The 57,671-nt window shown below is 41.5% G+C and carries 9 protein-coding genes and 1 pseudogene (1 of these 10 running past the window's edge); 9 read left to right on the top strand and 1 reads right to left on the bottom strand.

The window, feature by feature from the left end; translation table 11 throughout:
• Positions 1-1,252 (top strand): annotated as a pseudogene (gene vprA / locus IEU90_RS00050) (vinyl phenol reductase); it begins 196 nt to the left of the window's first position.
• A gap of 66 nt (positions 1,253-1,318) precedes the next feature.
• Here the strand turns inward: vprA and rlmD are convergent.
• Complete coding sequence (gene rlmD, locus IEU90_RS00045; RefSeq protein WP_153709506.1) at positions 1,319-2,713, bottom strand: 23S rRNA (uracil(1939)-C(5))-methyltransferase RlmD; 1,395 nt, start codon at positions 2,711-2,713, stop codon at positions 1,319-1,321.
• A 262-nt stretch (positions 2,714-2,975) separates the two neighbouring features.
• Between rlmD and IEU90_RS00040 the strand changes: the two genes are divergently transcribed.
• The 8 genes from IEU90_RS00040 to IEU90_RS00005 form a co-directional block, all read left to right on the top strand.
• Positions 2,976-3,548 carry an NADPH-dependent FMN reductase gene (locus tag IEU90_RS00040; protein ID WP_153709507.1) on the top strand — a complete coding sequence of 191 codons (573 nt, stop codon included), beginning with the start codon at positions 2,976-2,978 and terminating at the stop codon, positions 3,546-3,548.
• Positions 3,548-4,795: an NAD(P)H-dependent oxidoreductase gene (locus IEU90_RS00035; RefSeq protein WP_153709508.1), complete on the top strand. Its 1,248-nt coding sequence runs from the start codon at positions 3,548-3,550 to the stop codon at positions 4,793-4,795. Before IEU90_RS00040 ends, IEU90_RS00035 begins: the two co-directional genes overlap by 1 nt.
• Positions 4,796-4,797: 2 nt before the next feature.
• Positions 4,798-5,721 (top strand): FAD:protein FMN transferase, encoded by a 924-nt coding sequence (locus IEU90_RS00030; RefSeq protein ID WP_153709509.1) that lies wholly within the window; start codon positions 4,798-4,800, stop codon positions 5,719-5,721.
• Positions 5,722-6,010: 289 nt separating this feature from the next.
• Positions 6,011-14,797 (top strand): Rib/alpha-like domain-containing protein, encoded by an 8,787-nt coding sequence (locus tag IEU90_RS00025; protein WP_188357555.1) that lies wholly within the window; start codon positions 6,011-6,013, stop codon positions 14,795-14,797.
• Between the two features lie 362 nt (positions 14,798-15,159).
• Complete coding sequence (locus tag IEU90_RS00020; RefSeq protein ID WP_188357554.1) at positions 15,160-26,292, top strand: Rib/alpha-like domain-containing protein; 11,133 nt, start codon at positions 15,160-15,162, stop codon at positions 26,290-26,292.
• A gap of 346 nt (positions 26,293-26,638) precedes the next feature.
• Complete coding sequence (locus IEU90_RS00015; RefSeq protein WP_188357553.1) at positions 26,639-40,105, top strand: Rib/alpha-like domain-containing protein; 13,467 nt, start codon at positions 26,639-26,641, stop codon at positions 40,103-40,105.
• Positions 40,106-40,377: 272 nt separating this feature from the next.
• On the top strand, positions 40,378-47,832 hold the full coding sequence (locus IEU90_RS00010; protein ID WP_188357552.1) for a Rib/alpha-like domain-containing protein: 7,455 nt from the start codon (positions 40,378-40,380) through the stop codon (positions 47,830-47,832).
• 524 nt (positions 47,833-48,356) lie between these two features.
• On the top strand, positions 48,357-57,671 hold a 9,315-nt coding region (locus IEU90_RS00005), incomplete at its 3' end, for a mucin-binding protein (RefSeq protein WP_188357551.1).

The following is a 57,671-nucleotide window of genomic DNA, read 5'->3' as shown; positions in this document are numbered from 1 at the left end:
AAATTAAAGCAACGGATGTACTTAGTGAAGAAGTGAATTATTCAAAATATAAAGCAGACTCCCGTATTTGGCGCAACTATATCAATAGTAGTGCAGAGAATGTCCAGTGGCTGCATGACCAGGGTGTTGAATATGAAGGCGTTCAAGCAATGGGCGCTGGAGAGGCAACTTGGCATATTTACAAAGGAATGGGATTTGGGGTAATTCATGATGCCCTCCAACCGAAATTTAAGCAAAATGGTGGTGAAGTATTAACACTTGCTCGTGCTGTTAATTTGGTAAAGAAGAGCGATGGTACATTTGAAGTAACAATTAAAGACAACAAGACTAAAGAACGTTATAAAGTAGAAACACGGGCTGTGGTATTAGCAACTGGTGGCTACTTGAATAATCCGCGCTTGATTAAAGAGGAAACCAGTTACGATGTGTACCAGTAAGTTCAGGAAAAGGAACTGGAGACGGCTTAGAGATGGCCTGGCATATTGGCGCACAGAAAAATGGCCTCGGGATGGCAATGCTATTTGGCGGTTATTTAAAAGATGAAGACGAGCCTTCATACAAAATGATGCCATCACAAATGAATACAGTAGCTGGACAACAGCCCTTATTGTGGGTAAATGAAAATGGTGAACGTTTTGTTAATGAAGAAGTTGTCTATAATTTCTCACTGGCGGGTAACGCATTGTACACACAATCCAATGTGTTTAGTATTCTAGACCAAGCAGTAATTGACCGAATGATCAACAAGGGAAACTTTATGGGCCTAGGAATTTATGTTCGTCGCGGTCAAAAGATGGATAAACTCCAAGAAGAATTAGATCAGGCAATTGCAGCTAAAAAGTCATTTATTTTTAAGGCGGACACAATTTCTGATTTAGCAAGACAGATGGGTGTGCCTGAAGATAAATTACAAGCAACAATTACTCGTTATAATGATTTTGCTGACAAAGGAACAGATGATGACTTTGGCAAAGATCCGCAATATCTACAGAAAGTAACAACTGGTCCATTCTACGGATTTAAGCTAAATGTTGGTGCTTTTTGTACGATGGGTGGCTTGAAAGTAAGCCCAGCTAATGAAGTTCTAGATAATAACTATTTGCCGATTAAAGGGCTTTATGCGGCTGGTAATGATGCATCAGGTTTAGTTGGTGATACATATGGTCCTAATATGCCAGGAACCTGTGTTGGTTATGCATTTTATTCTGGACGAAACGCTGCGCACAATATTAATGAATACCTTAAGAAATAAAAATGAGCGGGAAAAGTCTACCTCAGTGGAGAGATAATTTTTCCCGCTCATTATAAAAGGATTATTCTATTTTCGTAATGATAACTTCACAACGGCTTCGCAACGGGCTGTTTGTGGCATCATATCAATTGGCTGGATATAGTCAACATGATATACACTGGTAAGCCGGCGCAAGTTACGAGCAAGTGAAGCCATTCCGCATGAAACATAGGCAAATTTGCGTGGCTTAACTTTTAAGATCTGCTTAATTAACTGGTCGTCTAACCCTGTCCGTGGTGGGTCAACAACAAGAGCATCAAAGTTAAGACCTTCTTTTTGCCACCGTGGAAGGACTTCTTCTGCCTTGCCAACTTCATACTTAGCATTTGTGATGTTGTTTAGCTTGGCGTTTTCATTTGCATCAGCGACCGCTTCGGGAATAATTTCCATTCCGCGAACAGCTTTTACGCGTGAGGCGAGGGAAAGCCCGATTGTTCCGATTCCGGCATAGGCATCGATTAATGTGTCGTCCTTATCTAATTCTAGTGCTTTAGAAGCTTCCTCATAGAGCACTTCTGTTTGTTCAGGATTTAATTGCAGGAATGAACGGGCTGACAATTTAAAATCAAGACCCATCAGACTTTCAAGGATTGAATCTTTTCCTGCAAGGTGGATCATCTTCTCGCCCCAAACTAATGGCGTGTCGCCTGGATTAACATTTTGCATTACTGACACAACCGCTGGCAGCTCTTTTTCGATGCGTTCGAGCAAGGTGTGCTTATGGGGAAGCTTGGCTGAATTGGTAATGAAAGTTAACTGGACTTCACCAGTTGAACATGATTCACGGACAGCAAGGGTTTTGATAATCCCGCTATTATGTTTTTCATCATAGACGGGGATCTGCAAGTCTTCAATCATCTTGACGACCGCCCGGACCGTTTCCATAGTTCGGGGCATTTGAACAGCGCAGGTTTCCATATCGACAAGGGTATGGCTGTTTGGCTGATAGAGACCGGCAGCTACTTTACCATTGACCATTCGGACTTGAAATTGGGCCTTGTTACGGTAACCGTATTGTTCCGGAGCAGCGATTGTTGGCCGGACATCATAATTACGGTAGCCATATGGTTGAAACTTTTCGAGACTATCTAAGACGACTTGCCGTTTGAACTTTAATTGTTGTTGGTAAGCGAGATTTTCAAGCTCAAAACCACCAGCAATATCAGCATAGGCGTCTCGTGGCGTTACCCGATACCGGCTCTTTTTGCGAATCCGGTGAATCTTGGCCTCAAGATATCGTGGTAAAACACGGGTAACCTCGGCGACGACAACTTCATCTGGCAAGGCACCGGGAACAAAACAGACCTTGTGCTTATAGTAGCCGATTCCGTGACCATTAACGCCAAGGCGACGAATCGTGAGCGGGAAACGTTTCCCAACCCATACTTCAACATCCTGTTCATGTTGTTTTGTTTGTGTCATGTTATTTCTCCGTTCTTTTAAATCAATGTGGTTAATATTTTAGCACATCTCCAAATACTACCGGATAAATATGCAGATATAACGGGTAGAAAAACTAAATAACCGCTTTTCCTTTTTAAAATTTAGGTTAGTTTATAATCAATTATTACGAAAATAGTCAATTAAGTATGCATATTACTAATAATATGTTTTTTGATCGAGTAAAATATAGTAGAATAACAATGTGAAATGTTGCATAAATAACTTAAAGGAAGTGACACTTTTGAAAATTGCTGCAATTGCCGGGTCCAATGCCAACCATTCTTATAACCGGATGTTGCTAGAATTTATGGCCCGTCATTTTAGTGATGATGATATTGATGTGATTGATATTCGTCAAGTACCAATGTTTAATGAAGATTACAAGGGTAAGATCCCTGAGGTTGTTGCCGATATTGATCGTCGTGTTGCAAGTGCCGATGCTGTTATTATTGCTAGTCCCGAATACAACCACTCAATTACGTCTGCGCTTAAGAGTCTAGTTGAATGGCTTTCATATGAAGTTCACCCATTGCAGGACAAGCCTGTGATGATTATTGGTGCATCTACCCATGAGCAGGGTTCATCTCGTTCACAAGTTCAATTACGGGATATTTTAATCTCACCAGGGGTAAATGCTTATATTTTCCAAAATGAAGAATTCTTTATGAGTGATGCCGCAAATATCATTGATGAAGATGGTAATATTACTAATGAAATGACGATCCATTTCTTAGAAAAATGTATGCGTGAGTTTAAGCACTATGCTAAGGCGATTAACCGCATGATTGCTGAAAAGAAGGAGGCGGATAAGTAATGAAAATTCTTGCACTAGTTGGAACAAATGCGAAGTTCTCATATAACCGAATTTTACTTAAGTATATGAAGAAACATTTCCGCCAAATGGCTGATATTGAGATTTACGAGATCAACCAATTGCCGCCTTTTAGTGTTGATACGCCGCTTTCAGAACAAACAGAGGTCTGGAAGTTAAAGCAAAAGATCAAAACAGCAGACGGAATTATCTTCTCCACTCCTGAATATGACCACGGAATTCCGGCAGCATTAAAGAGCGCGGTTGAGTGGCTTTCTTACAAGACGAATGTTTTATCCCATAAACCGGCAATGGTTGTTGGGGTATCGTATGGTCGGCAAGCTTCTGCTAGGTCACAAGTACAAATGCGTCAAATTTTGATTTCCCCAGATTGTGATACTAACTTATTACCAGGGAATGAAGTATTGATTGGTAATGCTAGTCATTCATTCTCTAAGGATGGCCGTTTGATTAATCCTGAAATGCGGGACAGTCTTGAAGAAAGCTTTACCCATTTTGTGGAATATATTCAAATTTTTGAAAAAGTAAATGAGGAGGGACTGGAGATGTCCGTTAAACAACCAACGATTAGTGAAGCATATATTAACTTCCCAACAGGTCGGTTAACGTTAAAGGAAGTTCAACAAATCTTTAGCACGATTCCATTTGAGATCGACCTGATTGATAGCACTGACCACTTTGCATGGTATTCTGACAAGCCAAACCGGGAACACGTTCGTAACGTAGCTTCTCTTGGCGAAACTGTTCAAGAATGCCATCCGCCAATGGCTGTTCCTACGGTAATGAAGATTATTAACAGCTTCCGAAATGGTGAAAAGGATGTTGTTACCCGTCCATTATGGATGAATGGTCACCGTTCATTGATTCAATATTATGCTCTTCGTGACATCAATGGTCATTACCTCGGTACAATCGAATTTACAGGCAGTGTTGAGTACATTCTTAACCTCTTTGAAAATGGTGCATGGAGTACTGATGGGAACACTGGGGCTTCTAAACATGAAGATGCTGGTAATGATGAAAACGCAGAAGATAGCGTAGACGCATCGACAGGCGCTTCTGAATCAAGCGATGACAGTAACGATAGCACTGATAACACTAGTGCAGTTACTGCCACCCCAGTTGAGGAAGCTGATGGATCAGACGCTACAACAGGCGCATCCGACGCAGGTAGCGTAGACGCTAATGATGAAGAGGCAGATGCCACAACAGGTGCATCCGAAAACTAATTATGAATAATGAATTGATGGCGCAGCGACATGTAATGACTCATCATGCCTTAGGAACACGGATAAATTTGACGATTTTTGGTAACGAGTATTTTTCGTTATTAAAAAAATCAATGGACTTAATCGACCATTATGAAGACCAGCTGACGGTTAACCGTGATCAGTCAGAGGTAATGTCAGTGAATCATGGTGCGGGCAAAATGCCTAAAATGGTATCACAAACGACCTTTGACCTGATTGAATTAGCCGTAAAATATAGTCGAGAAAATTTTGGCTTTAACGCTTTAATCGGACCATTAGTTAAACTATGGAAGATTGGCTTTGAAGGTGCACGGGTCCCAAGTGATGCGGAGATTAAGGAACGACTGAAGTTAATTGATCCTTATAAGGTATTATTAAATCGTGATACACGGACTGTTTTATTAGAAGAACCGGGGATGGAACTTGACCTTGGCGGAATTGCGAAGGGTTACATTGCCGATCGGATTCGTGACTTTTGGCAAGAAGCAGGGGTGCCTGCAGGGATTATTGATCTTGGTGGAAATCTGCTTTTCGTTGGTAATTCGCCGCGTCGTGATGATGGACAGTGGATTATCGGCGTCCAAGACCCGCAGCTGCATCGGGGTGAAAACCTAGCAACAGTTCGTGAGCCAGCATGTTCAGCAGTGACATCAGGCATTTATGAGCGCTTTTTAATTAAAAACGGTCACCGTTATCACCATTTGCTTGATCCGCGAACAGGATACCCCCTTGAAACAGACCTAAGTAGTGTGACAGTTTTTACTGATCAATCGGTAATGGGTGAAATTGAAGCGAAACGCCTATTTTTCAATGGTGAACCAATTGAAGGCTGGGAGTCACGTCCCGGCAACCGCGGCGCTATCTTTATTCATAATGATGAATCAATGATGAATGTTGGTTTTTAATAACTTTATAATTAACAATGGCTGTTAGTATTTTTAAAATGCTAACGGTCATTTTTTAATTTAATAAGCCAAAATATAACTAATTGATTTACTTGCAATTGAAGATTTCACTTTATATATGATAAATATTTCATGCGTAGAAAAAATTTATATCTTTCTATCTCTTACTCTCGCAATCATTCTATAACTTTCTGCGAGGCTTGCCGATTTAAAAAAAAAAAAAACGGTATAATTTATGCCGTTAATTAAATAACTTTATTTATATCCTATTATTGAGAGGGGTAATTAGATGTTATCGAAAAATAATCGACAGGAACAATTCCGTAAGCAAGAACCGAAAAAGCAACGGTTTGCGATTAAGAAACTTACGGTTGGTGTTGCTTCTGTCTTAATTGGATTTACATTTATGGGGATGAATGCGTCTGCTGATACCGATACTACATCAGCAAACAATACACAACCAGCTAGTGAATCATCAACAAATGGTGATACTGATTCTAATTCGAGTGTGGTTCCAATAAAGACGCCTGTTACTGTAACACAGGATTTGAGTACAGTACCTGCATCGAACCGTACGGTAGTGAATACTGATACTCAAAATGAACAGAGTCAAGCTGCTACTCCTGCTCAAAAGGAAGATACAGTAAAGCCAACAGAGACTACTATCGCAAGTCCCATGGCAGATAAATATGAACAGGCAGTAAAAGATGGATTAAATCAAGCTTTGTTTACTATGCCATCGGCTGCTTCAACTAATGCTACTACTACTTTAGAGGATCAACAAAAAACTTTACGTGGTACTCAACAACAAGAAGTAGCGGACTGGCAAGGATTAGTTAATGCTTTAAACGACTCTAATATCGGTACAATTAAATTAACTAGTGATATTACTGTCGCTAATAAGGGTACAAATGTTAACGGCATTAATCGTCCACAACCACTAGTTAACTCTGGAAAGATGAACTTAACTGGTTCTAATATTTCTGGAGGATTAGATATTGATGGTCAAGGTCACGCTATTAATTTTGGTGCTAATTACCTTAGTTTTACTACTAACAACCAAAAAGATAGTAATCCGTGGGATATTGCTTTCAAGAATTTAACTATTAATGCTGATGGCTATGATAATTCATGGTCTACTCTTGGTGGTGCGTTTAGCCCAATTTATATGGGTGGAGACGACATAAGGACTGATCTTTTAACTAACAACAAAGTTACATTTGAAAACGTAACTGCCGATGTTAAAAATGGTGCCTTCTACAACACTACAATGGCGCAACAAACCACTGATAACCCATACACTACGGTAACCTTTAAGGGTAATAACAACATTACTTGTGAGGCCGTAAACGTTAAGGGAAATCAGCTTTATAACTATTCAAGTGCTGTATCAGCATCACACATTATTTTTGCCCAAGGTACTAATACCGTCTTTAACGTAAGCAGTGCGAAAACCAACAACGATCAAAACGCTGGTGGCAACATTTTGCGGGCCAAAGTTGAAGATGAAACAAATGATACTGCTCCAGCAATTGATATTCAACAAGGTGCAACCGTAACCTTAAATGGTCAATCTAAAGATGTTAAAGGGATGCTTGTCAACAGCGCTATTACTGGTACTGTTCAAGTAGATGGTAACTTAATTGCTAACATGGCTGATGGTCACTCAATGGCTATTTGGGCTGGTAACTTAAACATTGGTAAAACTGGCGTTGTTAATATTAATACTAAACAAAGTAATGATGGTAGTGGTGCCAATGGTGTAACTAATTATGATGGTTATCACTTTGCTCCTATTTCATTAGGTGTTGGTTTTGCTGCTAATATTACTAATGCTGATTCCAATGTTTTAGATAATCAAGGTAAGTTAACAATTGTTCGTACTGGTGATAATAATCAATCTACTACACCATTAATCTCATTTGGTTCAGGTAGTGGTTTAGGTGCTAAGTGGGATTTGAATGTTCATGAAGGTGCTACGCTTGACTTACAAGATAGTGCTCAACAATCTCAATCGGCTACGAAAGGGTTCTTCACTAATACCCCTAAATATGGATTGGTAACTATGTGGGGCGGTGGAACTGGTACAAATAATAGTTATAACCATGTTACTATTACCAATCCTAAGTATGTAAACTTCCAACGTACAGGAAACCAAACAGGTACTTTACTTCGTCTTGAAAATCAAAATAATAATGTAACTGTTTCTAGTGCGGGTGGTAAATTGCCATTTGCTCAATGGGACGAAGGAAATAAAGGAACAGGTGCATCTGATTACTGGTATCTCAAAAATATTCAAACTCAGAACAACTGGGGTGATAACGCTATTTCTGGCTTTACTCAAGCTGGGAACGCTCGAGGACAAAATAAGAATGGTGAGATTAAGTTTTTACACTCAAACGGTCAAGTAAATCTTGCTCAAAACCAAGCTGGACTTAATAGTTATCAATTTATTGATGGAACGGTTACTCAAGGACAACCAGCTGACGGTGTAAAATATGAAACTCCATACTTAAACCGGCTCTTGAATAACTTCAACTGGTGGACTCCACAAAGAGTTGCAATGGGTAGTTCTTTAGAAGAAGTAGCTAAGCCAACTGATTCTGATCAATATCAACCAGTAGTCAAGACTATTGATGGTAATACTAGACAAACCTTAAATGACTTAACTGCCAAGGACGGTATTTCTGGTTTACGTACTAGCGGTGGAACCATAACACCAGATCTTTCTGCTATTAAGTCTGTAACTTGGTATGATGCAGCTACTGATGCAACTGAATGGAATAACTTGATGAATGGTCAAGCTGCTCCAACTAACCCAACTGGCAATTTGAAGACTAGCGATAAGTCAGCTTGGGCTAAGGTTACTTATACAGATGGATCGATCGATTTTGCTAATATTCCATTGAATATTACCGTACCAATGGCAGATACTTACACTCCATCTTATAATTCAGTAACTGTAGAACAAGGACAAAGTGCGACTGCTGACCCTAACTTTGTAGGACAAGATGGTAAGGAAACAACCATGCCTGCTGGATCCACTTTTACAACTGGTACGAATACACCAAGTTGGGCAAATGTCGATCCATCAACTGGTGTTGTTACAGTGAACCCAAGCATTGACGTAACCCCTGGCGCATACAATGTTCCTGTAACTGTAACTTACCCAGATAAGAGCACTGATGAGACAACAGTTCCGGTTATTGTAACTAAGGCGGGTCAAACAGTTATTTGGGGCGAAAATGGTGCAGTTGTAACTACAGTTGACGCTTCTAGCCTTAATGCTCATGAGACTAGTGAGAATTCACAAGTCCTCGCTCCAGCTAATGTTGTGACTGCTCAAGGATATAAATTAACTGACGGTAAGCTTTCAACTACTGCTATGCCAATCACTATTGATCCTTCAACGGTAAGCTGGACTACTACCCCTGATACTACTGTAGAAACGGCAACTGTTGCTGGTAAGCAAATTTCTACCAGTGTTAATATTGATTTCACTAATAATGATGTGGCAAAGAATATCTTAGGCTCAAAGAATGGTACTGTAACTACTAACTCATTCACTATTGATGCTAAGGGTGCTGGTGCTAAGACCGTATCAACTCCAGTGAAAATTGCTTTAGGCTCTGATTTAACCAGTGAACAATTTGATCAATTAGTAGACAACAATATTCCAGCTAATGAAATTGCTACTACTACTTGGGCAACAAAGCCTGATGAAAATGGCAACGGCGGAGTAGTTAAGATTGCGTTTAAAGACGATGCTGCTAATGGTCAACCAACATACTTGAATATTACTATTCCATCAAGTTCAGTTGATATTACAACTAATGCTGATCAATACACCCCTGAAGGTCAGCAAGTTTCTACTAAAGTAGGGGAAACGCCAGATGCTTCACAAGGCATTAGTAATAAGAATACTTTACCAGATGGAACTCAGTACACTTGGCAGACGACTCCAGATACTACCACGCCAGGTGAAAAGCCAGCTGTAGTTGTTGTAACTTATCCAGATGGATCCCAAGACAATGTTCCAACAAATGTTGTTGTTAATGCTAACCCAGAGATTAAACCAATTAGCACCACTGTTGGTCAAGTTCCAGAAGCTACTCAAGGTATTGCTAACCTTAACAATGACGGTTCTACTCCAGTTGAAGGTTATCCATCAGGAGCAAATTGGATAACTGCTCCAGACACTTCTAAGCCAGGAACAACCACTGGTACAGCTAAAGTAACTTATCCAGATGGCACCACAGAAACTGTTACTATCCCAGTTGCCGTAAGTGATAATCAAGATGTAACGATTATTGACGACAAGGGACACAGTTACAGCTTACATGCTAAAAATGTAATTACGCACAAGACTTCAGATAAGAACATTATTGGTGCTCCTGTAATTGAAAACTTTAAGCTTAGTTACTACGAAGGCGGACAAAATTACAGCAAGCCATATATCTATACCTTAAACTCCGATGGTACTGCTTATGAACTTACCCAGACAGGTGATAATCCAGTTGGTGTTACTGTAAATGCACCGCAAAGTGTTCCAGTAAGCGAAATTTCTTCAATTTGGACTCCAATGGGCGCTGAATTTGGTATTCCTGGTGTTACTGGTCAGGGTCAACCATCCAGTTTAGTATCAGACAAGAACAATGGTACTAAGACTATTACCTACACTGGTCAAGATAACACCCAAGGTAGTCCGTACGTTTACCCAATGTATTCTGCAACAGTAGATACTTCTAAAGTAAACTGGCCAATTTTTGGTAAGGGTCCTAAAGCTCAACACCCATTCCCATTTGTTTACATTTATGGTGCTGAAGCTAACGGTACTATTCCAAGCGTTAACTCAGATGTTAATGATTTAAAGGCTGCTTTAGGGGATGCTGGCAAACTTGTAAATACTAGTGATTTAACTCAAGCACATAACTCAGAAATTTCTTCAATTGATTGGCAAACATTACCAAGCCTTGAAAAAGCAAACGCACAAGCTCCAGCAACAGTTAGAATTAACTTTACTGATGGCAGCTATCTTGATGTTCCAGTTGCTGTAAATGTAATTAAGGTTGATCAAGGTGTAGATAACAAGGATAATCATGATATTTACCGTGATATCACGCGTACTATTACTGTTGAAGGACAAGACGCACCAGTTGTTCAACATGTAATTTATAGTCGTGCTAAGATTACTAATTTGGCTAAGCCAGAAGGACAACAAGTAACTTATACTGCTTGGGTAGCTGGCAAAAACAATGAGGGTCAAGAAGTAACAAGCTTCCCACAATTTGAAGTGACTAAACCTGGCTACACTGCTACTGCAACTGGGGCAACGATTGAAAATATTAATGGCAAGCAATACGTTCCAGCTTCCGCAACTATTACTCCAGATTCACAAAATGAGACTGTTAATGTAACTTACACTGCTAATGAACATACTTTAGTGATTACTTACGTTGATTCTCAAACTGGTAAGCAAGTTGGTTCACATTACAATGTATCTGGTAAAACTGGTCAGGAAGTATCTGTTGATGTTGCTGGTAATGTTCCAACTAATTGGAAATTAGTGCCAAACCAGCGTGTTATAAGTTCATACACATTTGGTTCAGATGACCCAGCGCCTGTAACTTACAAGGTTGAACACAATACTGAAAATGTCCCTGTTGATAAGACTAATTCAGATACTTACCGTGAAGTAACTCAAACAATTTACGAAGTTCCAGCTGGTAAGACTGAAGCTGATAAGACAGTTGTAAGAACGATTACTGTTCCATTCCAACGCACAGGAATTAAAGACTTAGTAACTGGTGACATTACTTGGAATGCATGGCAAGGTCCAAAAGATTCTAAGTTAGTAAACGGTGTATCTACTTACGAAATTCCAGCTTACACTGTTGCTCAGGCTAAGGGTTATGACAGTTACGTAAATGGTAGCAAGTCAACTGAAATAGCAAGTACAGCTGTAAATGCAGACTCTGCTAATATTACTGATACCATTACTTATGTAAAAGAAGGCTCAACGCCAGTACCATACAACCCAGGTAAAGAGGGAGTTAACGACGACATGAACCGTTATGTAACACGGACAATTGTTGTTAATAACCCAGACGGTACTAAGGTAACCAAGAACCAAACCGTTCACTTCACAAATAAAGATAAAGACGGTAACAGTGGGTATCAAGACCCCGTAACTGGTGAGATTACTTATAACGCAGCATGGCATGTTGCTGGTGATTTAAATGCGTCAACAGGAACATGGGATGCCTATACTCCAGAAGTTATTAAGGGCTATGTTGCTAATCCGGCAAGTGTTGCAGAAAAGACTGTAAACGCAGAAACCCAAAATCAAACAGTAACAATTAATTACACAAAGAATACGCCAGCTGAAACTGATGCTGATAAGTACACGCCAGAAGGTCAAGATGTTCATACGATTGTTGGTAAAGTTCCAGCTGCTAAGGAAGGTATTAGTAATACTGGTGACTTGCCAGAAGGAACAACTTATACTTGGAAGACAACACCAGACGTAAGCAAGTCGGGGACAGTTACTGGAACGGTTATTGTAACGTACCCTGATCACTCAACTGATGAGGTTCCGGTTAATGTTATCGTTACTGACAATCAAACACCAGTACCATATAATCCGGGCAAAGATGGTGTTAACGATGAGATGAACCGGTATGTGACACGGACAATCATTGTTGACAACCTGGATGGCACGAAGACAACTACTAACCAAACTGTTCACTTCACAAATGAAGATAAAGACGGTAACAGTGGTTACAAAGATGTCGCAACTGGCAAGGTTATTTACAACACCGTATGGCATGTTGCTGGTGATTTGAATGCATCAACAGGAACTTGGAATGCCTTTACGCCAAAAGCTGTTAAGGGCTATGTTGCCACCCCGGCAAGTATTGCTGCTGAAACTGTAAATGCTAACACGCCAAACCAAACGGTAACTATCAGTTACCACAAGGATTCTGATGAGCCAATTAAGTGGAATGGTACAAATGACGACATGTATCGTGAAGTAACGCGGACAATCATTAGTCACATTCCGAATGCGGACCCACAAACCCAAATCCAAACCGTGAAGTTTACGCGTAAGGATAAGGAAGGTAATGCAGGCTACAAAGATCCCGCAACCAATAAGATTACTTGGAATGCTTGGCATGTAGTTGACGGTACTAATACAACAGGAACTTGGGCAGAATACAATGCTCCAGAAGTTAAGGGTTACACTGCTGATCCAGTAAGCGTTGCTCAAGCTACAGTAACTCCAGATACAAAGGATATTACTGTTGATATCAACTACACTCCTTCTGCAACTACACCAACAGATGCAGATAAATACATGCCGAAAGGTCAAGATATTACTGTAAAGCAGGGTGAAACTCCAGATCCATCAGATGGTATTAAGAATAAAGGAGACCTACCAGATGGTACTAAATACACTTGGAAGGATACTCCAGATACAACAATACCAGGTGATAAGCCAGCAGTTATTGTCGTAACTTATCCAGATGGTTCAAAGGATAAAGTACCTGTTACAATTCACGTAACTAACCCGACAATGCCAACAGATGCCGACAAGTATACGCCATCTTACCCCGAAGTTGTTACAACACCAGGTCAGACGACAAAGACTGATGTAACTTACAATGGTGACAAGCCTGCCGCTGGGGATGTTACCTACAAGATTGTTCCAGGTTCTAATGTTCCTGATTGGGTAACTGTTGATCCAGCAACTGGGACAATTACTGCAAAAGTACCAAGTGATGCTACTACCCAAGTGGTAACTGTTCCAGTAACGGTAACATACACTGATGGTTCTAGTGATGCTATAACTGCCACAATCGTTGTGGTAGCAACTAAGGATCATGTTACTAACCCAACTGGTCCAACAGATACAATCAAGGATCCAGAGAAGTTACCAAGTGGTACCAAGGTTGTTTGGACTCCAGGTGATCAACCAGATCCAAACAAGAAGGGTGACCAACCAACCAGTGTAACTATTACAGTGCCGGGACATGAGCCAATCAAGATCCCAACTTCTGTCGACTATAACAACCCTACTGATGCCGATAAGTACACTCCAGAAGGTAACCCAATTACGATTACAAAGGGTGATAAGGTTCCAGATCCAGCTGATGGTATTAAGAACAAGGGTGACTTGCCAGATGGCACCAAGTACACCTGGGACGTAACGCCAGATCCAGAGAAGGTTGGTACGCAGACAGTTGTAGTCAACGTTAACTACCCAGATGGTTCACAAGATAAGGTAACAACTACTGTTACGGTTACAGAACCAACTACTGATGCCGATAAATACACGCCGGAAGCTCAACCAATAACAACTCCAGAAGGTAAGGTTCCGGATGCTGCAGAAGGTATCAAGAACAAGAGTGACTTGCCGGATGGTACCAAGTACACCTGGAATGATCCTGATAAGGTCGCCCAAGACGTAAAGACACCTGGTACGCATGATGAGACAATTACAATTAATTATCCAGACGGCTCGAAAGATACCGTTACGGTTGCCGTCCATGTTCCAGCTCCAGAAGGTCAAGAAATTACGACTGACCAAGGTAAACTCCCTAACCCTGCCGATGCAATTAAGAACAAGGACCAAATGCCAGACGGTACTACCTACACTTGGCAACAAAAGCCAGATGTTTCAACACCGGGTGATCATACTGGTGTTGTTGCGGTTCACTTCCCAGATGGAACGAGCTATGAAATAACGGTTACTGTTCATGTTAATGCCACAACCCCTGATAATAGTAAAACTAATAATGGCGGAAACACGAACACCGGAACTGGTAAACAGATTACTAATGCTGGAAGCAAGACTAACACTACAATTAGTAATAACGTTTCAGCAACCGAAAATGTAAATAGTAATTTGCAAAATGTAGCAGCCAACACTAATGAGCAAACTACTAAGAAAGCATTGCCACAAACTGGTAATGATACTAATAAGACCGCTTCCCTAGTTGGACTAGGCTTAGCTTCGATCGCAAGCATGTTTGGATTTAGTGGTACTTTACGAAGACGGAATACTGGTAAGTAATTAGCGCCTTATTCCCCCTTAGCTGTTAATTAACTTAGCAGAAAATTCGTTTTAGTAAATGCTACTATTTCAAACGTGTATTGGAGAAGTGAATAATACACGCAAATGAGACTCAAAGCTTGAGAGAATCAAGTTTTGGGTCTCTATTGTTTTAAATTAAGGTGTGTTGAAATATGAAGAGTTGATCATATGTGGATTTAAAATAAACGATGTATTTAGCTTATTATAACGTTGTTTATAATAGCTACTTACTACTTATCACTTGAAAAAATCGTAATAGATGATATTACTAAAATTGTTAATTAAGATTAGGGGATTTTTTAACTTTTATTGATTAATAACTATTACAGGGGGAATTAAATATGTTATCGCAGAATAACTGGCAAGAACAGTTGCGTAAACAGGCGCCTAGGAAACAGCGCTTTGCAATCAAGAAGCTAACAGTAGGGGTTGCTTCAGTTTTGATTGGTTTTACATTTATGGGGGTTAGTGCATCTGCGGATAGTATGTCGACAACAACGCCGACTTCAGAAACTACATCAACGGAAAATAACAGTACTAATAATGACCAAAAAACAGCTAAGCAGGTGGTGTTGCAATCTAATACTACAGATACTCAGAAGCCTGTAGAACAGACTAATGCAGTTAATTTGAATAATGATCAATCACAAGATAAGAATGAAGATAAGGGAGCGGCAACACAAACATTCGATTTAGCAGCTAATCAATCAAAAACAGCCGCAAATCAACAGGCAACACCGGTTAACACTCTTAACCAACAACTTTATTCAGTCAAAGATGGTGTGGCTGATGTTGCAACTTTCGCCGACTTTACTAAGGCATTGTGTGATAAAAATGTTAAAACTATTAACATGACTGCTGATATCACTGCTTCTGATGATCAAAGTGCATTGGTATCGGGTGGTACTGGACTAGTCGGCGCTAACATGCTTAGTCCATATGAATTAACTCCAGATAAGGTAGATGTTCCCTTAATTTCACCATCGCCATATGTAGGGATTGCGCATGATGTAACAATTCAAGGTAATAATCACACTCTTGATATGAATAAATGGACTATTACTTTGGTTAACCAAAACTATGATGCCGATCATGCCTGGAATATTACTTTTAAGGACATGATCCTTAAAAGTCAGGCTCAAAATCAATCATATGGTCCAATTTACTTTATGAAGCCACTAACAGGAATGACTAGTGGTATCCAAAGAAAAGTTATTTCCGATGACGATTTGAATCGTTCTAGTTTGAACTTTGATAACGTCACCGCTGTTTTTGATGGTACTAGTCTTGGCGCAAGTAATGTTAAGACAACTTTTTCTGGTAAAAACAGAATCAATACCACTAATGTTGATAAAGCTGTAACTGCGAAAAGCATTAATGTGGCTAATGGAATTACATCTATTAATGCTAATAGTGCTCAAACAGCCATTGATACTGTAGGAAGCGTAACTGTTAGTCAAAATGCTAGTTTGAATATTCAAGGCGGCGATGGTAGCGAACTTTCTAATACTAAGATTTATCCATCTGCAGGTATTACTACCAGCCAAGATACTGGTAATGTTAAATTAGCTGACGGTGCAAGTTTAACTATTCGCGCTAAAGATAGCGGAATCACTACTGCTAGTGTGACTACAGGCAATCAAGCAAAGCTAAACGTTATTGGAACGGTTGTTGGTGTTAAAACTAAAGGCTTTGTTCAATTAGGCGATAATTCAACGACTAATATTAATGCGCTTGGTAATGATATTAATACCAGTACCTTAGTCACAGGTAAAGGTTCAACCTTAAACTTACTTAATGAAACTAATACTGCTATGGGTAATACAGGTAATAACGCAGTAACTTTTGTTAATAGCGTTAATATTGGTCAAGGCTCAACAGTAAATGTAAATACTGGGGATGCACAGCCGCCAGAAGATGCTAATACTAAAGATGTCCGTGGCTTTTACAGTGATTATCATGGTAAGTCCTATATTAATATTGGTGAAAACGCCAAGGTTAATATGAAGATGGGCTCTGGTCACTCACAAGCAATGATGGCAAGCAATCTTGACATTAAAGACGGTGCCAAAGTTGATATTTCAACAATGCAAGATAACAATAACGAGCTACGTTATAAATGGTCTGCTATCCAAAATGCAACAACTACTTATCCTGATTATGATCACTATGCACCAATTACTTTAGCCTATTATTCTGAAGGTACTTTGCACATTGCTAAAGATGCCAGTTTAAAGATGGTTCGTGGCAAGTGTAGTGGTATGGTGCCAATGATTGCTTTTGGTAATGCGACAAGTGGTGGTGATTTCTTCTTCTTGGGTAGCCGTAACTATACTTTAACTGTTGATGCTGGTGGTAGTCTTGATTTACAAGATGGTGAAAACAGTAAAGGTATTCAGGGCTATGAATGGGGTGAAACCGATAATTTAGGTCCTGTTGACAAAATCTTTGTTCCAGGGATGATCACCATGTTTGGAGCAAGTTCAACGGATAAGATTACGTTTGGTAGTGTAAATGAAGATAACACCATGAGTGCAGCCAAGTATATTAATTTGCAACGTACAGGTCGGCAACGTGGTAACTTAATTAAGCTTGAAGGTAAAGCACAACCAGGCGGCTTATTAACTAGTGCTAATATTCAGAACTTAACGAGAGTTTTGGGTACAGCACCTGTTGCACAATGGAATGATGCCAACATTGGCAATGAACCTTCGCATGTATGGGTAACAGCCCAGATTGAAAGTCAAAACGGGGGTGGAGATACTGCAAGTAACTATGTTCCAATAAATGCGGAAGGTGTTACTGCTGATGGTTTCGTTAAAAACGGTGCGATTTTGGGCTTGAGCTTTGGTAACTCGAGTGGTTTAGTTCAAATCCCTAATTACAAGACAAACGACCTTTCAATTTATAATAATGGTCAAATTACTGGTCCTTACACTGACGATTTGAATGACTTCTTAGCTAACTTTAACTGGTGGAAGTCTCGTCGAATTGCTCTCGGGACTGCTTTGTATAACAATGATAGTCTTATTAAATTAAACGATGCTGATAAATATGAACCCGTTGTAAATACGCTTAAGAAGACAGAGGGCGATATTTTAACTAATTCTGCCTTTGATAACCATCAAGTTGTATCTAGCCTAACCGATCCGCAATACAATGTTATTTCAACAGGTCTAGACAGTATTATTAAGGACCAATTCTGGGGAGTTGATTGGACTAAGACTCAATTCAAGAATATTTTGAAAGATGGGCTTCCTGATGCAGATAAAGTAGCGGCCTTAAACAATAATGATGGTAAAACAAATGAGCAAATTTTTAATGACCAGACAGAATATAAGGCTTACCAACAATTTTTGAAGAACATTTATTATCCTGATGGTCAAACTAGAACAACTTATGATAAAGCTGCCTTTGATAAGCCGTTAGCTGCAGGCAATCATAGTGTAACCGCCACTGTGGTTTACCAAGACGGCACTGCGGATACGATTGCTGTTCCAATTGAAGTGGCTAAGAGATTACAAAAAGATGATTATCTTCCAAATTATGCTCCAACTGAGATTAAGCAAGGGCAAACTGCCACAGTTGCTGCACCTAAATTTGAACAAAAGCAAATTACGGCTGACGGCACGGTAACTTACACCGATATTACAGCGCCAACTGGTGTAACCTATGCAGCAGGATCAGATATTCCAGGATTTGCTACAGTAAATAGCGATGGCTCAATTTCTCTTAAACCTACTGCTGGTACTGCTACTGGTATTTATAATATCCCTGTAACTGTCACTTATGCCGATAAATCAACATCTACAGTTAATGCTTTAGTTAATGTAACTGATGGTAACTCCAGCATTATCTGGGGCAAGAAGAATCCAGACGGCACAGTTAATGGTGCGGTTGTTGTTAAGAGTAATCCACTTATTTTGCACAAGACTGATGTGGATTCAGTATCAACTACTGTAGACAATCTAGATGCTAAGAGTGCTATTAGTGAAATTGATGTTTATACTACTGATAAAAATGATGCTACTAAACTAGTGAATACTGCATATCGTTATCAAAAAGGCGACTTCAAAGATGCTGGTGGCAATTCAATTGGCAGCATTTCTGTAAGTTACGATGATTCAGCACATAACCTGAACACTAGTCAGGGAGATTCTGCTACTTTACCAGTTAATGTAACTTTCAATAATGGTTCTGTTCCAGCAACGGACAATATTGTCGATAACGGTGCAAAAACTAGTTTCAATCAATCTGTAACCTTAGTAGGTGCTAGTCCTATTACGCCAGTTAAGACAATTTCCATCCCAGTTGGCTATGATATGACGAAAGATCCAGAGGGCTACTTTACTTCAGATAATTTGAAGGCAATGGTGGATCACTCTGATTTAGACAAACTTGCTGACAATATGGCAGTAAAGAGCTATTCAATTGATCCTGCAAAGTTTGATACTAATAAAGCCGGAGATGCCCGAGATTTCACTATTCGTATTACTTTCAACGATGGCCATGCTGGAACTAATTCATACTTAGACGTTACTATTCCTAAGGGCGTTCAAGTAACCACGGGTGAAATGGCTGAATATAACCCATCGTATTCTTCGGTAACTGATACTAAGCAACAAGCAGTCACGCTTACTCCAAGCTTTACTGGTGATAAGCCAACTGATGGCGTAACTTATGCAATTGACCAAACGAGTGAATCTAACTTGCCCGCTGCTATGAAGCAATATATACATGTTGATCCAAATAGTGGAAGTATTACTGTCGACCACCAAGCCATGGCAGATACCGCTAGTTATGAAATTCCAGTCATTGTAACTTACCATGATGGTACGAAAGATAATGTAATTGCAAAAGTCTACGAAGTTAAGAGCACGGGAACAGTAACTGATCCGCTTTCTGCCAAAGAAGGAATTAGTCATTTTGAGAAGTTACCAGTTGGTACAAAAGTTACTTGGGATAAGAAACCTGATCCTCATACTGCTTCAGAAAAGATTAATGCAATCGTCACTATTCCTGGTCAAGATCCAGTTAAAGTTCCAGTAACAGTTACAAGCAGTTTAGCGCTTGATCCGAACAATAAGACAGTAGTCTACGGTCAAGATGCTGTTACAACAATTAACTTTGATACACCAAATTATCACAAGACCAGTGACGATAATACTCCTGATGCACCAGTAGTTAAGAGCATTGATATCAAGACTGATAAAGGCACTATTACGTATACCTTATCTAGTGATGGTAAAACTTATAGTGACGGGAATGGTCATAGCTTTAATGCTAGTGAAATTAAGACTTCTTGGGTTGACAGATATAATGTAAATACTAATAGTTCTAACTTTAATACAGATGGTACTAAGACTACTTTGGCTCCAACTAAGGATAGCCAGACTAGCGATGAATGGGATGCCAATAAGAATTCTAAGTATTGTGTTCACATCACTGCTACTGGTGATGCTGCACAGGCAATGGACTTGCCAGATTCTGATGCTGGCTGGGCTAATGTATATGCCAACTTCTATGGTGCAAGTGCTGCTAAAGCTAGCGCTGCCAATAATAATTTAACAGCAGTTCAAAATGGTACATTAGCTGATCCAGAAAATTATGTTGATACAACTGATTTGACCCCTGCTCATAATGTAGAAGTTGAGGATATTACTTGGAACACAAAGCCTGACTTATCTAAGGCAGGGCAGATTACTGTCAACGCTGATATTAACTTTACAGATGGTACTAAATTAACTATTCCAGTTACGATTACGGTTGCTGAATCACAAGCTAATAAGTTTGCTAGTGCTAACAAGGATAATGCCCTAGTTCAGACTATTTCTAAAGGTAAGGGCTATGTATTTAAGGATACTGATGCTAGTCAAGGCATTAAGGAAGATCCTAATAATACTTATCACGTTGTTTGGACTGATAAGGACAACTTAAAGGCTCCAAGATTCAATGATGTAACTAAGATTGATACTTCTAAGAAGTCACCTGCAACATCATATGACGCAACGATTTACTTCGAAGATGGTACTAAGCTTGGTGTTAAGATTCCAGTTGTAATCACTGATGAGGCTACTGATAATCAAAGCAATATTTCAGCTAAGACTTATCAAGTAGACAAAGGTGGAAAAGTTAATGCTAGCGATGTAATTACTCCAAATAATAATATTCCTGAAGGAACTACGTATAATTGGGGCGACAAGACACCTGATACTTCTAAAGTAGGTACGCAGGACATAACTGTAAAGATAACCTATCCAGATGGCACGACAAGTTCAATAGATAGTAAGGTAACTATCGAAGCAACTCCAGAAGTTGGTACAGTTACTTTGCATCAAGGTGTAACTCCAACTGCTGAAGATGCTACATCAGCAATTACTAACTTAGATCCAGATGGTGTTGACGGAATGCCAAAGAGCGTAGCTTGGAAGACCACTCCAGCAGTTGCTAATGCAGGCAAGACAACTGCTACAGTAGCAGTAACTTATAATGACGGTTACACTAAGGATATTACTGTTCCAGTCAATGTTTTAAAGACAACTAAGGGCAGTGACATAACCACGCCAAGCGATGCTACTCACGATATTTACCGTGAAATTACGCGGACAATCACTGTTGATGATCAAACTCCAATAGTTCAAAAAGTAGTCTTCACGCGTGATAAGTACACTGATTCAACTGATGCTACAGCTAAACCAACTTACTCTGAGTGGGTTGCAAAAGATAATAAAGATACATTTGCTGAAACTGGTAAAGTAACTAAAGATGGTTACACTCCAGCTGCTGTTGATAATAACAATAAGCCTGTAACTTTGACTGACAAGGGTACAATTGCCAGTCAAAAAGTTACTGCTGATAGTTCAGACATCAAGATTACCGTAACTAACACGGCCAATGATCAAACTGTAACTGTTAAGTTTATCAATGCAAAAGATGGTTCTACTATTTCGGTTGATAAGCCTAAGACCTTACCAGGTAAGACTGATAGCACTGTAGCAATTTCTGCAAAAGACATTACTATTCCAACTGGCTACAAGCTTGATAAGAATTTTGGCTTACCAGAAAGTTATAAGTTCACGGCAGCTAAAGATCAAACTATTACTGTTAAACTGGACCACTTAACAGCACTTGATCCAAGTAAAGTTGATCAAACAGATCCTAAGAATGCTGATATGTTTGAAACGATCACGCGGACAATTAACTATACTGACCCAACTACTTCAGAAAAGCATTCTGACAAACAAGCTGTTAAGTTCCAACGCACCAAGACTGTTAACGATGCCGATTCTTCTGATGTGATTTACGGCAACTGGACTCCAGTAGATAGCAGTAAGACTGCATGGGATGAATATGATGTTCCTACGTTTGCGGACTATGCAGTTTTAGCTCAAGATGATGCAGGACATAATGTTGCTATTACGAACGGTAAGATTGCTGGTCAAAGCCTTGAACCAGGTAATGACGGTAAGGCTAAGACTACTGATCAAACAATCAATTTGACTTACACGATGCAGGAATCAGGTGAGTTTAAGAAAGCTAATAAAGATAATGCTTTAATTAAGCAACTTAGCTGGGGTAAAGGGACTAAACATGATGCTTCTGAGGCTATTGATGGTGTAATTACTAAGCAGGATCAAACTGACTATCACGTAAAGGGTGCTACGTTTAATACTGTTCCTTCGACTGATGAAGTTCATGGCGCTAAAAACGTTGAAGTTACTATCACCTTTGACGATGGTTCAGCTGCAACCGTTCAAATTCCTGTCGTAATCACTGATAATGCTGGTGATGATACAACAATCACAAGTAAGCCGGTCTTTATTCCAGTCGATGCAGGACAAAAGCCTAGTTTGCCAGATCCGAAGACTGGTGTAGATGATCCAGCTGCCCCAACAGGAACAAAGTATGAATGGAAAGATACGCCAGCCGTTCCAGAGCCGGGTGAAAAGGCAACGTCAGCTACAATTGTGGTTACGTATCCAGATGGGACGCAGAAAGAGATTCCGACTACTCTTACTAGTGATTACAAGCCAGTAGTTGCAGCTATTACGACGCCTAAAGATGTTGCTCCTGATGTTGTAAAAGGTATTGCTAACTTAAATAAGGGTAAAGGCTACCCAACTAGCGTAACCTGGAAAACAACTCCTGATGTAACCAAGACTGGTTCAACAAAGGGCGTTGCAACTGTAAGTTATGACAATGGCTATACAGTTGATGTTGAAATCCCAATTAGTGTGGCAAAAAATGATAGTGAAAGTTACGATCCAAAACCAACTATTAAACCAGTCCCAGTGCCGCAAGATAATAAAGACGTCAAACCAAGTGCAGTTGTCGATCCCGAGACTTTGCCAACTGGTCCAGATGATAAACCAACAATTACTTGGACCGATCCAACTAAGAAGCCGGACCTAACAACACCTGGTACTCAACCAGCTGATGTTGATGTTAAATATCCAGATGGTACGGTTGATCATGTTGAGGGTCATGTAACAATTGAAGCTGCTCCAGAAATCGGTTCAATTTTAACTGATCAAGGTGTCGTTCCAGATTTGACTAAGCCAGAAAATGCTAAGCAAGTTGTAAAGAACCTAAATAACTGTACGGATAAACCAGTTGACGGTTATCCAAGTAGTGTTGCTTGGACAATTACCCCAGATGTATCAAAGGCTGGATTAGCAACAGGTCGGATCACGATTACTTATCCAGACGGTTATAAGATAACTAAGGACATTTCGATTAACGTTACCGATGCAACTGCTGGTACTGATGCAGATAAATTCACAAAAGATAACGGGGAAAAGAACATCTTCGTTCATCAATTAGTTTGGGGTAAAAATACCAGTCACCAAGCAAATGAAGCTATCGATGCAATCAATAGTGATGTGAAGGATAAATACCATGTCACCAGTGCGGTATTTACTACGGATCCTTCAACGGATAAAGTTCACGATGTTCAAAACTTTGAAGCTGTTGTAAGCTTTGAAGATGGTACTAAGGCTACAGTTCAAATCCCAGTAGCAATTACTGATGATGCTGGTAGCGATGCAGCGATCAAGTCTAAGCCAGTTGTAATTTCGGTTAAGCCAGGTCAAAAGCCTGCTTTGCCAGACCCAAAGACTGGTGTAGACGACCCAGCTGCTCCAACGGGAACGAAGTATGAATGGAAAGATACGCCGGCTGTTCCCAAACCAGGTGAGACTCCTGCAAATCCAGTAGTAGTTGTTAAGTATCCAGATGGAACGCAGAAAGAGATTCCAACAACTATTAGCAGTGTTTACACGCCTCAAATAATTGCAATTACTACGCCAAGGAATATAGTCCCTGAAGCTGCAAAGGGTATTGCTAACTTAAATAAGGGTAAAGGCTATCCAACTAGTGTAACTTGGAAGACCGTTCCTGACGTTTCTAAGCTTGGTTCAACGGAAGCAACAGCAATTGTAGAATACGGCAATGGAAATCAGATTAAGGTTCAACTTCCTTTGACAGTTATCAAAGGCGATAGTGAAACTTACAGTCCGCAACCAACTGCTAAGCCGGTTCCCGTTCCGCAAAACAGCAACGACATCGCCCCAAGCTCAGTTATTGATCCCAAGACCTTGCCGACCAATCCAAAAGACAAGCCAACAATTACTTGGACTGATTCGACTGTAAAACCAGATCTAACTAAGCCTGGCACTCAACCGGCTGACGTTGATATCAAGTATCCAGATGGTACGGTTGATCATGTTAAGGGTCATGTAACAATTGAAGCTGCTCCAGTGATTGGCACGGTTTCAACTAAGTCTGGTATTGTGCCAGATTTGACTAAGCCAGAAAATGCTAAGCGGGTTGTGAAGAACCTAAACAATGGAATGGATAAACCGGTTGACGGTTACCCAAGCAGTATAACTTGGGATAAAGAACCAGACCTATCAAAGCCTGGAGTAGCAACAGGTAGGATTACGATTGCTTACCCAGATGGTTATAAGATAACTAAAGATGTTTCAATTAACGTTACTGGAACATCAACGCCAAGTTCGAGTGCAGAACCAGGTAGCAGTAGCACTGCAACTTCAAGTTCAAGTGCAGAACCGGGTAGCAGTAGCACCGCAACTTCAGGTTCAAGTGCAGAACCAGGTAGCAGTAGCACATCAACCCCAGGTTCTGGTACCACCGCCCAACCTGGAAATACGCCACAAACAGATGCCCAAACATATCCTGCTGCGCCAAAGTTAGATGCTCATACTGTCGTTGATAAGACGCCAGAACCATCGACAATGATTGCAGGTGAATTACCACAAGGCACGACTGTCGATTGGGTTAAAAAGCCTGATACAACTAAGGCAGGAAAGACGAGTGGCGAAATAAAGGTTACTTATCCGGATGGCTCATCGTTGACAATAACAGTACCGTTGACTGTAGATAAGCCACAGCAACAAGACGCTGATAAGTATAAGCCGGTAATTGTTCCGGTTGATACCAAAGCGGGTCAGGTACCATCCCCATCAACAGCGGTTAAAAATCAGGAAACATTGCCAGCCGGTACGAAGGTTGCATGGTTAAACGAACCGTCAATTCCTGAAACAACAGGAAAGAGTATTATCGGCAAACTTGTAATTACTTATCCAGATAGTAGTCAGATCATTAAACAAGTAGTTATTACTACTACTCGCAATGGCGGAAGTGATGCAGAAAATTATCAGCCAATGGTTAAAACACCGTTGATAGTAACGATTAATCACCTTCCACAGGCTAGTGAAGTTATTACAAATATTGATCAGCTTCCAACTGGACCAAATGGTGAGCTATCTAAAGTTACGTGGACCAGTGTACCGACTATTTCTGAAAAAGCTGGTGCAAAGACAAGTGGACAAATTACCGTTACTTACCCAGATGGCACTTCTGATCAGGTTGAAGTAATTCTTGAAACATCTCCTACCGTTGCAAAACAGACTGATGCTGATAAATTTGTACCGCAACGATTAGCAAATGCGACTGTTCAAATGGGGCAAACCATTGATCCAGCAGAATTGATTAGCAATGCGCAAGACTTACCGGCAGGGACGATGATTACTTGGGCTAACAGAAATAAAGTTAATACCGACTTTTCTGTGGCGGGTACTTATACTGAAACAATAACGATTAAGTATCCAGATGGTTCAATTAGTAATGTCGACGTTCTAATTACGGTTCATAATAATGCTGCAGCTACTCAGAATGTTGATCGTGATGAGGCACCTGAAAAGCTAATTAATAACAGTAACAATATTGTTATTGAGGCCAATAAGGGCCATCATCAACTTACTCAGCACTTAGTAACGGTAACGAAAACTAGTGTTAAGGGTCAAAAGCCAATCAGTAATAACGGTCAATCATCAAAGAAGCTACCGCAAACTGGTAATTCTAATGATAAGCTAAGTGCATTAGCTGGTCTAAGTCTTGCTACAATTACAGGGCTTTTAGGATTGTTAAGACGGAATAAGAAACAAAACTAGAATTAAATAAAGAGAGTGTAGATGTATGTCAAAATGACAAGTATTTACACTCCCTTTTTATTTATCGATCTTTATGTAAAACGGTATACTAATAACTGATGAATATCGAATTGCTTGTTTAGTAGTTGAAAATACTGATGTATAAGCAATTGATGGTTATCAGATATATCAAATATGATGAGAATATCATATTTATATAAAAAATAATATAGTAAGAATGCTATTATATCAACGGCTATAAATTTATAACATTATTAACGAATTTTATTTTTAAAACGGATGGGCGTATTCTGGAATTGTAACTGAAATGACTCATTGTTTCTGTGATCTAGGGGGATGAACTAGAATGTTATCAAAGAATAACCAAAAAGAACAATTCTATAAGCAAGAGCCGAAAAAACAGCGGTTTGCGATTAAAAAACTGACTGTCGGCGTTGCGTCTGTTTTGATTGGCTTTACTTTTATGGGAATTAGTAATTCAGCTAATGCGGATCAGGTAAATCCCGATTCAGGCGCGGGTGACGGAACAACTTCAGAAACCCCGCAATCGGCTACTGCAATTAATTCTGGCAGTGCGGTTTTATCTACTGCTGCAAGTGCTGCTCCAGCCAGTGCGAGTGCCTCTTCTGCTAGTCAAGCTGGGCCACAAACACCTGTTGCTGATGCCTATGAAAAGATTGTTGCTGCCAATGCTGCTAAGGCTGTTTCTCAAAATTCGCCTGCTAACGTTAGCCAGTCTAGTGCTGCGTTACAAGCGGCTCAATTATATGGCGCAAGCTTTGCACAAACGCCAGCAACAACACAAGTCACGGGACAGACAGAAAGCGTTGCTAATTATTCAGACTTCTTAAATGCTTTGGGTGACCATTCTGTTAGCACAATCACTTTGACTGGTGATATCGATGGCAGTACTGCTTCAGGCAATTACGATACGATTAATACAGAAGGTACTGCGCGGTCTGTAACAATTGATGGTCAGGGTAAGTACGGCTTTAAACTCGGTGGACGGTATATTTACCTAACCACTAATACGGAAAAGAATACATCGACACCTTGGAATATTACTTTTGCTAACTTAACCCATATTCAAGCGCAAAATAATAACTATGGGTTGCTCTGTGTATATACAAATGACCCTAGTAAGAGTTCCATTAACTTCCATAATGTTAACGTTGATGCTGACACTACTGCTCTTACTGGAACAAATGGCAGCTATGGCGCTACGAATGTTACTTTCTCTGGAAACAACACAATTAACGGTACTTTGACTGGTTCCAATGCTTTGGTTGCAGCTGACAATTTAGTGGTTGCCGATGGGACAACTACTGTAACGCCAACCGCTAATAATGCCACTCAAGCCACTAGTTTTAGTGTTGCTGGTAATGCAGTTGTTAATTCTGGTGCAACATTAAATGTTAATAGTACGGCATCAAATGTTGCGGGAATTACCTTTACGGGTAGTGCAGGTAATCAAACCATTGATAATGCCAGTGCGGGTGTATTAGATTTACAACCGACTGCTACTGTTTCAATGAATTTAGGTGCCGGTAAGTCGATGGCAGTAATGAATGCTAGTGATATTAACCTGCAGTCAAGTTCAAAGCTGATGGTTAACACTAAGATGGATACGACTGGTTTCCGGGCATTGGCACCGATTGAGTTGGATTCAAACGGTGCTGTCGCTAACAGTACTTTCCAGATTGGCGAGAATGCTACACTTTCGGTTGTTCGTGAAGGAGTAGCTAATTCTGATTCACCACTAGTTTCAATGGGACCAAATGATGGAAACGGTCAAAGTTACTTGTTTGAAGTTAACGGTGGTAGTGTTAACTTGCAAGACTCAGCTAATTCTGATCGTTGGCCAAGTACTGCAACAGGAACTAATTATAAAATTGGCTGGCCTGGTATTCTGACCATGTGGGGAACAAGTAGCTATGATAGTATTCGGTTTAATAATGCTAAATTAGTTAATATTGAGCGGACGAACGCAACAGAGCGTGGTAGTTACCTAATTCATATGGATAGTGCCGGTTCACGAGAGAGTAACCTTCAAATTAATTCGGCAGACTCTAAATATGTTACTCCATTAACAATGATTACTGCTGGCTCAAAGACGCCTACTACCTGGAACATTAAGTATCTCAGCACTGCCAGTCAAGGTGGAGACTGGGCATATAGTTTCCAAAAACTCACTAACAATAATAAGGACTATTATTTCTATGGTTCAGAATATATGACTAGCTCACAAAGTAATCCTGACCGTGGGAACAATGAAGTAATCCTTGCTGCCAACCCAAATGAAAAGGGTTCAGTTTCATTTAATAATGGTCAGGTAATTGGCGGAGAAGCTTCACAGTCACTAAACAACTTTATCAATCACTTTAGTTGGTGGAATGGATCAGGCGTGAAGTTTGGTTCAGACTTGCAATTAGAGAACCAATACAATGCCTCATACTCGCATGTCGATGTTCAACAAGGACAAACTGTAACAGTTACGCCATCATTTACCGATAAAAATGGTAAAAATGCTACGATGCCAACTGGTACACAATTCACTGCTGGTGACAACATGCCAACATGGGCAACGGTTAACCCAACCACTGGAGAAGTTACCTTAAAGCCAGGAACTGATGTTAAGATTGGGGCTTACAACCTTCCCGTTAAGGTAACCTATTCTGACACGACTTCACAAACTGTTAATGTTCCAGTTGTTGTTACTAATGCCGATCAGAATGTAACCTGGGGACAAAACGGCGCCGTTGTAGTAACGGTTAATCCCGATATTGCAGCGCACGAAACAACTGCTAATTCTCAAGTCTTACTTGCCCCAGATGCAGTTAGTTCTGTTCAGGGCTACAAGCTAAATAATGGCCAGCTTTCAACAACCCCAACTAATATCACTGTTGTCCCAGCGGATGTTAGCTGGACAACTGTACCAAGTACGAATGTTGACAATGCCACAGTTGCAGGTAAGCAAATTGAAGATAACTCTGTAAAGATCAACTTCGCTAATAACGATACGGTTAAGGATATTCTTGGCGATAAAACTTCTGTAACCTCTAGCAAGTTCACCATTGACGCAAAGGGTGCCGGTGCTAAAGATGTTAAGACGCCGGTTAATGTTCAACTGGGAACTGATTTAACTGGTGAACAATTTAGTCAATTAGTTGATAGTAACATTCCTTCAAAGAGCATTGCTTCGACTGCTTGGGAAACCAAACCAGTAAAGGGTCAAGATGCAATGATTAAGATTACCTTTACTGATGACGATGCAAACGGTCAACCGACGTATTTGAACGTTACAATCCCAGCAAAGAACTTAAACGTAATTGGTGATAACGATAATTATGAGCCAACAACTCAGCCGATTACAACGCCAGAAGGAACTGTTCCTGAAGCCCCAACGGCAATTACAAATAAGAATACCGATAATGTTCCAGCTGGACAGACAAAACTTCCTGAAGGGACCCAAATTACATGGACCAACCCCGACCAGGTAAAGAAAGATGTTGAAGTTCCTGGTACCCATGATGAGACGATTACGGTAACTTATCCTGATGGAACCAAGGACACAGTAACGACTACTGTAACCGTTAATGCAGCACCGGCCGTTCAGCCGATCACTGTTGACTTAAACGGCACACCTGACCCAGCCAAGGGTATTACTAATCTCAATCAGGGTGACGGTTACCCAACAAGCGTTATCTGGAATCAAACACCTGACACAACTACCCCTGGCGTATACAACCCAACCGCTACAGTCAGCTATAAGACTGGCAATTCGGTTCAAGTGACGATTCCAGTGATCGTTATTAACCCCGCAAACCAGAATGTTGTTGCTAATGAGAAGGGTGCGGTAATTGTAACGACTAACCCTGTCGAAACGCACAAGACGAATACTGCTAATGAGGCTGATGCTCAACAAGCGGTTAAGAATATTGCGGTTTATACCTATGATAATGATGGCAAGCTAGTTCAAAATACTGACGCCTCAACTACAAATACCGCGGCATGGACCAATAAGGACTTTACAACTGCTATCGGCAAGAATGGTTCAACGGCAACTGTTAAGGACCAAGCAGAAAACGTCACAGTAAGCTTTGCTAATGGTAGTGATGCAGCGAAGATCACAAGTACAATTGAAGCACCAACAACTGTTACCTTGAATGGGGCAACTGCGATTGAAGGTGTCACCGCTACTCATGGTCTTGAAAATACTTTGCCACAGCCGTCATCATTAGTTAACGTTAGTGATTTGACAGAAGCTAACAATTCTGCTGTTAAGAATGTTAGCTGGGGTGATGGTATACCATCAGTTGACAAATTAGGCACGGTTGATACTAGTGTTACGATCAGCTTTACAGACGGCTCATCGTTGAGTGTTCCTGTTTCGTTCAACGTTGTAAATAATGATGCTGATAAGGCTGATCCGCAATCAAAGAATATTTCAACTGACGAAGGCGTGGTTCCCGAAGCGCCAACAGCAATTACAAATAAGGATGACTTGCCACAGGGAACTGTAATTACGTGGACAAACCCAGATCAGGTAACTGATGATGTCAAAACTCCTGGTACTCATACAGAATCGATTACGGTCACTTACCCAGATGGAACTAAAGACACGGTAACGACTGATGTGACAGTTAACCAGGCACCACAGACACAGTCGATTTCAACAGGTGTCGGCGATGAACCTGATGCTACTGAAACAATTACCAACCTTCGCAACAATGTACCAGGCTACCCAACGAGTGCAACGTGGAAGACGGCACCAGATACTAAGACACCTGGTGATAAGACCGGGGTAGTTACGGTTACTTACCCAGACGGGACGACTAAGGATGTTACGGTTAATGTCACAGTTGATGAAGCACCACAAGTCAAGGAAATTTCAACCAAGGTCGGCAGCACACCGGTAGCTACAGATACGATTGCTAACCTCCGCAATAATGTACCGGGCTATCCAACAAGTGCAACGTGGAAGACTGCTCCTGATACTTCTAAAGTAGGAACAACGACTGGTGAAGTCACGGTTACCTACCCAGACGGGACGACTAAGGATGTTACAGTTAAGGTCACGGTAACTGATTATGCAAATCAATATCCAGTCAACTATGGCAATCTAAATGTCGAACGGCCAACAACTGCTCAAAGTGCTACCAGCAGCATTGATCCGACGACGGCGAAGGATATGCCAACGGGCGCAATTACTGGTTACCAAGAAAGGACGTTTACTGCCCCAACTGGCGTAAGTGTCACTGTTGATCCGGTAACTGGAAAGGTCACGGCAACTGTTAACCAAGATGCTGATTTAGGTTCAATTGAAGTACCGGTTGAAGTTACTTATCGTGATGGCACAACAGCAACGGTCAATGTACCGGTAAGTATCACTGGTAGTAAGGTTAATCCGGGAGACGTTGTTTACTATGGTAATCAAACAATGACAGTCTTCTCTGATAACCTGACTAACGTTCACAAGACAACTGGCGACAGCACACCGGCCGCAGCTGCAAGTCAATTTGAAACAATTACGTTCTATACTGATTGGGATAAGGATGGTAATAAAGTTTCCGATTACAAGACCAAGGTAGTTTACAAGCTAAATGCCGATGGGACTAAGTATGTCAACGCTAATGACGCTAGTGACAGTTTTGATGCTAATGTTGTTAACTATGCATGGCAAAACGGCTTTGCACCAAACACTAATACAACGAGTTTTGCTAACGGTGCTGCTGATACGCTTTATAAGCTTGCTAACGGTGAAGTTAACCCTGCGGAACAGACACCGGCAGGACAACCATTGGGCGGTAATTCAAAGTACCGGTACAACATTAGTATCAGCGATCGGGCTGTTTTGAATAAGCTTGGTTTGAGCATGAAGGGTTACCATAGTTGGGCTAATGTTTACTACAACTTCTATGGTGCAACTGGTAAGACTGATGTTCCGGTAAACTATGATAGCGAAGTACCAACTGATTCAGCTGCTTTGGAAGACTACCTTGCAAGCAACGGTATTTCTGGTCAGACCTTTACTAATGGTAATGTAACTGGAATTAAGTGGGCTTCGATGCCGGGAGCTAATGGCAAATTTAATGCCACAAATATGAATGGGACGATTGAATTTACGTTTGATAACGGAACTAAGCTTGATGTTCCAGTAAGCTTCAAGACCGGTTCATATGTTCCGACATCTGACAGTAAGGTTAATGATGACACTAACCTCTACGTAACGCGGACAATTGAATTTAATGTTCCAGCTGGACAAAAGGCAATTGCGCCAATTACGCAAACTGTTCACTATGTTCGTGACGGTTACCATAACGTTAATGCCCAAGGTGAAGATACTAGTGCAATTACGTGGAATGCATGGCAGCTTGCTGATGGTCAAACAACAGAATGGGCTGCTCAACCAGTAGCAACGATTAATGACGAGGCAACCGGCGCAGTCTACACTCCGCAAATTGCAGGCAAGACGGTAACAGAAGTACCAGCTGAAACCGTTACGGAAAATACTAAGGATGCTACGGTCACGGTCGATTATGCCGAAACGACAACCCCAATTAAGTGGGATGCGACGAAGGATAATATGACTAAGGACGTTACCCGGACAATCACGGTTAACTACCCAGCAGGCGTTACGGGTGACCAGCCAGCACCACAAGTAGTTCACTTCACTCGTGAAGATGCAAAGGGTAATGCTGGATATATCGTTAACGGCAAGACCGAGATGAATGCATGGCACCTTGTTGGTAGTGATGCCGCAACTGGTACATGGACTGCATACACTGCTCCAACAGAAAAGGGCTACACTGCTAACCCCGCTAGTGTTGAACAAGTAACAGTAACGCCAACCACGGTCGATAATAATGTCACAATTAACTACAACCGTAATGAAGATACCCCAATTCCATTTGATGCCAGCCGTGATACCCATGATGTTACCCGGACAATCACAATTAACTACCCAGCAGGTCAGGAAGGCCAACAACCGACACCACAAACTGTTGTCTTTACCCGTGAGGACGCAAAGGGTAATGCTGGTTATACCGATGCGGTAACTGGTGAGCCAAAGTGGAATGCATGGCATGTCCAAGATAGCGATGCAACAACTGGAACCTGGGCTGCTTATCCAGTGAATACTATCACTGATGCCGCAACTGGCGCAGTCTACACTCCACAAATTGCTGGTAAGACGGTGACAGAAGTACCAGCTGAAACCGTTACGGAAAATACTAAGGATGCTACGGTCACGGTTGATTATGCTGAAACGACAACCCCAATTAAGTGGGATGCAACGAAGAATGATATGACCAAGGACGTTACCCGGACAATCACGGTTAACTACCCAGCAGGCGTTACGGGCGACCAACCAGCACCACAAGTAGTCCACTTCACTCGTGAAGATGCAAAGGGTAATGCTGGATATATCGTCAATGGAAAGACCGAGATGAATGCATGGCACCTCGTTGGTAGTGATGCCACAACTGGTACATGGTCTGAATTTACTTCACCAACCGTAAAGGGTTATACTGCAGATCCAGCAAAGGTTGCTGCAACAGACGTAACACCAGAAACTTCGTCAACAACTGCGACGATTAATTACACGGCTAATGCACAAAGCGCTCAGATTAACTTTGTTGACCAAACTAACAACAAGACAATCAGCACTCAAACTATTGATGGTCAGACTGGTGAAACTGTCAAGGTCACCCTTAATGTTCCAGCAAATTGGGAAATTGTAGGTGGCCAAGATGTACCGTCTAAGATTACATTTGGTCCAGATGGTGGACCTACCCAAACTGTTTACATTAAGCATAAGACTGAAAATGTAAATGCTGATACGCAACGGACGGTTAGCTATAAGGTTGTTGAAGACTTTAATGGCACGCAGAAGACGGTTATGAATGACAATGTTACCTTTACCCGGACAGCAACCAAGGATCTAGTAACGGGCGATGTCACATATGGTGAATGGAAGACAAATAGTAACGTTAATATTGATGCCATTAGTGTTGCTCAACCAGGTTACACTGCACAGGTAGATGGTCAAAACTTAGCAAATAACGAAGTGCCAGCCGTAACGCTTACACCTGACTTTGGGAACAAGACCGTTACAGTTACCTATGTTGCTAATGAACAAAGCGTTAGTGTAACTTACGTTGATCAAAACGGTCAGGAAATCACGATGCCAGATGGTCAACCAGTAGCCGGCAGCCATTATGAGGTAACTGGTAAGACTGGTGAAACTGTTGATACTAATGTTGAAAAGAATGTTCCAGCTAACTGGCAACTTGTTCCAGGAGAAACCATTCCTGCTACGATTACCTTTGGTTCAACACCAGCATCACCAATTAAGGTAGTCGTTGAACATGGGACAAAGGATGTAACAAATGATCCGAGTCAAGAAAAGCAAACTCACCGGACAGTTGAATATAAGGTTGTTGAAGACTTTAACGGCAGCCAAACGCCAGTCTTTACCCAACCAGTTTCCTTTGCACGGACCGCTACCGAAGACTTGGTAACAGGTGCGGTAACTTATGGTAGCTGGACGCCTGCAAGTCGGGATATTTCAGCTATTAATGTTGCCCAACCAGGCTATACTGCTCAAGTAAACGGAAAGAGTCTTGTTAATAATGAAGTCCCAGCAACTGTTATTACACCGGATTCAGCCGACCAGGTAATCACGGTTACTTACCTTGCTAACGAGCAGAGTACGAAGATTAATTACGTTAATAATGCAGATCATAATGACATTGTCGGTACGCAAACCGTTACTGGTAAGACTGGTGAAGAAGTGAAAGTAACTCTTGATATCCCAGCAGGCTGGCAGGCTGTTAGTGGACAAACCGTCCCATCATCAATCACCTTTGGCTCAGATGGTGCGCCAACGCATACTGTCTATGTTGAACATAAGATTGACACAACTGATGGACGCAATGATCAGAATAATAAGGATGTTTACCGTGTCGTAACGCGGACAATCACAGTTAACTTCCCAGATCAAGCTCCACAGTCAGCAACTGAAACCCTTGCCTTTTACCGGATCAAGAGCTACGACGAAGTAACTAAGCAGACAACATACACTGCTTGGACTTCAAACATGAATGATGGCGCAACATCCTTCCAAAAGGTTGAAGTACCAACGATTGGTGGCTATTCAATTAGTGCTACCAACGCAACACTTGAAAATGAGAACGGACAAGAATATGTTCCGGCTCAGTCTGGCTTGAACAATGGTACGCCAGTAGATAGCTATACTGTTGAAGTTAACTACACTGCTCAAGAACAACAGACACAAATCAATTATGTTAACAATGCAAACCATAATGATGTTGTAGCTACCCAAACAGTTAGTGGTAAGACTGGTGAGAATGTTAAGGTAGACCTTAAAGTTCCGGCTAACTGGCAAGTAGTTGGCGGACAAAAGGTTCCATCATCAATTACCTTTGGCTCAATCCCAACTAAGGCTATTACCGTTTACATCGAACACCAGACTAAAGAAATTAAGAATGATGAGACCCAAAAGACGGTTAGCTACCAAGTTGTTGAAGACTTTAATGGTACGAAGACGGTGGTAAAGAATGCTCAATTTACCTTTGAGCGGCCAGCTATTGAAGACTTAGTAACTGGTGAAATCACATATGGTAATTGGGGTCCTGACCAAGTAGCTCCAGAAGTTAGTGTTGCTCAACCAGGCTACACTGCTCAGCTTAATGGCAAAGACCTTGTTAACAATGTTGTTCCTGAAACTGCGATTACACCAACGACGCCAAACCAAGTAATCACGGTTACCTATGTTGCTAACGAGCAAAGCGCTCAAATTAATTTTGTTAACAACGCAGACCACAATGATGTTGTCGCAACGCAAACGGTCAATGGTAAGACTGGTGAAAACGTTAAGGTAACCCTTGATGTTCCAACTGGCTGGCAAATTGTTGGCGGACAAACAGTACCATCATCAATCGCCTTTGGTTCTACGCCAGTAACACCAACGACGGTTTACGTTGAACAAAAGGTTGATAAGACTGATGGTCGTGACGATAAGACCAATACCGATCTTTATCGGGTCGTAACCCGGACAATCATTGTTAACATTCCAGGTCAGCCAGCACAGTCATATCCAGAGAGCCTTGATTTCTATCGGATTAAGAGCTACAACGAGGTAACGAAGAAGACAACTTACTCGCCATGGACATCTAACATGACAAATGGTGAGACATCGTTCCAACAAGTGACCGTGCCAACTCTTGGTGAATACACAATTAGTGCAACCGGTGTAACGTTAGAGCATGAGAACGGTAATGTTGTTGTTCCAGCACAATCCGCATTGTTTAACGGAGTACCAGTACCAAGCTACACGATTACGATTAATTACACTGCTAATGAACAAACTGTTACGATCAATTATGTTGATAATAGTGACCACAAGACAGTTGTCGGTACCCAGACAATCAATGGTAAGGCCGGTGAACAAGTACCAGTTACCCTTGATGTACCAGCAAACTGGCAAATCGTTAGCGGACAACAAGTGCCACAATCAATCACATTTGGGACAACCCCAATTAGCGATAAGACAGTCTATGTTGAACATAAGACAAAAGATGTTACTAACGATCCAAGTCAAAAGAATAATACGCATAAAGTCATTGATTACAAGGTTGTTGAAGACTTCAACGGTACTCAAACAACCGCTGCAACAGCGACCGTAACCTTTGATCGGACTGCTACCGAAGACTTGGTAACGGGTAATGTCACTTATGGTAAGTGGAATGTTGAAAGTCAGACGGTTCCAGCAGTTAGTGTTGCTAAGGCAGGTTACACCGCCCAGGTAAATGGCAAGACATTAGCAAATGGTGAAGTACCAGCCGCAACCTTTACACCGGAATCAGAGAGCCAGACGGTAACCGTTACTTACACTGCCAACGAGCAAAGTGCCAAGATTAATTTTGTTGACAACAATAACCATAATCAAATTGTTGGAACGCAAACGGTTAATGGCAAGACTGGTGAAAATGTTAAGGTAACCCTTGATGTACCAGCGGGCTGGCAAGTAGTTAACGGTCAAAATGTTCCATCATCAATTGCCTTTGGTTCAACACCAGTAAGTGATACTACAGTTTATGTTGAACATAAGATTGATAAGACTGATGGCCGGAATGATAAGACCAATACGGATGTATACCGGACAGTAACCCGAACAATTGTTGTTAACGTTCCAGGTCAAAAGGAACAGACTAGTTCTGAAACTCTTGCCTTCTACCGGATTAAGAGTGTCGATGAAGTTACGAAGAATGTTAGTTACACTGCTTGGACCTCGAATATGGACAATGGTGCAACGGCCTTTACCGCGGTATCAATTCCAACAATTAAGGGTTACACGGCCAGCGCTACGGGAGCAAGTCTCCAAGCCATCAACGGTCAAGAATATGTTCCTGTTCAATCAGCATTAAAGAACGGTACACCAGTTGATAGCTACACGGTAACCGTTAACTATGCAAAGGACGGCAATGTACCGGTACCATTTGATCCGACTAACCAAGATATGTATCGGGAAGTAACCCGGACAATCAATGTTACTGACCCAGTAACCTGTGAGACGACAACCAGCGTTCAGACTGCTAAGTTTACTCGTGAAGATGCTAGTGGCAATGCTGGTTATACTGATCCGGTAACTGGAAAGACCACGATGAATCCATGGACGCCAGCAGAACAAGGATTATCAGCAGTTAATGTTGAACAGCTCCAAGGCTACACCGCTAATGTTGATGGTAATACTGGTGCGGTAACTGTTACGCCTGATAGTCAAGACATGACGGTTAATATTACTTACACCGCTAATAAGCCAGTGGGTAAGGATATTGAAACGCCACAGGGAACTGTTCCGCCAGCAAAGGATGGTATTAAGAATGTTCCTGATTTACCAACCGATACAACATACACTTGGAAGACTACCCCAGATGTAACTAAGCCTGGAACGACGGACGCAACGATTGTAGTAACTTATCCAGATGGAACAAAGACAGAGGTACCAGTTCAAGTGGTGGTAACTGAAACTACGCCAACACCAACGACAACTGATGCTGATAAGTACACCCCATCTTATCCAGATGTTGTTACAACACCAGGTAAGACCACAACGACTGATGTTACTTATGATGGTAATAAGCCGACTGGTGGTGTGACGTATCAGATTACTAAGGGTGCCACGGTTCCAGATTGGGTAAATGTTGACCCGACAACAGGAACGATTACGACGACTGTGCCAACTGATGCGGGTACGCAGGTTGTTAATATTCCGGTAACGGTAACTTATGAGGATGGCTCAAGCGACGAAACAACAGCTACAGTGGTGGTTGTTGCTACGAAGGATCACGTTGATAGTCCAACTAGTCCTAAAGACACGATTAAGGATCCAGAAAACTTACCAACTGGAACAACGGTAGAGTGGACACCGGGCGAACAGCCAGATCCAACTAAGAAGGGTGACCAACCGACTAGCGTCACGGTAACTGTTCCAGTACATGAACCAGTTAACGTACCAACAACTGTTAACTATGGCAACCCGACTGATGCTGATAAATACACACCAGAGGGTCAGCCAGTGAAGACGATTGCAGGCACGGTTCCAAATGCTAATAAGGGAATTGCTAACCTTGGTGATTTACCACAAGGAACGACGGTTGACTGGTCAACACCGGATCAAATTAGCAAAGACGTTAAGACACCGGGAACCTACAATGAAGGAATTACTGTTACCTACCCAGATGGCTCGAAGGATACGCTAACTGTGACTGTTACGGTTACGACGCCTGTAAAGCCAGAGGGTACCAAGACTGCCCCAATTGGTCAGAACATTACGATTAATAAGGGAGCCGCAGTACCAGATCCTTCAACGGCAATTGCCAACAAGGGTGAAATGCCAGATGGAACCCAGTATGACTGGAAGAATGTTCCTGATACTAATAAGACGGGTAAGCAACAGGCAACAGTTGTCGTAACTTATCCAGACGGGACAAAGACCAGTGCCACTATTACGATTAACGTTGTATCCGATGCTGATAAGTATGAACCGCAAACACAGCCGATCACTGTTCCAACAGGGGTAGTGCCAGATCCAGCGGAAGGAATTAAGAATAAAGCCGACTTGCCAGATGGCACTAAGTACACTTGGACGAACCCAGATAAGGTTGCCCAAGATGTTAAGCGAAATGGTAGTCATACCGAAACAGTAACGGTAACTTACCCAGATGGCTCACAAGACAAGGTCACGGTTACAGTAACCGCAATTACGCCACAAGGTCAGAATATTCATACTCCACAAGGCGTACTGCCAAATCCTGGTGACGCGATTGCTAATAAGGGTCAATTACCAGATGGTACTACCTACACTTGGCAGCAGCAACCTGATGTTTCAACGGTTGGCGACCATACCGGTGTTGTAACAGTTACATTCCCTGATGGTTCAACTTATGACGTAACCGTTAACGTCCATGTTGATGCTAATGGTGAGACGACCGTTAAGAGCAATGATACGAAGACGAATGCTGGCGAAGTTGTCAAGACGACAGCAGATTCAGCAACGGCAACGAATGAAAACTCAGCTGCAACTACAGCTAATGACCAACAGCTTGCTGGCAATAAGGAAACAACGACAAAGAAGGGTAATGAAGCTGCTCAAAATGCGAAGAAATTACCACAAACCGGTAATGACGCAGAGAAAGGCAGTGCCTTAGCCGGACTAGGACTTGCTTCTCTTGCTGGTACGCTTGGAATGGCTGCACGTAAGAAGCGCAAGCACGAAAAGAATGATTAAGATATTCTTGTCCCCCTAAATCAAAGAAGAATCTTAATTGCAAAAAGAGCGTGAATACTCGTGGAAAAGAGTATCCATGCTCTTTTTTGCGTTTGTGGTTATAAATGATCAATCAATCATATGTTTAAAGGTTTGAGAATTTGTAAACGTTACTCTCGTAATAAGTTTGTGATTTATTCATTAATTAATTGATTTAAAAAGGTTGATACGGGGACTATGATTAGCATTGAAATATGATTATTAATTTTTTTATTTTTTGAGGGGGAAATAAAATGTTATCAAAAAATAATCGGAAAGAACAATTTTATAAGCAAGAGCCTAAAAAGCAGCGTTTTGCAATAAAAAAGCTAACTATCGGGGTTGCTTCTGTTTTGATTGGATTTACTTTTATGGGTCTTAGTGCCTATGCGGCTGATGACGTAACCCCTGAGACTAATGGCGGGGTACAAACACCTGCCGTTATGCGGATAGATAATGATGCTAATGCTGCTTCTAGCGGCAATCAGCAGACTTCATCGGCAAAAGCAAGTGAAACGAATGCAAATAATGCTATAAACGATGCTGAAACCACTAAAGGTGCTGCTCCAGCTGATGAAGGCCAAGCTAAAGAGCAAAAAGCAACCACACCAGCACCCGCTACGAATAATGGCAATATCATAAATAAAAATGCGGTAATAAATGCGGCTACTGAAAATAAATCGCAGGTCAATGACACTGTTAAAGTAGGCAATTATTCTGAATTTTTGACTGCATTAGGTAATAAAGACGTCAATACCATTACTTTGACTGGCAATATTGATGGGAGTAGTCAGCTTCCTAATTCGCAAAATTCTTTAGCGGATTACGATCAAATTACTAACCAAGGGGTAGCGCACACTGTTACCATCAATGGTCAAGGCCAGTACAGCTTGAAGATGGGTGCGCGGTATATTTACTTTACTAACAATACAGAAACTAATAATAACCATTGGAATATTACTTTTGCCGGATTAAGTAATATTCAGGCGCAAAATATACAATATGGATTATTATGTATCCAGACAAATGATCCATCGAAAGATTCAATTAATTTTAAGAATGTTAATGTAGACGCGACAACGCTTAATGCCGGTTATGGCAACGGTGCTGTAAATGTCACGTTTTCTGGAAATAACGTCCTTAAAGGAGAACTTAGCGGCAATAATGCTTTAGTACAAACTAATAATCTAGAAATTAAAGATGGGACGACGACCGTAACGCCAACTGCTAATAATGCAACTGGTGCAACGAGCTTTAATGTGGCCGGAAATGCGATTATTGATTCTAATGCTAAATTAAATATTGTAAGTACCGCTGATAATATTGCCGGAATTACATTTACCACGGGTGCGGGCAACCAAACTATTGATAATGCAACAACGGGTGTTTTGCGCCTAATGCCGAATGCACAGGCAGTAATGAATTTAAGTGCCGGTAAGTCGATGGCGGTAATGAATGCTAGTGATATTGATTTACAAAATGGGTCGCAACTAAGTGTTAATACTAAGATGAATACCACTGGTTCCCGTGCATATGCCCCAATTGAACTTGATTCTAAGGGTGATGCAGCTGATAGTACTGTTCAAATTGGTAAGGATGCTAAGTTAGCGATTATTCGGACGGGAGTTGCCCACTCTGATTCGCCGTTATTATCCATGGGTCCTAATGTTGGCTTGGGGAATAACTACCATTTACTAGTTAATGGCGGTAGCCTTGATTTACAAGATTCGGCTAACTCTGATTTGTGGCCGACGACAGCAGCAAGCAATAACTATCAGGAAGGCTGGCCTGGCATCATTACAATGTGGGGGACGAGTAGTACTGACCAGATTCAATTTACAAATCCAAAGTTAGTAAACATTGTACGTACAAATACAACAACTCGTGGCAGTTACCTAATCCACTTGGATAGCGCTGGTCCCCGGAAGAGCTCACTGCAAATAAATTCAGCAGACACAGAATATGTAACGCCAATCACGATGCGGACTGTCGGATCAACTGAACCGACAACGTGGAACATTAAGTATTTGAGTAATGCAAGTCAAGGTGGCGATTGGGCTTACAGTTTCCAAAAGCTTACTAATAATAATACGGATTATTATTTCTATGGTTCAGAATATATGAATCACGCGGAAAATGTTCCTGCTCGTGGTAATAATGAAGTGATTTTGGCTGCTATGCCAACTGATACCGGGTACACCAGTTTTAGCGGTGGAAACTACCTTGATAATGATGGAAATAAAGTATCTTTGGCAGAGGGGCAATCAAAAGCTTCTCAAGCCCTGAATAATTTCATCAATCACTTTAGCTGGTGGAACGGCGCTGGCGTAACGTTTGGTAGCGACCTTCAACAAAAGAATGAATATCAGCCGACTTATGAAGGAACCCAAGTAAAGCAGGGCCAACAAGCTGAAACCAAGGCGCCATTGTTTAAGGACGCTGATAATAAAGAAGTTAGTGCTCCTAACGGGGTAGAGTTTTCGTTGGGTGCTAATACCCCAGATTGGGTAAAGAGCATTGCAAGTAACGGTGCGATTACAGTTGCTCCAACAACTCAAACTAATGTTGGCTTATACAATATTCCGGTTAAGGTTACGTATTCGGACGGGACGATTGACAATGTTGTGGCACCAATTTATGTTGGGGACGCAACGCACACAATTGTGTTTGGCAATAACGGTGCCGTTGCGGTTGTAACAAATCCATTGTTGCTTCACCAAACAACGGCCCAATCTATGAATGTTGACGCAAATCAAGCGGTTAAAGAGTTTGATGTTTACACCTCTGATTCGACTGATCCAACAGTTCTTAATACAACTCCTGAAAAATTTGCCTATAACGATGGGCAATTTATCGATGGTGTTAACAACTTAGGCGGAACAGACCTAGTGAACTGGAATGGTGAATTTTCAACGGTAACTTCACCAGCAACCTTATCTGCTTCAAAGACCGGTAACATCACAATTACATTTTCCGAAGACACATTGCCGGTTAAGCTGGGGATCTTTACGGCAAACTATAAGGTAAATACTAATGTTTCTACTACATTGGCTGGTGCAGTTCTTAAAGAAAATGCAAACCTGACGATAAGCAAGGGCAATACTCCAGATTCAACGCAGCTTAAATCATTAGTTAATAATAGTGTGCTTGATACACTGCCTAGTTCAATCAAGGCAATCAATTATGAATTGGTACCGGGAACAGACACGAATACAGTCGGTAAACAAGATCTTGCCATTCGGATTATCTTTAATGATAAGGATGCCAGTGGAAATAATACTTATCTTGATTTATCCCCAATTCAAGACGGACTTACTGTCATTGCGGATAAGACAGATGCCGAAAAGAATGATCCAGTAGGCCAGAACATTACGACTGACTTGAATCAAGTTCCAGCAGCAGAAAAGGGAATTGAGAACGCCGACCTATTAACTAATGTTCAAAAGATTGCCTGGAGTGATGAAGCTCAGGTGGCAAACGATGTTAAGACCGCGGGAACATACAATGAGGATATTACTGTCACGTATACTGATGGCTCCAAAGATACTGTTGCAATTAAATTGACGGTCATTGACAATCGGACTGATGCCGAGAAGTACACTCCGCAAGGTCAAGATATCACTGTTAAGAAGGGTGAGACTCCAGATCCGACAACTGGCATCAAGAACAAGGGTGACTTACCAGATGGCACAAAGTACACTTGGAAGAATACTCCTGACACAACCACCCCAGGCGATAAGCCAGCAGTAGTTGTCGTAACGTACCCAGACGGTTCAAAAGATGAAGTACCGATAACAATCCATGTCACTAATCCCCAAACAGATGCCGACAAGTATGCTCCACAAGGTCAACCGGTAACAACTGACGAGGGGACTGTTCCCGCTGCTAAGAATGGGATTGCCAACCTCAATGACCTTGGGACCCCAGCGCCTAGTGTTGCTTGGACTGACCCTGACCAAGTTAAGACTGATGTTCAAACACCAGGTACTTATAAGGGTGTTGGGATTACGGTTACCTATCCCGATGGCTCCCAAGACACGGTTAAGGTTGATTTGACAGTTAAAGAGCCAACAGTTAAGGATAGCGATACCTACGAACCAAGCTATTCACCTGTTTCAACAACCGTTAATAACCCGGTTACCACCACCCCAAGCTTTACTAAGAATGGTCAGACTGTTCCTGTATCAAACGTTCCAGTCAAGAAGTTCAGCCTTGGCTCAGTTGATCCTGCCGCTGGGGCAACGATTGATCCAACGACTGGGAAAGTAACGATTAAGCCAACCAAGAGCGGCGATTACACAATCCCCGTTACCGTAACCTATAATGATGGTTCGGTTGACCACCCGACAATTACGGTTAATGTTACTGATGGTACTAAAGTTATTAACCCTGGGGATGAAGGTACCACAGACAATATGTTTAAGACGACTACTCGGAAGATTATCGTTAATAACCCTTACACTGGCAAAGCAAATGTAACCACCCAGAACGTTCAATTCCAGCGTTCTAAGACAGTTGACGCGGTTACTGGCAACACTCTTAGCTATGGTGACTGGACTATTAAACCGGGCACAAGCGATGTATGGGAAAACTTCACTGCTCCTGAGTTTACTGGTTACGTTCCAGAAACAGCGGATGTTCCAGCAGTAACTGTCACGGCTGAAACAAAGGACACAACTGTTACAATCAATTACAACCCAACCGACGCTATTAAGTACACGGCAGAAGGTGGCAATATTACGGTCAACAAGGGTCACAAGTTGACTGATGGAGATGCTGCCGATGCAATCGTTAATAAGACCAACTTACCATCCGGCACTAAGTACACTTGGAAAGATGCCCCTGATACTAATGTGGTTGGGGAACGAAACGGAATTGTTTCCGTAACTTATCCTGATGGGTCCGTTGATGATGTGCCTGTAATGGTTCATATCACTGACGATGCCGATAAGTACACGCCAGAAGGACAACAAATTACGATTAAGCAGGGCGACCCAGTTCCTGATCCAGCAGATGGTATCAAGAATAGGACTGATTTGCCAACCGGCACTAAGTACACCTGGAATGTTGCGCCAGATCCATCTAAGGTAGGGAAACAACCAGTCGTCATTAATGTTACCTACCCAGACGGCTCACGAGATCAGGTCCCAACAACGGTAATTGTTACTGAACCAACGACCCCAACACCAAATAAAACTGACGCGGACAAGTATGATCCAGAAGGACAAGTAGTTACAGTCAATAAGGGTGAAAAGCTTCCCGCTGCTAGTGAAGGAATTACAAATAAGGGCGACCTTCCACAAGGCACCAAGTATAGCTGGAAGACCCCGGTTGACACGACTACATCAGGCGATAAGCCAGCCGTCATCACTGTTACCTATCCCGATGGTTCTGTTGATGAAGTGCCGACAACCGTTCATGTCAACCCAACAGATGCCGATAAGTACACTCCTAAAGGTCAAAATATCGCGGTTAATAAGGGCGCCAAGGTACCAGCTGCTTCAACTGCCATCACTAATGGATCTGATTTGCCGAAGAATACGACTTATACTTGGGAAACTACTCCTGACACAAATAAGGTTGGTAAACAGCCAGCGGTCGTTGTTGTCACTTACCCTGATGGCTCAAAGGACACTGTGCCGGTAGTTATTACGGTTAAGAACCCAGCAACGCCAACACCAGAAAAGACTGATGCCGACAAGAATGATCCACGTGGCGGTACGATTGATGCAACGCTTGGTGAAAATTTGGCTAATAAGGCGAGTGAAGGAATTGTCAATAAGAACGAACTCACGAACGTCAAGAGCTACACTTGGACTAATGGTACGCCATCAACCATGACTGCTGGATTAACAATGCAATCGGTCACGGTAACTTACGATGATGGTTCAAAAGATGTTGTTCCAGTTTATGTCAACGTTACAAGTGATGCCGACAAGTACACGCCAGAACCGGCTGTGGTTACGGTTAAATCAGGCGAAATGCCAAATCCGGCTGATGGTATCAAGAATAAGGGCGACCTTCCACAAGACACCAAGTATAGCTGGAAGACACCAGTCGATACGACCACCCCAGGCAACAAGCCAGCCATTGTTGTCGTTACCTATCCTGATGGTTCAAAAGATGAAGTGCCAACTGTGGTTCATGTAACGAAACCGACAGATGCTGATGAAAATACGCCAGTTACCCAGCCAATCAATACGGTAAAGGGGCGGGTACCAAACCCAGCTGACGGTATTAAGAACCTTAAAGATTTGCCAGCGGGGACAACAGTTAACTGGACTGATCCCGATAAGGTTGCCCAAGATGTTAATACGACTGGCGATCACGATGAGCAGGTTATTGTCACCTACCCTGATGGTTCAAAGGACACGGTCAATGTCACTGTTAAGGTTACGAATGATATTAAACCATTGCCATGTAATAAGAATAATGCAGCCATGAACAGCGCGGTTACCCGGACGATTATAGTACTTAATCCTGATGGGACAAAGACCACGTCAACCCAAACCGCCAAGTTTACTCGTGACGGGGTTGAGATTAACGGTGTGGCTCACTACAACGCATGGCAACCGGCATCACAAACCCTTTCAGCGGTAACGATTAATCAAATCAAGGGTTACACTGCCAAGGTTAATGGGGATGCTGGTGAAGTGACTGTTAATGGTGATAGCACTGATATGACGGTTGAGATTAGCTACCAGGCTAACCAGCCAGTTGGTCAAGAAATCACCACTAACAAGGGTCAATTACCAGATCCAAGTGCTGGAATTAAGAATAAGAATGACTTGCCAGATGGCACTAAGTACGAATGGAAAGATACGCCAGATGTAAATACTGCTGGTGATAAATCTACGACAGTTGTAGTCACTACCCCTGATGGAACTAAGACTGAAGTGCCTGTTACGATCCATGTCCAACCAACTGATGCTGATAAGTACACTCCAGAAACGCAGCCGGTTGTAACGCCGAATGGTCAAGTTCCTGGTGCTAATACTACGATTAAGAACCTTGATAACTTACCAAGCGGTACCAAAGTTGACTGGGCTGATCCAAACAAGGTTACTCAGGACGTCAAAAACGATGGTACGCATTCTGAAAAGACTGTAGTAACTTATCCAGATGGTTCAAAGGATGTCGTGACGGTAACTGTTAAGGTCGTTACACCGCAAGGACAGGATATTTCAACTAATCAAGGTCAGTTGCCAAATCCAGCAGATGCAATTAAGAATAAGGATCAAATGCCAGCAGGAACCAAGTATGTTTGGAAGCAAGCACCAGATGTAAATACGCTCGGTAACCATGCCGGGGTCGTTAAAGTCACCTTCCCTGATGGTGCAACATATGATGTTACTGTTCAAGTTCATGTTCTTGCAGGCACAAACTCAAGCAGTAATAGCAATGAGAACGGTGAGATGAACACTGGTGCTAATAATGCTGGAACAAACAACAATGTGAATAATGAAAATGGCACTAATGATGGAAACACCACTCTGAACGCCAGTGCTGCAAATGCAAATAACAGTCAACTCAGTGCCGACAATACTGCCGCTACGAATAACAACGGCAGTCAGCAAGCCATGAAGAAGTTACCGCAGACTGGTAATGATTCATCCAAGCTTAGTGCGTTAGCCGGCTTGAGCCTTGCTTCTCTTGCAGGTATCTTTAGCTTTGCGGGTCGTGATAAGAAACGTAAGGCTGATAAGTAATTAAACTAACTGATTCCCCCTCTCAGAGTCTAGCTTAAGTACGATACCGAAATTAAAGAGCGTGAATACTCGTTAAAATGATGAGTATTCACGCTCTTTTTATCTGGCTATAAATCAATAAAATTGCTTAAATGTAGATAGGGGGATGCACGAAAAATGCGATTGAATTAAGAGGAATAAATCTCCCTAAAATAACGATAGGTGTTGATGAATAACGTATACAGGAAGTTAATGCTTGATAAGCAAAGTTAGTAAAATCTACGTAGAAGTTGAATGAAAAACTTTTCATGTGTTCAAAAAATCTTCTAAAAAAAGTATTATTTTTCAAAAACGCTAAACGCTGATGTGGCAAGCATTTATCAATGATTAACCAAATTTTGGTAAAACGCTTACGAAAATAACTTGATAAATAGGGTTGCCTTTTTCCTTAGAAACTATATATTAGTAATTGTAAACAAGTTATGTGCACTGTTAATTTGTATTATTTATTCGTCAATAAAGCCTAACAAGGGGGACGTAAATTTATGTTATCGCATAATAACTGGGAAGAACAAATAAAGAAATATGAACCCAAAAAGCAACGTTTCACCATCAAGAAATTATCTGTTGGTGTAGCGTCTGTTTTGCTTGGTGTGACATTTGCTGCAGGAACTGCCTCAGCAGATAGCACCACAGCAAATGCTGATTCTGCTTCTGGAAGCGACTCAGCAGAACAAACTGATCATAATTTAACATTAAACTCAACTAGCACTTCTACTTTGAAGTCTGCTACAGCTGCTAGCCAAAGCAACAGTGCTTCAGCTGCTGTCCAAAATCCAGCAGGTGATGTTAAGGCACAAGCAGCCAACGATTACGAAGCTGCCGTTAGCGCTGCTGTTGCTAATGCTTCTAGTGATGTAGCTAGTGACGCTGTTCAAAACAGCAGTGCTTCATCAGTACAAAGCTCATCAGCCGCTGATTCAAGCGCTCAAGCAAGTGCTGTTAAGTCAACAGCTACACAAGCATTTTCTGTAAGATCAGCAGCTGTAAATAACTTCAACTATGCAAGTGTATTTGCAAGTTTAGCTGCAATGCAACAATCAAATAATGACAATGCTGCTGCACAAGCTGATACTAACGCTGCTGATAGTGAATACAGCAACTACAAGACAGTTACTAATGCTTATGAACTTCAAAATGCTATTAGTGACTACCGTATTAGCGGTGTTAACGTTAAGGGTAACATTAACCCATTTGGTGATTTAAACATTAACCGTGCTTTCACTATCCATGGTGTTGACGGCGCCGTATTGAACCTTAGTCAAAACAAAATTGTTAACAACGGTCAGTTAACCCTTGTTGATGTAACCGTTAATGGTTCTGTTACTGGTAACGGTACTGTTAATATTAAGGGCACTGTTAATTCTAATGTTAATGACTTTAATTCAGTCACGTTTGGTAGTGTTAACGAATTAAAGCAACAAATTGGTAGTACTTTATCTGGTGCCAGCGTTAATAACTGGAAGGCAGCAAACATTGCAGCTTCCAATGTTAATATTGAACAAGGTGCTACATTAAATATCAACCGTTCAATTACTGGTGACGGTATTGCGGAACCTGACGGCGGAAAGATTAATGTTGATATTAATGCTAGTTTGAATGTCAATTTAAAGGACGCACAAACAGCCTCTCGTGCCAATGAACAAAGCTCAAGTTTAGATAATGCGAGCGCAGGTGTGCGGATTCTTGATAATGGTACATTTACTTCTGGCGATAGTGCAAAAATTAATATTCACGCTGGACATGGTCGTGCTGTTGTAATTAATGAACCATTTGGTGGAACCGGTGCGGTTGCTAGTAATACTATTCTTGGAGAATGGGAAAATGGTCGTACAGGAGACCGTTCTACTGAAGCTGCTAAGCACCGTAATACTATGATTCTTGGTGATAGTACTACAATGAACATTACTGGTCGTGGTGGTATTGTTTTAGGTTACACTGCAACCTTTGTAACTGGTGATCACAGTATTATCCATATCGATAACCAAGGTAATGGTGAAGGACTTCTTCTTGATGCTAACAGTAAAGTTATTGTCTCACCTCATTCTCAATTATTAATGACTTCTAATGGTAAGAACGCTTCTGGTTCCTACGATGGTGGTAACTATATTGGAATGGGACAAGATGCTAAGTTCCGTGTTGAGCACGATGCGGTATTCCGCTATAGGCTCACCAACTCAATGAACAATGAGAAACGTCCATACGCTGATAACTTTAACATTATTTCTCAAGCATCTAACACTCATCCAGAAGTTTATGTTGGTAATAATGCAACATTCGATGGACAAAGTGATTACGATGATTACTATGGTGAAATTTTTGCGTTCTCATTGACTTCTGGTGCTAATACTTCCACTGTTTTCCAAATTGACGGTGCTAAGTACGTTAACTGGGAAAAGAATTCTCAGGTTATTCGTCATAATGGTGCAGGTAACTTATTCTACTCAATGGACGCTGGTTTAATTGATGCAACTGGTCAAAAGTACTATGTCTTCAAGTGGAATAATAAGAACTTAAATGACAATAACTATACTTTTGATGATTCAAGTTCTGAGAGCATTGCACAATCAATCGCAAACTTTAAGAATAGTTCTGATAAGTACTGGACTGATATTGAACACTTAGCAACTAAGTACAGTAAATCTGGGAATACTGCTGAATGGCCAGGACACGTAGTTAGTGGGAATGATATTACTGCTGGTTCAGGCTATAATCCAGTAGATAAAAAGACAGGTACTCCAATTGGTAACTACAATACTGGAGACGGAGATGACGCTCATACTACTGGTTTTGATCCGTTGAACTCTCAACGTCTTGTTTTAGTTGCCTCAATTATCCCAACTCAAGAGGATAAGACTAGTCAAGAAGTTGATAATTATGATGTTAAGATTGTTTACGATGAAAATCTTAAGCCAGGCCAAGTTCAACTTGTTCAAAAGGGTGTTAACGGGTTAAAACGTACAACAACCACTACTTATTACAATGTTGATCCTTCGACAGGTGAGAAGACTCTTGATACTTCTAAGGGTATTAACGGTGTAAGTACTACAACAACCGTTCTTAATCAAAAGCAAGACGAGATTATTCACATTGGTAAGCAAACTGCTACTATTAACTACCTTAAGCAAACTGGTAATAGTACAGCCACACCAATTACCGATGAAAATGGAAAGGCAATTGGTGGTACTGTAACTGGTAAACCGGTGCAAACTGATGCTCAAGGCAATGTTAAATTTGATGCGGCTGGCAATGCAACTGCTAACACCATTGATTACACTAACTATGAGTCTGATCTTAATAATGCTGAAGAGAATGCATCTGGCTACAAATATAGCGCAAATGACGATGAATGGGCTCAAGCTGTTAAAGATGGGACTAATAAATACAATGTTTCTGGTTTAACTAAAGAAGCTATTCAAAAAGCAGCTGAAAATGCTGGGCTAAACACTGTAGCAACTATTACTAACGAAGGCCCTGTATTTAATGTTGTTTTGAAGAAGGCAGTTAAAGAAAATGCCAGCTTAAAGATCGTTGATGATACTGAAAATGGCAAGACTTTAAACATACTTAATGCTACTGGTGATGAAAACACTGCTATTAGTTTTGAAAATGGTGCATCAACTGTTCAAGATTACCTTAACAAAGGCTACAAGTTCGTTAGCGTTGTAAGTGATGCTAATGGCAATATCTTGTCAACTACTAATTATGATGCAGCTAACTTTGGTAACTACGATACTGATCCTAATAGTGACCAAAGCTTCACTGTTCATTTGGTACACACCTATGCTCCAGTAAATCCGAATAACCCACATGAAGGTGTAAACCCAGATCAATACGAAAAGACCGTTAACGAAACTGTCCACTATAAGTACAGTGATGGTAGCAAGGCTGCAGATGACAATATCCAAACTTCTAAGTGGAGTAGAACTCTTACTTTGGATAATGTAACTGGCAAAATTGTTCCTAACGGTGAATATGATAAGGATTGGTCAATTGAACCTGGTCAACCAACTGAATACAAGCAAGTGGATTCTCCAGTTATTAAGGGTTACTACGCAGATCAAGCAAATGTTCCTGCAACTAAAGTAACTCAAGATGACATTGAAAAGACTGTAACCTACAAACCGCTTGGTCACATTATTCCAGTTGATCCAACTACTGATGACCCAATTCCAAACGCACCACAACCACAGTTCCCTAACGATCCAAACGATCCAACTAAGGGTAACCCTGGTGAAAAACCAACTGTTCCAGGTTACCACCCAGAATCTGGTAAGCCAGGAGACAAAGTAACTCCAAACCCAGGTAACCCAGGTGAAGATGTGAAGGTTCCTTACGTTAAGGACCAAGGTACTGTTTCAGTGATCTTCCACGATGACACTACCGACAGCACCATTCCAAACGTTGGTTTCAACTCTGGTGATGCAGCAGCTGATACTCCTGTAACTTACAACCCTGAAAAGAGCATTTCTGATCTTGAAAAACAAGGTTACGTATATGTACGTACTGAAGGTACTCTTCCTGATAAGGTTGAAGCAAATAAGAACATTACAGTTACTGTTCACATGAAGCACGGTGTACAACCAGTAACACCAACTATGCCACCAACTGATGTACCAAAGAACACACCAAAGGAAGCCCAACCAGATCAATTGACAAAGAAGGTTAACTTAACTGTTAACTATGTCAACGCTGATGGCACTGCCTTCACTGGTAAAGTTCCAGCTAACGCTAAGCAAACTGCTACATTTACTGGTACTGCTTATGTTGACAAGATTACTGGTAAGCTTGTAAATGCTAAGCAAGAAGATGGCAAGTGGGTAATTAATACTGATGACACTGCAACTCCAGAAATTACTTGGACTAGCGACAAGACTTCATTTGAAGGAGTAACTTCACCAGCTGAAGAAAATTACCATGTATCTAACGTTTCAAGCCATAAAGACGGCGACAACGTTGCAGCAATTACTGGTCTTACTAAGGATTCTGGCAACATTGATGTTACTGTAACTTACGCTAAGAACGGTACAACTGTAATTAATGGTAAGAAGGTAACACCTACCCAAACTGTTAAGTTCGTTGATGGTGAAGGTAATGAACTTGCAAAAGCAATTACTACAACTGGTGCTGACTTTGTCTACAGTGGAGACACTCGTGATGAAGTAACTGGTCAGATTACTAAGACTGGTAGTTGGGATAGTACAAGTCATATATTTGGTACTCAAGATGTTCCGGTAATTGATGGTTACGTTGCGGTATCTGGTTACACTAACCAAAACGGTAAATTTGTTGCAGGTGGGTTAACTGCTACACTTGATGATCCAAATGTAGTTGCAACCGTTGTTTACCAAAAGGTTGGTAACATTGTTCCGCAATTACCAGATGGTACTCCGGTTCCTAATCCAGACAAGCCGGGTGAAAATGTACCAAACAAGCCGTACACTAATGATCCAACGAACCCAACGGATGTAAATCCAAAAGAACCGGTACCGAACATTCCTGGCTATCGTCCAGAAGTTCCTACTGTAACACCAGAAGTTCCAACTAAGGATACTCCAGTTGTCTACAACCAAATCCAAAAGGCTGACTTGACGATTGTTGATCAGGATAACGGCAACAAGCAAATTGTTGCTTCAGGAGTAACTACTAAGTTTGCTGCTGATGGTATTAACGGTGAAGCAATTACCTTTACTGGTAATGAAGCTGCTGTTAAGGCCCTTGAAAACATGGGCTATGTATATGTTGATTCTGACTTTACTAGTGGTACTAAGTTCGATGGCGACGGTGCTACTGACCAGCACTTCACCATTACGATGAAGCACGGTCACCAACCAGTTAACCCTAATGAACCAGGTAAGCCAGGTCAACCAATCAACCCTAACGATCCAGAAGGTCCTAAGTACCCACAAGGCTCTGATCAAGTAACGAAGAACGTTACGCGGACAATCCAATACGTGGACGAAAATGGTAATAAGGTTAGTGATTCAGTTGAACAACCAGTCAACTTCACTGCTGAAGGGGTTCTTGATAAGGTAACTGGTCAATGGGTAACACCATTAACTTGGAGCGGTTCCCAAACTGTTAACGGTGTTAAGTCACCAGTTGTTGAAGGTTACCACTTAGTAAGTGTTGACCGCGATGGTGAAGGTAATAACGTTAAGGGTGTAACTCTTACTCATGAAAATGACAGCTACACGGTAACGGTTAAGTACGCTAAGAATGGTAAGATCATTCCAGTTGACCCAACTGGCAAGCCAATTCCAAACGTACCAACACCACAATACCCAACCGATCCAACAGATCCATCAAAGGTAACACCTAATGAACCAGTACCTTCAATTCCTGGATTAACTCCAGAAGTACCAACTGTTACGCCAACTGATCCTGGTAAGAATACACCAGTTAAGTACAGTCAAACTGTTAACGCAACAGTAAATTACATTGATAATGTAACTGGTAAAACACTTAAGACAGATTCATTAAGCGGTCTTGAAGGTGTTAAGAGTGATTACTCAACGAAGAGTTCAATTGACGGATATGAAGCTCAAGGTTACAAGTTAGTAAAAGATGGCTTCCCTAAGGATGGTTATATCTTTGAAGTTGGTGGTGAACATACCTTTAATGTTTACTTGACACACACAACATCACCAGTAACCCCAGACCACCCAGGTGCAGGTTACAGTGCAACTGACTTGAAGAAGACTGTTACCCGAACAATCAACTACTTAGATGGTCAAGGTAATGTTGTTGCTCAACAAGTTGCTCAATCATTTGACTTTATCGCTAATGGTACTGTTGATAACGTAACTCATAAGCTAGTTACTGTTGTAGATGGTAAGATTACTGGTGCTGGTGAATTAACTTGGAACGCTGCTAACCATGACTTTGATGCTGTTGAATCACCAGCAGTTAAGGGTATGCATGTAACTAATGTAACTCCTGCTGATCAACGTGATGGTAACAACGTTGCAAAGACAACTGTTAATGCGCAAAGTGGTAACATCATTGTAAATGTTTACTATGCATCAAACGGTACTCACCAAGACGGTGCCAAGAACCTTCCATCAACACAAACCGTTACATTTGTAGATGAAGCTGGTAATGTTCTTCATGTTCCATCAACACTTGACTTTACCTTTGTACGGACACCAGATGTAACTGATCCAGAAGGTAACGTTACAGAAGGTACGTGGACAACTGGTACTAGTCATACTTACAAGACAGTTAATGTTCCAGTAATTCCTGGTTACGTAACTGACCGGACTGTTGCTGGTGGAATGACTGCAACTATTGATAATCTAGATGTTGCTGACAAGGTTGTTTACAAGAAAGTTGGTAAGATTATTCCGGTAGATCCAACAGGTAAGCCAATTCCAGGCGCCCCAACACCGGATTACCCTAATGATCCACAAAACCCAACGAAGGTAACTCCTGATGAACCAGTTCCATCAGTACCTGGTTACACTCCAGATGTACCAACAGTAACACCAGGTGTACCAACTGTAGATACTCCTGTAACATACCGTCAAAACGTTCAAGCAACGGTAACTTACATTGATGATGTAACTAACACAGTTCTTGACAGTGATTCATTAAGTGGTCTTGATGGTAAGAAGAGTGACTACTCAACTGCTGGTAAGATTGCTAACTACGAATCACACGGATACGCCTTAGTAAGTGATGACTTCCCTAAAGATGGTTACACATTCTCTGTTGAAGGAACCCACAACTTCACGGTTCACTTGACTCACAGCACTAGTCCAGTAAACCCAGATCATCCAGGTGCAGGTTACAACAAGACTGACCTTCAAAAGGATGTAACACGGACTATCTACTTTGTGAACACCCAAGATGGAAAGCAAGTTGCTGAACCAGTTAACCAAACAGTAAGCTTCACTGCTAATGGAACCGTTGATAATGTTACTGGTAAGTTGGTAACAGTTACTGACGGCAAGATTACCGGCCCAGGTGAATTAACTTGGACTTCTGCTCAAGATGTGAAGGGTGTTCAATCACCTGCTGTTAACGGTATGCATGTAACTTACGTAACTCGTGATGCTGATGGTACTAACGTTAAGGGCGTATCACTTACTCACAATGACTCAAGTTACGATGTATACGTAAACTACGCACCAAACGGAACTACTAACGAACACGGACAAAACATTCCGGCATCACAAACAATTAAGTTTGTTGATGAAAGTGGCAACACGCTTCGTGAAAACAATGTTCAAACGAGCGAATTTGTCCGGACTCCAGATGTTGTTGATGCCTTTACTGGTAAGACAATTACTGAAGGATCATGGAATGAAACTAGTCACAAGTTTGATGTAATCGACGTTCCAGTAATTGAAGGTTACGTTGCTACAGTTAAGACTGCTGGTGGATTAACAGCAACTACTGATAATCCAAACGTTGTAACAGAAGTTGTTTACAAGAAGGTTGGTAAGATTATCCCTGTTGATCCAACAGGCAAGCCAATTCCAAATGTACCAACTCCGGAATACCCTAACGATCCAACAGATCCAACTAAGGTAACGCCAAATGAGCCGGTACCAACAATTCCTGGTTACACTCCAGAAACACCAACAGTAACGCCAGAAGTACCAACTAAGGATACACCGGTTAAGTACACACCAGTTGACAATACTCAAAACGCTCAAGTTCGTTACATTGACTTGACTAACAATGAAGAAATTGCCAACTCTGGTAACTTAAGTGGTCAACCTGGTGACAAGATTAACTACAGTACCGCTGACACAATTAAGAGCCTTACTGACAAGGGTTACGTCCTTGTAAATGATGGCTTCCCAGCAGATGCAGCCTTTGATAATGACAAGGGTCACGATCAAGTCTTCACTGTTACATTCCGTCATGGTACACAACCAGTTAACCCTAATGAACCAGGCAAGCCAGGTCAACCAATCAACCCTAACGATCCGGAAGGTCCTAAGTACCCACAAGGTTCCGACCAAGTAACAAAGAATGTTACCCGGACTGTTCAATACGTTGATGAAAATGGCAACAAGATCAGTGATCCAGTTGAACAAACTGTTAACTTCACTGCTGAAGGTGTCCTTGACAAGGTAACTGGTCAATGGGTAACTCCATTGACTTGGAGCGGCAGCCAATCTGTTGCTGGCGTTAAGACACCAGTTGTCGAAGGCTACCACGTAGTTAACGTTGATCGTGACGGCGATGGCGTCAATGTTAAGGGCGTAACGCTTACTCACGAAAATGATAATTACACGGTTACTGTTCAGTACGCTAAGAATGGTAAGATCGTGCCAGTTGACCCAACGGGCAAGCCAATTCCAAACGTACCAACACCACAGTACCCAACTGATCCAGAGAACCCAGCTAAGGTAACACCAGATGAACCAGTACCATCAATTCCAGGCTTCGTTCCAGAAGTACCAACGGTAACTCCTACTGATCCTGGTAAGGATACACCGGTTCACTACACTCCAGTTGTTAACGACCAAAACGCTGTTGTTAACTACGTTGATCAAGATAACAACAACGCACAAATCGCAACTTCTGGTAACTTAACTGGTAAGCCAGGCAGCCTAATCGACTACAGTACTGCAGCAACGATTAAGCAGCTTGAAGACCAAGGCTACGTTCTTGTAAGTAACGGCTTCCCAGCCGGCGCAGTCTTTGACAATGATGACAATACTACGCAAACTTACACGGTTGTCTTGAAGCACGGTACAACTACCTTCAAGCCAGATAAGCCTGGTACACCGGGTGAACCAATCAACCCTAACTACCCAGAGGGACCAAAGGTTACAAATGAG

The organism is Limosilactobacillus caviae (assembly GCF_014635905.1).
GTDB classification, from domain to species: domain Bacteria; phylum Bacillota; class Bacilli; order Lactobacillales; family Lactobacillaceae; genus Limosilactobacillus; species Limosilactobacillus caviae.
Note: the sequence above shows the minus strand (reverse complement) of the source record. Positions and strands in the feature narration are given on the sequence as shown.

Bases quoted from the DNA above. Each gene is read 5' to 3' on its own strand.
- IEU90_RS00020 (WP_188357554.1), top strand. From the start codon at position 15,160: ATGTTATCGCAGAATAACTGGCAAGAACAGTTGCGTAAACAGGCGCCT.
- IEU90_RS00035 (WP_153709508.1), top strand. From the start codon at position 3,548: ATGAAAATTCTTGCACTAGTTGGAACAAATGCGAAGTTCTCATATAAC.
- rlmD (WP_153709506.1), bottom strand. From the start codon at position 2,713: ATGACACAAACAAAACAACATGAACAGGATGTTGAAGTATGGGTTGGG.
- IEU90_RS00015 (WP_188357553.1), top strand. From the start codon at position 26,639: ATGTTATCAAAGAATAACCAAAAAGAACAATTCTATAAGCAAGAGCCG.
- IEU90_RS00010 (WP_188357552.1), top strand. From the start codon at position 40,378: ATGTTATCAAAAAATAATCGGAAAGAACAATTTTATAAGCAAGAGCCT.
- IEU90_RS00030 (WP_153709509.1), top strand. From the start codon at position 4,798: ATGAATAATGAATTGATGGCGCAGCGACATGTAATGACTCATCATGCC.
- IEU90_RS00025 (WP_188357555.1), top strand. From the start codon at position 6,011: ATGTTATCGAAAAATAATCGACAGGAACAATTCCGTAAGCAAGAACCG.